Below are 57,671 nucleotides of genomic sequence, written 5' to 3'. Positions count from 1 at the left end.
ATCTGGCATTAAAGCGCCGATTGCAAAGTTTGCTCCGAGTGAAATGAGCGACCGCCAGATAAAGAAAACCATCGACGCGTTTGCTAATAGTGCGGAGTTAGCACAGCTTGCTGGTTATGATGGCGTCGAGTTAATGGGCTCGGAAGGTTACTTGATAAACCAATTCTTATGTAAACGTACTAATATGCGTTACGACGAATGGGGTGGCAGCTATAAAAAACGTATGCGTTTTCCGCTAGAAATTGTTAAAGCGGTACGCAAGGCGGTGGGTGACAAGTTCATCATCATCTTCCGTCTTTCTATGCTGGATCTTGTCGAGCAGGGCAGCACTTTTGAAGACGTTATCGAATTGGCGAAAGCACTTGAAGAGGCTGGCGTCACGATTATTAATACGGGTATCGGTTGGCATGAGGCTCGAATTCCGACAATTGCGACTCAAGTACCACGCGGTGCGTTTACATGGGTTACGGAAAAAGTTAAACCTCACGTTTCGGTTCCTATTATCACTTGCAACCGTATAAATACGCCAGATGAAGCAGAACGTATTTTATCTTCAGGTCATGCCGACATGGTTTCGATGGCGCGCCCATTCTTGGCCGATCCTTACTTTGTTGCTAAAGCCGAACAGGAAAAAGCGCAGTTTATTAATACGTGTATTGGTTGTAATCAGGCGTGTCTAGATAACGTGTTTAAAGGTAAGCGCGCCAGTTGCTTAGTGAACCCTCTAGCGTGCTATGAAACCGAAATTGTTGTTGAACCAGCCTTTAAAAAGAAAAACATTGCAGTTGTTGGTGCTGGACCTGCGGGCTTGGCTTGTGCGACCACACTGGCTGAACGTGGCCATAAGGTTGATCTGTTCGAAAAGAACGACCGCATCGGTGGTCAGTTCCGTCTTGCGATGCAGATCCCTGGTAAGGAAGAGTTTCGAGAGACGATACGATATTTCGCTAACCGTATTGATGAAACAGGCGTGAATCTGCACTTATCGACGGAAGCGAACTATGACTTACTCACAGAATACGATGAGATAGTGATGGCATCGGGTGTTGAGCCACGTAAAGTCAATATTGATGGAATTGATAACCCAGAGAAAGTCGTCGACTATCAAACTCTCATTCGAGACAAAACGCCAGTCGGTGAGAAAGTGGCTATCGTTGGTGCTGGTGGCATTGGCGTAGATGTCGCGACCATGCTCACAGAGCCAGTTGGACAAACGTTGGATGACTGGTTGCATGAATGGGGAATCGACAAGGAGATGTCTCAGCCGGGTGGTTTATACCCTTACCCTGATGCGGTCAGCGATAAAGAAGTCTGGGTACTTCAGCGTCGTAAAGGTCGTGTAGGTAAAGGTCCGGGTAAAACGACAGGTTGGATCCATAAACGTACCCTTGAAAAACGGGGCGTACATTTAGTCGGTGGTGTGTCTTACGATAAAATTGATGATCAAGGTTTGCACATTCATGTAGACGGAAGCGCGCAGGTACTTAATGCAGACAAAGTTATCATTTGTGCTGGGCAAGAGTCTGTACGTCCGTTTGAAGATAAATGGTCTGAACTTGGAGAGAAGATTCATATCATTGGCGGAGCTGACCATGCGGGTGAACTTGATGCTGTGCGTGCGATTCGTCAAGGTGTTAAATTGGCGGTAAAACTCTAGCCTTTTAATGTGTGTTTACCATAAAAGCTGCGCTTTGAGCGCAGCTTTTTTGTATAGAACTAGTCACTGATATCTGGCAGTTGTTTGGCCATTACCACGCCAGCAAAAGTAATAAAAGAGAACACTAACACCACAGCTGAAAGGCTCAAGAAGTTCGACATAACACCAAGAGAGCTCATTAGAAGCAGCATTATCCCAACCACTGTGTTACTCACGGCTACATAGCTCGTCCGTTTGTCACCTTCTGCGATATCAACTAAATAGGTTTTTCGTCCGACTCGTATTCCGTCGTGGGCAATACAAACACAAAAGTAAAGCAGAGGAATCACGAATAGGAAGCTTTGGCTAGCGGTGACCCATGTATCGTAAACAAATAACACAACACCAAGTAGCGCGCTCATCATTGCGCCTATGACCATCACACTGCGGCTAGAGCGATCGGACATTCTTCCCCAGAAAGGACCTGACACAAAGGAGGCTAAGCCACTCGCAAACATAAAGAGAGCTAGCACCCAGAGCTGTCCACCCAGAGATTGCTGTGCCAGCACAACGTAGTACGGTGCACTCAGCGCAGAACATAAAAATAGTGTCCGCGTGATAACGAATCGACGAAAGGTCACGTCTGTCTTAAGTAACGCGAGTTGTTTAAATGCTTCGAGGACGCCATTTCGACCACCGTCTACCTCACCGGCATACTCATTAATTCGCGCATAGACGAATGCCGCGATGAGCCATATGACGCCCGCTAAGCCTAAACTCAGACCGTAAAAGCGCTCTGTCGGCTCTACGTCCCATAACCAGGCTAGTGCCAGAAGGCTAGCGAAAAGCAGCGTAACCAGGCCAGCAGCGCTTGAAGACCAGCCGTTGACTTGACCTCGTTGGTTTTTAGGGATGGTTTTGCCCAATACATCTTTTGATGCGACGGAATTTAAACCACGTGAGAGGCTGAAGATCACAAGACATGCAATCACACCATAACCCGCAGCTGCTCCTGTTAGAGTTAATGCGACCAATCCGATTGCAAATATGGAAAGAGCCTGCAAGATGCTGCCAATTACCCAGACCCATTTTCTTACTGGAATGCGTCGGATGTAGTGCGCGATGCTAAGTTGTGGGATAAGGGATCCTGACTCACGAATAGGAACCAGCCAACCAATTAAGTAAACCGGAGCCCCGAGACTTTGTAGTATCCACGGCAACGTGACTTTAGGGTTGATTAACGCATCGCCGACCTTCGTTAAAAACTGAGCGAGAATGATTTTAAGAAAGTTGCCGGGAACTTGATGACAAGCTGATTCAGGAATCGCCTTACAGGCACGGGCATCTTCGTCATTAACGATCTTTTCGTAAATGCTGTTTTGTTTGTCCTTGTTCATCAACCTGCCTATGTTCAACTTATTCATTTCGCGAATAAATTAACATTAAACCCAGTTTGATGTTAAGTGAAGCACGTTATCAAGCCCCCAGAAAACCGGTTGTTATTCGCAGGAGCAGATTGTGCTAAAGTGGCGTAAACAAAATAACAACGATATTCAATAAGGATTCTTTCATGGACGCTCTCGATCTTTTGCTCAATCGCCGATCTATCGCGAAGTTATCCGCGCCTGCACCAGAAGGTAAAGCACTTGAGAACATCATTCGTGCAGGCCTTCGTGCGCCTGACCATGCGGGATTAACCCCTTGGCGTTTCGTTATCGCACAGGGCGATGGTTTGAAAAAACTGTCAGATATCTTGGTAAAAGCGGCAGAAGCTGAAAATAGTGATGAAGCGGTGGTAGAAAAGGTAAAGAATGCCCCATTTCGCGCACCAATGGTGATCACTGTTATTGCTAAAGTAACAGAACATGAGAAAGTACCAGCACTAGAGCAACACTTATCTGCGGGATGTGCTGTACAAGCGATGCAAATGGCAGCCGTAGCGCAAGGCTTTCAAGGGTTTTGGCGCTCAGGTAAGTGGATGTTCCATCCAGAAGTTCATCAAGCATTTGGTTTAGAAGGTGACGATGAGATTGTTGGTTTCTTGTACTTAGGCACGCCTGGTTGTACACCGATGAAAGTTCCTGAGCGTGATCTTTCTCAGTTTGTTGAGTTTCTATAACTGAAAACTCGAATATACTGACTGTTTATTTATACAGTTTTTCTTGATTTATTAGGGCTACATTCGATAATGTGGCCCTAATTATATTTATTTCCAAAACGTTATGTCTCGTCTGTTTATTGCTGAAAAACCAAGTTTAGGCCGTGCGATTGCCGCTGCACTGCCAAACCCTCAAAAGAAAGATCAAGGATTCATCCGCTGTGGGAACGGGGATATCGTTACTTGGTGTATCGGCCACTTACTCGAACAGGTCGAACCCGACGCTTACGATGAGCGTTACAAAAAGTGGAATATGGCAGATTTACCAATTGTTCCGCAGCAATGGCAGCTCAGACCGAGGAAAAGTGCAAGTAAGCAATTAACAGTGATTCGTAAATTGCTCAAAGAAGCTAAAGAAGTCATTCATGCAGGAGACCCAGATCGAGAGGGTCAGCTGTTAGTTGATGAAGTTCTGGACTATTGCAAGTTATCTAAAACCAAGAAGGAATCCACACAGCGTTTGCTGATTTCCGACTTGAACTTACCTGCGGTGAAACGCGCACTCAGTTCTATGCGCAGTAATCGCGAGTTTATCCCACTTTCAGTTTCTGCATTGGCTCGCTCTCGGGCTGATTGGTTGTATGGCATGAACATGTCTCGTGCTTATACCTTGCTTGGTCAAAAAGCAGGGTATCAAGGTGTTCTCTCGGTAGGGCGAGTGCAAACGCCAGTTCTTGGCTTAGTGGTGCGTCGTGATGAGGAAATCGAAAACTTTGTCCCGAAGGACTATTTTACCCTACATGCTCTGATCCCATATCAAGATGCCAATGGTACTTTTGATATTCGTGCTCGTTGGAAGCCAAGTGAGGCATGCAAGCCTTGGCAGGATGAAGAAGGGCGAGTGTTAAACCGTAAGTTAGTGGAAAACGTTGCAAACCGTATTGCAAATCAACCCGCGAAAGTGACGGAGTCGGAACAAAAGCAAACCAAGCAATCAGCACCATTACCTTATTCATTATCTGCTTTACAGATCGATGCAGCGAAGCGCTATGGTATGAGTGCGCAACAAGTACTAGATACTTGTCAGGCATTGTATGAAAAGCACAAGCTGATCACTTACCCGCGTTCAGATTGTCGCTATTTACCGATGGAACACTACTCACAAGCAGGGACGGTGACAACTGCTATTGCGAACAACGCAAAAGAGTTGCAAGGTGCGGTTCAGGGAGCAGACTTAACATTAAAGTCCAAAGCCTGGAACGATAAAAAAGTGGATGCGCACCATGCGATTATCCCTACACCGAAGCAAGCTAATGTGAATGCGCTTTCCGGCAATGAGATGAAGGTGTATCAATTGATTGCGCGCCAGTACCTCATGCAGTTCTATCCGGCGGCGGTTTACGCAGAAGCGAAATTGGTTTTCGATATCGCTGGTGGTACGTTTGTCGCGAAAGGTCGTCAGTTAGTTTCGCCGGGTTGGAAAGCGCTAATGGGCAAAACTGACAAGGAAGATGAAGGTATTGATGCCGTGCCACCGCTACCCGAAGGCACCGTGTTAACTTGTCGTGAAGGGGAAATAAAAGACCGAAAAACCGAGCCACCAAAGCATTTTACCGAGGCATCGTTGTTGCAAGCGATGACCGGGATCGCCCGTTACGTTGCGGATAAAGAACTGAAAAAAATCCTTCGTGACACTGATGGGCTAGGCACGGAAGCGACTCGCGCTGGTATTTTGGACACGCTGTTCAAACGCCAACTGCTTACGCGTCAAGGTAAGTCAATTCTCAGTTCTCCTGCGGGAAGAGGTCTCATTCATGCCTTGCCAGAAGATTCAACATACCCTGATATGACGGCTCATTGGGAGCACCAGTTACAAGGTATGGCAGAGAGAAATCAAGCATATCAGCCGTTCATGCAAGCACTGGAACAACGCATTGATAGCTTGATGGCACAAGTAAAAGCAGGCCCTATCCCTGATTCATTACGTCATCTACCCAAGGTGGAACGTCCTGCGTTTAAACGTAAAAAGCGCAGTTATTCAAAGAATGGTGGCGCGACTAAATCTCGTGCAACCAAAGGTAAGCAGGCATAGGACAAGCGCGGCGTAATTAAACTCCGCGCATGCTTGAAAATAGATTACTCGAACAGATCACCGTGGTTTTGGATCGCACCTCTTACTTCACCTTGAGTTAACACGCGTTTGTCCAGTACCTCTTTCACCTGGTTGCCCAAGTCAACTAATGTATCTCGATTCGCTTGAGTTTGGCGTTTACCAGCACTTCTCAAGCAGTAATTTAGTTCGTGCTCTTCGCTAAAATTAACCAAATCCCTATCTGCTGCCATCGTGCTTTCTCCTTATTTGTTCTACTTTTTCCTAAGTCTGGATTGGATGTAGATAAATTCAAGTTAGATTGCGCGAATTATGCTGGTGGATCACTGATGAACATTATGTTTGCCAACCAAGTCACGATTATGAAGCCTGGCTTTGATGGTATTTGGTTTAGTGATGGTTGTGTCTTAATGCTGCTACCAAGGTAACTCAGTACCATCGTAGTTAATAAATCGACCTGAAAGCTGCGGTGTGCTCAGTTCTATCACGTTCGCGAGGCTCTGTGCGGAGGTTTGCGTATCTATCAATGCATTTGGCCCACCCATCGCCGTTTTTACCCAACCAGGGTGAAGCGCTAAAACGGTAAATCCTTCAGGTGTTAAATCATTACTCAAGCTTTTCACAACCGAGTTAAGCGCCGCTTTCGATGAGCGATAAACATAGCCGCCGCCGGACGTATTTTCGGTCATACTGCCGACTTTTGATGAGATACAAGCAATCTTTTTCATCTTGCCTTGTTGTAAGCGAGGGTAACAGTACTCAACCAGTTTTAACGGAGCAATGGTGTTTACTTCGAAGACTTTACGCCATGCTTCTACGTCAGTGTTTCCAAAGCCATATCCCTTGGGGCCGTAATATCCTGCATTATTGATGAGTAAGTCGATGGCAGGGAGTTTATCGGCAAGCTTAGCGACTTGTTCGTAGTGAGTGACATCCAGTTCGTGCAAAACCAGATTGCTGAATTGTGAGGCTAGAGTTTGTAGTTCTGAACTGTTCTCTAAGGAACGGCTAGTAGCATGTACTTGGTGGCCTTGCTTCAGGTACAGCTCAGTTAAGCTAAGGCCAATGCCGCGATTTGCTCCGGTAATAAAGACGGTTTGACTCATACAAACACCTATGTTTTTTTGATTTCAGTTGAAAGTCATTGTGTTAGCTAAGCACAATAAAATCAACCAACCACCACGCACCAACAACGAGAGATGAAAATAGGGACAGAGCACAAAGAGAGCCAAACAGTGCGCCGAGAATAGCAAAGAAAGTAGAATTCATATGTATATTAAATTTAATTGATATTGAAAATCATTATCAATTAAATTGCATTTTATTCAACCCTTGAAGTTGATACTATTTCGTTACCATTGTTATTAAGAATTTCTCATGCTGCCACTTATCTACCACCCGATTTATTCTCAACTTGAGTTGCCAGAGGGGCATCGTTACCCAATTATGAAATACCAGTACCTCTATGAATCGGTATTGGTGCATATAGAGAAAGATAACTGGAAAGAGCACGCGCAGTTTTTCCAGCCCGAAGCATTAACTGTTGGGGAAGTAAAACGTGTTCATGACGAGGAATACGTCGAGTTACTTGTTAGTGGAAACATGCCAGCTGCGAAGATGCGCCGAATAGGTTTTCCTTGGAGTGAGTCTCTCATTACCAGAACGCTAACTTCAGCAGCGGGCACGGCTCTGACCGCAAAAAAGGCACTTGAGTACGGTGTGGCCATTCATTTGAGTGGTGGGTATCACCACGCACACAAAGAGTTTGGCAGTGGTTTTTGTTTATTTAATGACTTAGTGATCGCGGCCAGGCAAGCGCTCGAAGTCGAGCATGTCGATAAAGTATTGATCATTGATAGTGATGTTCACCATGGGGATGGAACAGCAACTTTATGTGACGATGAGCCAGATATCATCACGCTTTCTTTCCACTGTGATAAAAACTTCCCAGCGAGGAAGCCTCAGTCTGACCTCGATGTGCCTTTGGTGCGAGGAACAGGTGATGAGGATTTTTTAATGGCGTTTAAAGAAGTGGTCGATATGGCACTTAATCTTCATCGCCCTGATTTGGTTATCTACGATGCTGGTGTCGATATACATCAAGACGATGAGCTTGGATATTTTGATGTGTCGACGCAAGGGATTTTAGAACGTGATAGATTTTTAATGCAAACAGTGAAATCTCGAGGTATCCCTGTCGCAGCTGTCGTTGGAGGTGGATATCGAACGAATCATGCTGACCTCGTCCCAATTCATTTGCAGCTTATCAATGCCGCTAAAGAAGTCTTTATTGATGAGTAGATACAACTAGACGTAAATATCAAATTGATTCAACACTGGAACGAACGAAAAGGGCATTAATTTTTTGTGGGTTCTTTCTGAGTGTGGCGGAGTGCTTAGTTGCGTTCAAGAAGTGATAAGTGATTTGTACAAATCTTTTTAAGTCTGGAGATGCGAAAAAGCCCGCTAATTTCTTAGCGGGCTTTTTCTAAAAGTGGCGGAGAGATAGGGATTTGAACCCTAGATACGCTATTAACGTATGCCGGTTTTCAAGACCGGTGCTTTCAACCACTCAGCCATCTCTCCGTTGTTGAGGCGCATAATATAAGGCTTTGAAAATGTTGTAAACCCCTAGTTGAACTGATTGGATGTTTACTGCGCAAATTTGTGGTTTGTGTTGTTTAAATAAACAAAAACTCCCCAAAAAGGGGAGTTTGAATAGTATATGGATTGCTAGGTATTAATCGTTTTTAGAATAAAAACGCTGTAACTCAGTTAAACCTTGCATCAAAACTGGCAACTTCGGTGCATCATCTCGAAGTCGTTTGTAGTTTTTGTCATACAGCTTGTAGTTGCCAAACTTATCGATCACTGTGGTTTGTGAGCTAGTAATTAAGGCAAGCTCGCGAGTATCGCCCGCCAAGATCCAGCGACGACGACTTTCATCGAATAGGTTGCGACCACTACTGTAATCATATGGGTTGGAAGATACGCCGAGCATATCTTGCAACAGTGTAACTGAGAGGTCCAAGTGACTTGTGCTGTGATTAAATTCGCCAGCTAGCATTCCAGGCCAATGGATCACCATCGGAACTTGTAATTGATAACGGCTGTAGTTGCTGTTTGCTCCCCAGCTGTTCGTATTGGTTTCGTTAAATTCACTACCGTGATTAGAAGTGATGATTACGATGGTGTTTGTCAGTTGTCCCGTCGTTTCTAGTTCATCAATAATACCGGCGATAGTTCTATCCGCCGACTTCACTGCATATTCATAAGCTTTCTTGAATCGCTCACTTGCGGGCATTTCTTCGTCATTATTTGAAGGAATCGATTCAAAATTATCAACGGTGGTGACTTCGATGTAACTAAACCATGGCTGACTTGCTTTCTCTGCTAACCATGTATTCCAGTTTGCGATAGATTGTTTATCGGTATGAGCTTGCGTGCCATCTAGGTCTTCCGCTAAGTTCAAGTCGCGGAAAATAATTTCTGAGTAGAGATCATCTTCAAACCCACTGCCACTGAATAAACCAAAGTTGTAGCCCTGATCTTTCAGTACATCGAGCAATACTGGGGAAGCACCTTGCGCCTTGATGCTTGATGCATAACTGGTCGGTAAGCCATAGAACAAACCAAAGGCCCCGTATGTATCATTACTTGAGCTGTAATGATTACGGAAGTTCTGATTGTTTTCAGCAAACTCATAGAGGTTAGGCATCTCTTCTTGGTTCAGCGCATCCGCTCGTAAATTGTTTATGCTGATCATCAACACATTGAGCTTATTAACTCGGCGGTTAAACTCAAGCTTTTCAAGAGGGTAGTTGACTAACTCTACGTTGCCTTCGTTTTCTGCTAAACGTTTTAGGTATTCCTCACGGTCAAGTAGACCATGTTTTTCCATAAAACTCTTCGCTGTCATCGGGTAAGACAACGGGAAGTTTGAACGCTGGCTAGTAATTGGGTTGTAAAAATACGCATCTGCCCAAATGTAAACCAAATGGCTGGTCATAAAGCTGAGGAAAAAGACGGCCGCGAGAGGGCGTCCTACGTGCTTATGAGATAGTTTGCGCTGTTTTCGCCATACCCATTCGGATAGTGCGAGTTGAATAAGGAAGATCAGCGGCATCACAACAAATAAATGTTGTAGGTCAGTGCTGAGTGCACTTTTGTCTTCGCTGAATAGTAACTCCCAGACGACGGGAGTTAAGTGCAAATTGATCGACTGATACGCTTGGGTATCAATTAATAATATGGTTTGCCCAACGGTTGCGAAAATCACTGCCACCAAACGGAACAATTTCCGCGATGGCAGGATAAACGTCAACGGGAATAGAACAAGCAAGTAAAGTGCGAAAACTAGAAAGCCAAAGTGACCAACCCAAGAAACCGCCAGATAAAACTGACCAAGTAACGTCTCGGGCCAAGGAGACTGAACAATGTAGCGTGTGCCTATCAACATCGATGCAACGATATTGAAGAATGCAAACCAGTGACCCCAACCAACTAGTCGAGATACACGTTCGCCGTATGAGTTTCCGCTGTCTACCATGTATGTGTTCTATTGTCCGTGATTAGTGTGTTTTTGGTGTTTCTAAAGAAGACATTAGCGCCTGAGCAAATTTTTCAGCAATCGCTTTGCGTTGTGAAGCAGCAACACGTTGATTTAAGACATTGGTTGCGATATTTCCGGCAATCATTAGCGTCAACTCAGGAGAAGCAGCATGTTTTTCAAGAACTGTTGCTACTTCAGCAAGAATTTTTTCTACTTGCTCGTCAGTATATTTAGATGTAATCGGCATAAAGACTCTAATAATGATAGTAAAAGCGGCTTATGATAACCTACAATGCCCATCAACTAAAACCTTGTAGCAAGATAAAATCACTATGAGTCTTCATCTTTCAAACGTTATTCTGCATCAACTGTGCAAAAACGATCAGGACGAGCTGGTTGTAAACTTTCGTCCAGCATCATTAGAGAACGATGCATCTACAGAAAACTTAGTCGCTGAGCTTCACCGAGTATTCCATTCTAAAGCTGGTAAAGGTTTTGGCGCTTTCCAGTCAGACAGCGAATTTCAATTTTGGCTTCAAGAAATGCGCAAAGGAGAGCGAGATTTTTACGACTTCTCACAAATTAGTGCAAATCGCTTGAAAGAAGAGTTGATTAAGTACCCATTTGCGGATGAAGGTATCTTGGTTTTCGCTGAGTATCAGAGTTTAGCAACGGACTACTTGTTCATCGGTATCTTACCAATGAATCAGAGTTTAAAAGTGACCGAAGGTTTGGACATCAGTGCGACAGATTACCTTGATATCACCAAAATGGATATTGCCGCACGCATCGACCTGTCGAGCTACGAGACCGACAAGGAATCCAATCGTTATCTGCAATACATTAAAGGACGCGTTGGCCGTAAAGTGGCGGACTTCTTCCTAGATTTTCTGCAAGCGGATATTGGCTTAGATACTAAACAACAAAACTTAGTGTTGATGCAGGCGGTGGATGATTTTTGTGCTGACTCGAAGCTAGAAAAGCAAGAAGTGAACGAGTACAAGAAACAAGTTTACGACTACTGCAATGAGCAAATTAAATCCGGTGATGAGGTTCAAATCTCAGAGCTTTCCGGAGAGCTTCCTCAAAGCCAAGATGGCACGAGCTTTATGGATTTCACCAAAGAGCAAGGGTACGAGCTTGAAGAGTCTTTCCCAGGTGATCGTGCGACGGTTCGCAAACTGACTAAATTTGTTGGAGCTGGTGGTGGTTTGAATATTAGCTTCGATAGTCTCTTACTTGGCGAGCGTATTTTTTATGATCCAGAGACGGATACCTTAACGATTAAAGGGACGCCTCCAAATCTAAAAGATCAGTTAAGTCGCAATTAAAATCATATCGTTAAATAAAGAGAGCAAACGGCTCTCTTTTTTTATGTGAATAAGAAACATCCATAGTATATGCTTGTAATTAATGGAGATATGCGAGGGGCAAGTGTTGCTGAAGCTAAAAGAAGGAATACGGCGGTTTGTTTGGTTCTGGTTCGTTTTGTGGTGTGTTTTAGCACTTGGCATTTGGCTGCAAGCCAAACAAACGATTCAAACGATTTCGACTGTAAATGAGTTAGGAAGTAAAGTTGAAGAAGTCAGGCACTTTTTTAACTTCGATCTGCCTTACCGTGTTAAACACGTCGACCAAATTTCACTGAAACTTCAGTTGGCTTATGCAGTTCGCTTACAGCTTGAAAGTGAGTTTTCTGAAGGGAAAATCACACCAGACATCACTCAATTACTTTATACGACCGACCGATTTTTAGAAAGTGCTCGAGCTTTTGTAAGAAGTGACAGTGAATTGGTTTCGTTAGCAGAACAGTTACGAAGCAGCCGTGCTCGAACAGAAAACTCTGAGCAAATTCAGGCAATGTACTATCGCTTAGGTGCGCTTGTTTTTGAGTCTGTCTTTAGTGACTCTGCAACGAATAGCGATACTTACCGTGACTTAGACCGACTTTTTATTGAATCAGAGACGCTCTCTCCCGAAGAGCGAAGCGCTCTTCAGCGCCAGCTTGCTCAAACCTCAAGCGCACTATCTGCTCAGGCACAGGGCAGTTATTTATCCAACCACCTGCTTAATCCAGATTTCCCGAACCAGTTAACTTCGATAAATGATCAGTTGGAACAGAAGCTAATGACTTTTATTGTTTGGTTGTCTGTAATCAGTGGTTTGCTCCTTTTCCTCATTTCATGGGGAGCCTTCTCCCCAAAAACGATTCAACCGATACCACTACCCAGAACCGATGATAAAAAGTCAGAGCAAGTTGGCGATGATGAAAATGGAGCTAACGCTGTTCCCTCAGCTCAGTCAGAAAATTTTCAAAACGTCCAAATGAACGAAGAAAGTTGTAATGAGGTGAATTCATCACAAGTGGAAGTAGTGGAACGTGAGCCGTACATAGATATCAATAAAATGTTAGATTCTCTGTCTGGTGACGAGGGCGCTGTGCGGATGTTACTGGAGGTCTTTATTCAGGACCACTCTGGCGATGGCACTAAAATGTATCAGCTGTTAGAAGAGAATAAAGAGCAAGCGCAAAGAGCCGCACACAGTCTTAAAGGGGTCTCAGGGAGTTTAGGTGCAATGCCATTGCACTGTATTTCGGGTGATATTGAACTGTTGATTAAACAAGGGCAAAAAGTGCCGGAAGAGAAGTTGGCATGTTTAGATGATGTCCTAAAACAAACCATACTTTTTGCTAATAATGTTCTCAATAGTGAAAAGATAACAGAAGCGCTAACAGATTGATATTGCTCTGACTTAATGTCATAAGAGTTGAGGTAATAAAGGCTCGAACTATATGACTTAGTTCGCTTTATTCCTGTTCTATACAATTTGTTAAAGGTGTTTTCATGTCCGTTCGCCGAATGTCTTCAATGATGTTGATAGGGCTGGTTATGATGCTTTCAGGGTGTTCCCTGCTCGAAGTCAAGATCGAGAGTCAAACCGTCCCTCTTACCAAACAAGAGCTCAATATGCGTCTTTTGACTCGTGAGTATGCGCAGCAGTTTTTTGCTCAGGTTGAGCAAGCAGCAGACGCACTACACGAACAATATGAGCCTCATGATAAAGTTCATCAATCTTATATTTTACTTTGGAAGATAAATGCTGAAGAAGGCATCCAAGCTTCTGCATACCAAGTGTCCCCAATGGCTGCACTGATTGATACATGGACTTTCACGCTACAAATGGAACAGTTCTTTACTACCGCTTCTGGTAATGAGCTCTTTGCGTCTGATGAGGCCAAGTTAGTTTCCGTTTATTTAGCGAAAGAGGTAGATAAACTGGCTCAATCTTTATTGAAGAAAGAAGCATACATCAAGACACAAACGTTTGTTGCAGAGTTCGCCAAGCAGCGTCCATTCGCTGATTTAAGCATGATTAGGACTCCGGCTTACCGTAGGTGGTTAGATGCAAACCAAATTAGCGAAGAGGAAGCCGTTACAACGCTAGGCACGATGCCAGAAGCACTTGGGGATGTCTCTGATCGTCTAAGTCTGGTATCAGAGCAGACACCAAAAATTATGACGTGGAAAGCGCAGTTGTTGGCCTTGAATAGCTCTGCCAGTATCGAAAAAGTCAATGCGGCGCTCAATAGTTTGCAAGTTACCGCTGATTCGATGAGGGATTTTATCGATAACAACCCAGAGTACATGCGTTATTTGGCAGAACAAATGGCGCTGGAGTTACAACCTTTGGTTGACGATATCGATCAAAGGACGGAGGCGCGTTTATCTCAGTTGGGCGAAGAACGCCAAGCTATAGAGCTGATGGTTGCCAGAGAGCGCCAAGAAATCGCACAGATCATTACCCATGAGCGCGAGAAGTTTGCTCAAGATATGGATCGAGTGTCGCAAGAGGTTGTGAATCTCGCAATGACTAAGCTGATTGAACTTGTCAAAAGTACCATCATCTACTTTATTCTGTTCATTGCCGTTATATTCTTTGCACCGCTTGGCTTGGGCTATTGGTTTGGGAAGCGTGCAGCCGTGAAAACGCTAGTCAAACAAAGCTAACGATTTGTTTTGGAAATAAAAAAAGAGCGCTTTAAAGCGCTCTTTTTTAGTATTGAATTCGAAAGGGAGGTTCTTCCTATCTCTGCGAAGTTAAGCGGTTTGCTGCTTTAATTCGCCTTCAGCTTCTTCAACTGCTTCTGCTGTTGGTTCGCACTTATCAACAAACCAACCCATGTAAGAAGTGAAGATCGTTACGATGATACATACAAAACTCAGCCACATGAACGGGGCATAAGACAGTGTAGCAACACCCAAAATACTGGCCATGTAGATACCGTTGTCACTCCAAGGGACCATACCTGAGGTTAGCGTGCCGCCAAATTCTGCGTTACGAGACAAATTCTTACGTTTGTAGCCTAGACGGTCATAGTTCTTCGCACAGATTTTTGGGGTCAGGATAAGTGAAACGTACATCGCTGAACCAAATACGTTGCCCATAAAGGCCGTACCAATTGTGCTTGTTGCCAATGAACCTGCACTTTGAACGCGTTTTTCAAACAGCTTCGCGATAGTCTCTAGCACGCCTACTTTATCTAGTAGACCACCAAAACCAAGGCCAAATACGATAACCGCTACCGACCCAAGCATTGAAGACATGCCGCCACGGTTAAGGATTGAGTCAATGAAATCTACGCCAGATGAGATTGCAAACGGAGCCCAAGCCGTGTTGAACGCGGTTAGGAAATCGACATCTTGGATCATCACTGCCCAAATAATACCTAGCAGAGAACCAAAACTGATCACTGGGAATGAAGGCATACGCATCGCTAGAAGTGACAATACGATGATCACAGGAACAAATGAGTAAGGGGTGATATAGAACTGTTGTTCCATCGCTTTAATGACAGAGTCTACCTGGCTCATGTCAACTTGACCTGCGTAGTGGAAGCCAAATGCAGTAAACATAATGCCTGTAATAATGTAGCTAATGAGTGCTATCGGCAACATGCCTTTAATATGTTCCATCACTTCAACGTTAGACATAGATGAAGCAAGGATTACTGAATCCGATAGAGGCGACATTTTGTCACCAAAGTAACAGCCTGAAAGTACGGCACCTGCAGTGATTGGTGCAGGAACACCAAGACCTTGACCGATACCCATCATTGCAATACCTGCCGTGCCAGCCGCACCCCAAGACGTGCCAGTCGCTAGCGCAGTCAATGAACAGATGATCATGGTCGCGAGCAAAAAGATGGAAGGGTGGATTGCTTTAAGGCCGTAGTAAATAATGGTTGGAACAATACCACCAGAGATCCAAGTACCTACAAGCGCGCCAACGGCCAAAAGGATTAAAACGGCTCCAAGTCCATTGGAGATGCCATTTAGTGCTGCTTTTTCCAGATCTTTATACTGATGGCCAAGCTTTATGCCCAATATCATGACAATGAACCAACCGATGTATAGCGCTAGCTGAATCGGTAGGTCTAGCTTGGCTGTGAACGAAAATGCCAGCAGGAGAAATAAACCGAGCGAGATAAATACCTGTATCAAGCTTGGTAGGCGTGGTGTAACTTGCTTCATATGTGCCTCTGTCAATCTTGGAGCAATAGAGGAAGGCGCTCCTTGTTGTAATCGCGCATAACATACATTAACAAAAATTATATTTCGAACATTTGGTGTTTTATCTTGATGTTCGTCGGTAAAAACGTTTGCTTGTGAAATTAACTGTTAGTTTGTTTTAACTTTTTTGGTTTTAAATGTTGTGTAATGTGAAATTATTGTGCTTCATGTGTTATTTTCTCATTGAGTGGTAAGACCAATTAGGGGGCTAAAGTGCTTTCCCTACTTGAAAAATGGTTAAAACCGCAAACCAAACACTAAAAAATCTCGTGTAACCCGGTTTTTCAGAGGAAAAGGTTAAAAAACGCGCTTATTTACAAAATAGGGGTTGAGATTTTGCTGTGAAAAATTAACTATGGGGTAGGTTTTTTAATACATGGAGAGTTAATACGATGAGAGTTGGTTTAGTTGGTTGGCGCGGTATGGTTGGTTCAGTCCTTATGCAGCGTATGGTTGAAGAGAAAGACTTCGACCTAATCGAACCAGTATTCTACAGTACTTCTCAAGTTGGTATTCCTGCTCCTAACTTAGGAAAAGACGCAGGCTTACTGCAAGACGCGTATGATATTGAAAGCTTAAAACAGCTTGATGCGGTAATCACCTGTCAAGGTGGTAGCTACACAGAAAAAGTTTTCCCTGCACTTCGTCAGGCTGGTTGGAAAGGCTACTGGATTGACGCGGCCTCTACGCTACGTATGGCTGAAGATTCGATCATCACACTTGATCCAGTGAACTTAAAGCAAATCCAACAAGGCATCCACGGTGGCACGAACACATTTGTCGGTGGTAACTGTACGGTTAGTTTAATGCTAATGGGGCTAGGTGGTCTATTTGAGAAAGGCCTTGTTGAGTGGACAAGCGCAATGACTTACCAAGCCGCATCTGGTGCTGGTGCGCAAAATATGCGTGAATTGATCTCGCAAATGGGCGTTATCAATGACTCTGTTAGCTCTGAACTTGCAAACCCATCAAGCTCTATCCTAGATATCGATAAGAAAGTCGCGGATACAATGCGCAGCGGCTCTTTCCCTACCGATAAGTTCGGTGTGCCACTAGCTGGTTCGTTGATCCCATGGATCGATGTGAAGCGCGATAATGGTCAGAGTAAAGAAGAGTGGAAAGCGGGCGCTGAGGCGAATAAAATTTTGGGTTCTCAAAGTTCACCTGTTCCAATTGACGGTACTTGTGTGCGTATTGGCGCGATGCGTTGTCACTCTCAAGCACTTACTATCAAGCTTAAACAAAATGTACCAATGGACGAAATCGAAGAAATCATCGCCACTCATAACGATTGGGTGAAAGTGATTCCTAACGACCGTGACATCACTGCTCAAGAGCTAACACCGGCAAAAGTTACGGGCACAATGTCTGTACCAGTGGGTCGTCTACGTAAGATGGCAATGGGTGATGATTTCCTAAATGCTTTCACTGTTGGTGACCAACTGCTTTGGGGTGCTGCGGAGCCGTTGCGTCGTACTCTGCGAATTATTCTGTCTGAGAAAGCATAATCACATCAATCCTTTATTTGATGACAAAATAAAAGAGCTCCTTAGGGAGCTCTTTTTTCATGCGTCGTCTTCCGTTCGAACGACTCTTTTGTCTGGATCGGCCAGTTCACTACCACAATGTTTACAGTAAATTGCGTCAGAGTCGTGCCCTGCGTGGGAGCAGTTTGGGCATTTCACCAATACTTTGTGCGATTGCATCTCTTGGTGCAGTTCGGCAGTGAAAATACCTGTAGGTACCGCCAAAATGGAATAACCCAGTAACATGGTGAGTGATGCAAGCCCTTTACCTAGGTCTGTTTGGGGGACCAAGTCACCATACCCAACCGTTGTGATGGTCACGATCGCCCAATAAATACTTTTAGGAATGCTAGTAAATCCGTTTTCAGGTCCTTCAATGATAAAAATCAACGAGCCGAAAATCGTTACCATAATGGCGACGGAACTAAAGAAGATAAAAATCTTTCTGCGCGCCATAAGCAGTGAACGTAAGAGGATATTGGACTCTTGGAGGTATCGGACTAACTTGAGTATGCGGAATATTCGCATCACTCGCAGCGCCCTGATCACACCCATAAACGAAGCGGATGGGAAGAAGAGTGCTAAATAAGTGGGCAAAATCGCAAGTAAATCGACGACACCATAAAAACTCTTTGCGTAGGCGGCAGGTTTGGGAGAGCAATAAAGCCTTAGAAGGTATTCAATCGTGAATAGGCCAGTAAATGTGTATTCAATAAACTTCAGCTCTTTTTCCCACTCGGCCCGAACGGAGGGTATCGAATCTAACACCAGTACGATTAACGAACTTATGATCGCGATAATGAGAGCAATATCGAACGTTTTACCAGCTTTGGTATGAGTACCAAAAATGGTGACATATAGAGTATGTTTAAGAGAGTCAGTCGTCATGACAAAGCGATCCATTGTTGAATCGCTCTATCATACAATTTTATAGAAACTCAGGCTAATCCTGGAAATAAGTTGCGTAAGCCATTCGCAATGAACTCTATGCCAAGCGCGCCCAATATCAAACCCATGATACGAGTAATGACGTTGATTCCAGTTTGACCTAAAAATCGTACGATCAATGGGGCAGAACGGAATAATAGCCATGAACAAAGGCAGAACAAACCAATCGTAATACTAATGCCCACGGTATCGAACATGCTTGGGTAGCGTGCACCATAAACAATAGTCGAACTGATTGCACCAGGACCTGCCATTAAAGGCATTGCAAGAGGGACCACACCAATCTGTTCACGACTGACGTATTCCGTTTTCTCTTGTTTGTTCTGCTTATCTTCCCCCAGTTTACCGCTCATCATCGAGAATGCGATGCTAAGTAATAGCAACCCGCCAGCGACACGAAACGAATCCAGAGAAATACTGAACATGTCTAACAGTAACTGACCAGCAAAAAGCGAAATGATCAGGATGATCGCAACAGCCACATTTGCTGTTGTTGCCGTATTGCGCTTTTCGTCGGGTGTCATATGCCCGGTTAGTGACACAAACACAGGCATGATACCAACAGGGTTTACTGCGGCGACCAAACCGAGAAAAAACTGCAAGAAGATAGCAAGTTCAAAAGTTTGCATGTTGCTTACTCATCAAAGTTCACATTAGTGAAAAGGAGAAGGGGTAATTTGGGCGTAATGTAAGGCAAAAGTTAGGTTGTAAGAAATGAAAAAAACTAACGCATTCCCTGCCATTTAAGTGAGAAAAACTAATTCTTTAATAAACTGTATCTAATCTGGAAAGGAAATGTTACGTATAAAGTTGCTGATAAATTGCACTGTTTTACATAAACGTTAACATTCGCACATTTTTGATAAAAACCAAGGTGGTTTGTAGAGAGATGTATTCGGTTCGATATACTCTCAGTAGCACAAAGAATTGGGCCTACATGTAATTTTGTTGGTCAAAAATGAAACTTTTTTACAGGTTGTTGTAGTTTCTTTTATTTATTTGTCCATTTGCTTCTTTTTTACTCAATAAAAAATGAAAGTTAATTTATTTGTTTATCAGTGATTTATGTCATTTTGGTGTGATGAGGCACCACTTTGGTAGTATTTAGGTGGTGAGAACTGATCCAAGTCAATTTTTTTCACACTCTGAAATATTATACTCAGTCCTGAAAGCAATTTACTAAGACGTTTGTTTTCTAAGTGGCTGATAAACAGTAAAAACGATAAGTAATAGCCTTAGTAAAAAGTTTTTAATATTTGTTAATTTTAGGAGATTCCCTATGCCTGTAACTAATATGGCTGAACTAGATGCAATGGTTGCTCGCGTTAAGAAAGCGCAAGAAGAGTTCGCTACTTACTCTCAAGAGCAAGTAGATAAAATCTTTCGTGCAGCATCGCTTGCAGCTAACCAGGCCCGTATCCCGCTAGCTCAACAAGCGGTAGAAGAATCTGGTATGGGTATTGTTGAAGATAAAGTAATCAAGAACCACTTCGCTTCTGAGTTTATCTACAACAAATACAAAGACGAACAAACGTGTGGCATCTTAGAAGAAGATGACAACCTAGGTACTATGACTATCGCTGAGCCTGTAGGCATCATCTGCGGTATCGTACCAACGACTAACCCAACTTCTACAGCGATCTTCAAATCTCTAATCTCTTTGAAGACTCGTAACGGTATCATCTTCTCACCACATCCACGTGCGAAAAACTCAACTAACGATGCAGCTAAACTCGTTCTAGATGCAGCAGTAGCAGCAGGCGCACCAAAAGACATCATCGGTTGGATCGACCAGCCTTCTGTTGAGCTTTCAAACGCTCTAATGAAACACGATGACATCGCGCTTATCCTTGCAACTGGTGGTCCAGGCATGGTTAAAGCAGCATACTCTTCTGGTAAGCCAGCAATCGGTGTAGGTGCAGGTAACGTTCCTGTTGTTATCGATGAAACAGCAGACATCAAACGTGCTGTTGCTTCTATCCTTATGTCCAAGACTTTCGACAACGGTGTAGTATGTGCTTCTGAGCAGGCGGCAATCGTAGTTGATGAAGTATACGACGAAGTGAAAGAGCGTTTTGCTTCTCACAAAGCTTATGTCCTAAGCAAAGCAGAAGCTGATAAAGTTCGTAAAGTGCTTCTTATCGATGGCGCGCTAAACGCGAAAATCGTAGGTCAGCCAGCAGCAGCAATCGCTGAAATGGCAGGCGTTAAAGTTCCAGCAGACACTAAAGTTCTTGTTGGTGAAGGGCTGGGCAAAGTATCTCACGATGACGCATTCGCTCACGAGAAACTATCTCCAACTCTAGGTCTATTCCGTGCTGACAACTTCGAAGACGCGGTTGCTCAAGCGGTAACTATGGTTGAGATTGGTGGTATCGGCCACACATCTGGTCTTTACACTAACCAAGATACTAACGCTGATCGTATCCGTTACTTCGGTGACAAGATGAAGACAGCTCGTATCCTAATCAACATCCCGACTACTCACGGCGGTATCGGTGACTTGTACAACTTCAACGTTGCGCCATCTCTAACGCTAGGTTGTGGTTCTTGGGGTGGTAACTCTATCTCTGAGAACGTAGGTCCTAAACACCTAATCAACAAGAAAACTGTAGCGAAGCGAGCTGAAAACATGTTGTGGCATAAACTACCTAAGTCAATCTACTTCCGTCGTGGTAGCCTTCCAATCGCACTGGGCGATCTAGAAGGTAAGAAACGTGCATTCCTAGTAACTGACCGTTTCCTATTCAACAACGGTTACGCAGATGACGTAGTAAGCCTACTAAAAGCTCAAGGCATGGAAGTTCAAACATTCTTCGATGTTGAAGCTGACCCAACACTGTCTGTAGTAGAAAAAGGTGCGGCTCAAATGGCTAGCTACCAACCTGACGTTATCCTAGCGCTAGGCGGTGGTTCACCAATGGATGCAGCGAAAATCATGTGGGTAATGTACGAGCACCCAGAAACTCACTTTGAAGAACTAGCAATGCGCTTTATGGACATCCGTAAACGTATCTACAAGTTCCCTAAAATGGGTAAAAAAGCTGAGCTTGTATGTATCACTACAACTTCAGGTACTGGTTCAGAAGTTACTCCATTCGCGGTTGTTACTGACGACAAGACTGGTGCGAAATACCCACTAGCTGACTACGAAATCACGCCAAACATGGCAATCGTTGATGCGAACCTAGTAATGAACATGCCTAAGTCTCTAACAGCATTTGGTGGTTACGATGCAGTAACTCACGCTCTAGAAGCTTACGTTTCTGTTCTTGCTAACGAATACTCAGATGGCCAAGCTCTTCAAGCACTTAAGATGCTAAAAGAGTACCTACCATCAAGCTATGCGAACGGTGCAAATGACCCAATCGCTCGTGAGAAAGTACACAACGCAGCTACTATCGCTGGTGTTGCATTTGCGAACGCATTCCTAGGTGTTTGTCACTCAATGGCTCACAAACTGGGTGCTGAGTTCCACTTGCCACACGGCCTAGCTAACGCACTACTTATCTCTAACGTGGTACGTTACAACGCGAACGACAATCCAACTAAACAAACTGCGTTCTCTCAATACGACCGTCCACAAGCACGTCGTCGTTACGCTGAAGTTGCTGACCACCTAGGCCTAAGCCAAGAAGGTGACCGTACTGCTCAGAAGATTGAACGTCTACTAGCATGGTTGGATGAACTAAAAGTTAACCTAGACATCCCAATGTCTATCCAAGCGGCAGGTGTTGCTGAATCAGATTTCGTAGCGAAACTGGATGAGCTAGCGGTAGAAGCGTTCGATGACCAATGTACTGGTGCGAACCCACGTTACCCTCTAATCAGCGAACTTAAAGATGTGTTGATGGCTTCTTACTACGGTAAAGCATTTGTTGAAGGCGAAACTTTCGAAGGTACAACTGTTATCAAGAAGAAAGCAGACCAAGAAGCAGCAAAAGCAGCACCTAAAGCAAAGAAAGAAAAAGCTGACGCGTAATTAAAAAATCGAGTGAGCAAGGTTTTCGCTAGCACGGAACCTTAATCGGGAAAAGGTTAAAGCCCCAGTCAAGTGACTGGGGCTTTTTTTATTTTGGTGCAGGAGTTACATCTGGCTTGGGAAAACAGAGTTGCTGTGTATGCTTACACTTCGGTCGCAACTACTCGGCCACTGAAGTATTCATTCGCGACGATGTATGCTGTGTTGCGGACTAGTTCGTCTTGGATCTCAGCCCAGTGTCTCTCGTTGAGCTCTTCTTTTGTATGATTTACCGAGGGAATAACGCCGCCCACTCGAATGTTGAATGGTGTGAGTTCTTTTGCCCAGCTGTGAGTAAAACCTGACACCAACGCCGCCATGCTTTCAACTCCCGTAAAGTCTTCATGGTTGTCATGAGAAATGACGTTAACAATGACGCCTTTCTTGTTTCTGGCTCGAAAGCGCTCTGCTCCTACTTGGCCGTAGGTATAAAGGAAGCGTGCCGCAGACGACAAGTGATCAATGTAAGTACTCATTGGTTCTGGCGCCATTAAGCCAGGCATAGGAGAGCTGGTCCAGCAATTAACAATCACATCTGGTGTCGCACGTAGCTGTGATTCTATCTGGTCAAACAATAAGTTAATGGACGTTGTGTTATCACTACACACATTCATCGCATACACTTTGTCAGTGAAAGCGCTGATTTGCTCATAGCTCGCTCTCAAAGCGCTAGAATTTTGGTCACAAAGAATCAACGTTGCTCCAAGGTGAGCAAAGTGATTTGCACAGGTTCTTCCTATAACCGAACCTGCAGACGTGACGAGAATAATTGATTCTTTGATATCCATAGCACCTTCACTGTATCCATATGTGAAAAACAATACACCAGTGGTTTGTGCTAATAGCATGGTTGAAATTCGTTGGGTTCAGTGTGAAAGGCTTCAAACTAACGCTTTCGAGTGAGGACTATTGTGCGGTAATTTGTAAGATGTCACATTTCTGACGTGTAGGTATTGCAAGCTATTGGATAAAAAGCGGATCTCTATGCTTTAGCTTGAATTTGATGCTGACGTTGAGCCGTCACTAGCTGATTATATAGCCCAGCATCTGGGATCAGTTGTTTGTTGCGTTCGCCCAATCTGCGTCGCTCATGACCAGATAGGTTGTGATAAACCTCCTCTGGTAGGTTGAATGTGTCTTCAGGCAGGTAAGTCAGCGCATCTGGTTTTAGGTAATGGCTCAGCTTTGCGGAAGGCAATCCTGCATCGTGAAACTGTTTCGCTTGTTCAGCTGCGAGTTCATAGCTGCTGCTATCAGAACGAAGAGCTTGAGGTTGCGATAAACCCAATTGTTGGCGAAGAATACTGTCACTGGTGATGACTTCCTGGACCTCTTCAACCGGGACTACATCGCGAACATCATTAGAGAACATAGACAGAATCAGCGAGAAATCCGCACGACGACCGTCGTGTACGGCATGGTTAATACCATTACCGAACTGAAGTTCGTTGATAATTGCAGCTTTGTCTAAAGTATGAATTTGCATGATGTTCCTCGCTCGATGCTCTTTTAACGGCGTGGATAAGAAGAACTTTAGTAAAAGAGGGAATTATTTAAAGGTGCTAGGGAAGGCGAAACAAAAAAGCCCGCTAAATAGCGAGCTTTTGAATAAGACTAAATTGAACTTAGGGGGAAGTATATTACTTCGCTAGGTTCTCAGCTACGAAGTCCCAGTTTACTAGAGCCCAGAAGCCGTTCATGTAATCAGGACGTACGTTACGGTAATCGATGTAGTACGCGTGTTCCCATAGGTCAACAGTTAGAAGTGGTGTTGTACCTTCTTCTGTTAGAGGAGTAGCAGCGTTAGAAGTGTTAACGATCTCTAGAGAGCCATCAGCTTTCTTAACAAGCCAAGTCCATGAAGAACCGAAGTTGTTGATTGCTGAATCAGTAAACTTCGCTTTGAATTCTTCAAAAGAACCGAATGCTGCGTTGATTGCGTCTGCAACTGCGCCAGTTGGCTCGCCGCCCGCATTTGGAGCAAGACAGTGCCAGTAGAACGTGTGGTTCCAGATTTGCGCTGCGTTGTTGAATACGCCACCAGTAGAAGTCTTGATGATCTCTTCTAGAGTTTTGCCTTCGAACTCAGTACCAGGGATAAGACCGTTAAGCTTAACAACGTAAGTGTTGTGGTGCTTACCGTGGTGGTAGTCTAGAGTCTCTGCTGAGATGTGTGGTTCTAGTGCGTCTTTCGCGTAAGGAAGAGCTGGTAGTTCAAATGCCATTACTCGATTCTCCATTGATTTGAAAGGATGACCTTTCGATTGCTTCCAGTGTTTTTTTATAGCTATGTCGCCTTTAAGGCTGACTTGCTAAGTATTTTAGCAAGTTTTTACTTTATTAAAACCCCGATATGAAAATATTTTAAGAGGTTAGCAGTGGTGAAGTGCTGCATTGCTCGCCAATGAGCAACCTAAAATTAAGCCTTATTAATTATATGGTTTTTATTCTGTCGTTATTGAGTAGAATGTGGCAAATAAATAAAGTTCAAACCCATGAATGAGGAAGCGATGGAAACTATCGACAAAATCAAACAGCAGATCTCTGAAAACTCAATCCTGCTGTACATGAAAGGATCACCGAAACTACCTAGCTGTGGTTTCTCTTCTCAAGCGTCACAGGCACTAATGGCATGTGGTGAGAAGTTCGCTTACGTAGACATTCTGCAAAACCCAGATATCCGTGCTGAGTTACCAAAGTACGCGCAATGGCCAACTTTCCCTCAACTATGGGTTGAAGGTGAGCTTATCGGCGGTTGTGACATTATTCTAGAAATGTTCCAAAAAGGTGAACTGCAGCCTCTAATCAAAGAAGCAGCAGCGCGCGCTGAAGATCAAGCTGAGTAATTCGTAAATACTCACATTTAGCGATAGAATACGAAGGAGCCGTACTGGCTCCTTTTTCTTTTTAGGTTAGTGGAATGAACATAAAGCTTTACTACGTGCATGACCCAATGTGCAGTTGGTGTTGGGGTTACAAACCAACGCTGGATAAACTAAAACAGCAACTGCCAGGTGTGATTCAGTTTGAGTATGTGGTTGGTGGTCTTGCGCCAGATACTAATTTACCGATGCCGCCCGAGATGCAACAAAAACTCGAAGGTATTTGGAAGCAGATTGAGCGCCAGTTAGGCACTAAGTTTAACTACGATTTCTGGAAGCTTTGTACGCCAGTTAGAAGCACTTACCAATCTTGTCGTGCGGTTATTGCAGCCGGCTTTCAAGACTCTTATGAGCAGATGCTAGAAGCGGTTCAGCATGCGTATTACTTACGTGCGATGCCTCCTCATGAAGAAGCCACTCACTTGCAACTAGCGAGAGAAATTGGCTTGAATGTTCAGCAATTCAAGAATGACATGGATGGCTCTTTCTTAGAAGGTGTGTTCGAAGATCAATTGAGCCTTGCAAAGAGCCTAGGTGTGAGCTCTTACCCTAGCTTGGTTCTTAAAATTAACGACGCTTATTTTCCGATTGCCATCGATTACCTGTCGACAGAACCAACCTTGAAGCTGATTCGTGAGCGTATTATTGACAATATGCCAGCGCAATAACCACAGTTATGAATAACAAAAAGCCGCTCATTGAGCGGCTTTTTCGTAACTAAATGTATATCCATCCAAACAATAGTATTAAAGCACCATTGCTGCAATCCAACCAAAGATGATTAGAGGGATATTGTAATGGATAAAGGTTGGAACGACTGTTTCCCAAATGTGCTCATGTTGACCGTCTGCATTTAGACCAGATGTAGGGCCTAATGTAGAGTCAGAAGCTGGAGAGCCTGCATCACCTAACGCCGCCGCAGTACCTACTAGTGCAATCGTTGCCATCGGCGAGAAACCGAATGCTAGCGCAAGAGGAACATAGATAGTTGCAAGGATTGGAATCGTAGAGAACGATGAACCAATGCCCATTGTTACTAATAGACCAACGATCAGCATCAGTAGTGCAGCTAGAGGCTTATTGTCACCGATGCTGGTTGATAGCGATTGTACTAGTGTTTCAACACCGCCAGTTTGCTTCATTACTGCTGCAAAACCTGCCGCTGCGATCATGATGAAGCCAATCATTGCCATCATGTGTACACCTTTAGTGAACACGTCGTGCGTCTCTTTCCATGCGATAACGCCGCCGAAAGTGAACACCATAAAGCCAGCTAGAGCACCTATAATCATTGAACCCGTGTAAAGCTGAACACCCAATGCAGCGACAATACCAAGTGCCGCAACTAAGATGTGCTTTTTATTGATGACATGATCGGTTTCGTCAACGACAGTCAACTCAGTTTCTTTGTAGACACGCGGTTTACGATAGCTAACAAAGATAGCCAGTAATAGACCAAACAGCATGCCTGCACCTGGCAGTAACATGGCGGTTGGGACTTGGCCTGCAACCACGTTTTCCAAACCGTTGTCATGCAGGTTCTTTAATAGAATGTTGTTTAAGAAAATACCGCCGAAACCAACAGGTAAGATCATGTAAGGTGTGATCAAACCGAAGGTAAGAACACACGCGACCAAACGTCGGTCGAGCTTAAGTTTCGCGAATACGCCCAAAAGAGGTGGAATCAAAATTGGAATAAAGGCGATATGGACCGGAATTACGTTCTGAGATGACATCGTGACAAGCACTAACGCCACCAACACGGCGTACTTTAAGCCAGTAGTGGAAGCGGAGTTTTCTTTACCATTTAAGCGCTTGATAACACTTTTGGCCAGTAGATCCGTGATGCCTGATTTCGAGATGGCAACAGCGAAAGTACCTAACATGGCGTAGCTTAGCGCGATAGTTGCACCGCCACCTAGACCACTTTCAAATGCGGCAACCGTATCCCCAAGGCTCATGCCTGCGACTAGGCCGCCTACGATGGCACTAAACGTGAGGGCAACCACCACGTTTACGCGCATCAATGCTAACACGAGCATGACGCACACTGATATAACGACAGGATTCATACTTTTCCTAATATGTTGTGTTTACTTATTATTCTTCGTCGACAAGCGGCCAACCGCCGAGGGCCTTCCATTTGTTGACAATACCGCAGAATAATTCTGCTGTTTTTTGTGTATCGTAAAGCGCAGAGTGTGCTTCACGGTTATCAAATTCCATCCCGGCTGTTTTGCATGCTTTAGCGAGAACTGTTTGGCCATAAGCAAGGCCACTTAATGTAGCCGTATCAAAAGTAGCAAAGGGATGAAAAGGGACTCTTTTTAGTTTACAGCGTTCATTTGCTGCATTTACAAAACCCAAGTCGAATGCTGCGTTATGAGCAACCATAATTGCACGTGAGCAATCTGCGGCTTTTTGTTCTTTGCGAATAAGCTTATAAATTTCCTTTAGCGCCTCTTGCTCAGAAACAGCACCACGAAGAGGGCTGAAAGGGTCACGAATACCATTGAATTCAAGCGCTTCTTTTTCTAAGTTAGCGCCTTCAAATGGCTCCACATGAAAATGAATGGTGGAGGCCGGATGCAACACGCCATGTTCGTCCATTTTCAACGTAACGGCACAGATTTCTAAAAGTGCATCAGTTTGAGCATTGAAACCAGCGGTCTCAACGTCTACTACCACAGGGAAATAACCACGAAAGCGTTTTTTCAAGGTTAGAGCTTCATTTTCTAGTGTCATGTTGGCTTATTTTTGTGTGACGAAGGCTGCATTATTGCAGATTATACCGATGAGAAAAACCGCAATTTAAGAGAAAACCGGAATTCTATTTTGCATCCAATCAATAAGTTTGTATTGCATATTATGTAGACGTTTATTCGCCATACTTTGCATCATGTAAACCGATAAAACATGAGGAAGTAAAACGCTAAGTGGCGGTTAAGGTGATTGGAACACGGTGGCTCACATTAATGGCAGTGTGACAGATAACCCTATATTGGCGAGATTTTTGCATGCCGGTTGAAGTAATTTTATTGATGCAAATTGACGGCAACAGACTGCCGTTTAAGAGACAGTATTAGATGAAGAAATGGCTGATTACCAGTGGTGTTGTATTTTCGTTGTTTAGCACAAGCAGCTTCGCTTTGATGGGCAAACGTTATGCTGCAACTCCACAGCAATCTCAATGGGAAATGGTGGTCAATACACCATTAGAATGTCAGCTTGTACACCCCATTCCAAGCTTTGGAGATGCGGTATTTTCATCTCGTGCAAATAAAAAAATCAATTTAGACTTTGAGTTAAAAATGCGTCGCCCGATGGGAGAAACACGTAACGTCAGTCTCATTTCTATGCCGCCACCTTGGCGACCAGGTGAACACGCCGATCGAATTACAAACTTAAAGTTTTTTAAACAGTTTGATGGTTATGTCGGAGGGCAAACAGCATGGGGCATTTTGTCTGAGCTGGAAAAAGGCCGTTATCCGACTTTTAGTTACCAAGATTGGCAGAGCCGAGATCAGAGAATTGAAGTCGCATTGTCATCAGTACTGTTTCAAAACAAGTACAACGCGTTTAGCGACTGTATTTCCAACTTATTGAAATACAGTTTCGAGGACATTGCTTTTACGATTTTGCACTACGAAAGACAAGGTGATCAGTTAACCAAGGCTTCTAAAAAGCGTTTATCACAAATTGCAGATTATATCCGACATAATCAAGATATCGATCTCGTGCTGGTGGCGACGTACACAGATTCAACCGATGGTAAAAGTGCGAGTCAAAGTTTATCAGAGCGACGTGCAGAGTCACTTCGTGACTATTTTCAGTCTCTAGGGCTACCGGAAGATCGAATTCAAGTGCAAGGGTACGGCAAGCGTCGTCCTATTGCAGATAACGGTTCGCCAATAGGAAAAGACAAAAACCGCCGAGTCGTGATATCTCTAGGGCGAACCCAAGTGTGATGCATATAAAAACGCCGAAGCTGAAAGCTTCGGCATTTTTGATTTACTGACGTTGTTAATAATATTTTAGTGGTATTTTGCCAAGCACGTTTCGGTGATTCCTGCTGTATAATTTGAATGTTAGTTTAAGCGGAATTTGGCAATGACTTCGCAATTGGTGGCGGTATCGATTTTTTCAACCTGTTTGGCAATAGCCGGATTAGGGTGACGCTTCATAAAGTCTATCAACGCCTTAGTACAGCATCCTATCGAGTCGATAAAGCTTGCACACTCTTTATTTGGGCATTGTGGGATAAGTGTTAAGACCTTCTCAGAGGCCAGTTGAAGGTATTTGAGTTCATAGTCAGTATCTCCAGCCCAACGCCAGAACTGAGCTAAGTTATGACAAGAAATCACAGAAATTAATAATCGCTCGTCCGCCTCAATTTCCACACATTCGCTGATATCTTCACTCAGGCTTAGGGCTTGCTGGTAATGAAGAATGCTGCGAACAGGGTCATCTAGTTGAAGTGCCGTATCGGCTAGAAGTGTGTGTTTTTCCCATTCACTGATCATTATCGTAATCCCGCATATCGAAGTTGCGGATAAATCTAAACGATAACTATTATCAAGTAAAGGGTTTTGTTTATAAAAGGACAGGCAGATCGCAGACCTGCCTGTAATCGGAGTTCAACTTGCAGTACAAGTGATTATTAGAAGTGCCGCTTAGCCTTCAAGACCTGATGAAGCTTGCTTGTTTTGAATAAGCTCAATCATATAACCATCTGGGTCTTTTACGAATGCAATGTGCGTGCTTCCGCCTTTTACTGGACCTGGCTCACGCGTCACATTACCGCCCGCCGCTTTGATAGCGTCGCAAGTTGTGTAGATATCATCAACACCAATGGCGATATGACCAAAAGCAGTACCTAGGTCATACTCAGTTTTACCCCAGTTGTAAGTCAGTTCGATCACTGCACCTTGGGATTCGTCACCATAACCAAGAAACGCTAGCGTGTATTCGTACTCTTTATTTTCGTTAGTACGAAGCAGCTGCATGCCCATAACTTCAGTGTAAAACTTGATGGATTTGTCTAGATCACCTACGCGAAGCATAGTGTGGAGAATTCGACCGTTTGACATTTTTTGCTCCTAGCTTTGATTTACAAATAGCATTAGCTATCTGGGTATACTTTCTCTTTATATTCGCACAAATCTTCGATAATACAGCTACCGCAGCGAGGCTTTCTTGCTACGCACGTATAACGACCATGAAGAATGAGCCAGTGGTGCACATCGAGTTTGAACTCTTTTGGCACAACTTTTAATAGCTTCTGCTCGACATCATCAACCGTTTTTCCCATCGCAAATTTAGTGCGATTCGACACGCGATAAATGTGCGTATCGACGGCAATAGTTGGCCAACCAAAAGCGGTGTTGAGCACGACGTTTGCGGTCTTGCGACCTACGCCTGGTAGCGCTTCTAACGCGGCACGATCTTCAGGAACTTCACCATTGTGTTTTTCCAACAAGATCTTACAAGTCTTGATTGTGTTTTCTGCCTTTGAGTTAAACAAACCGATGGTCTTTATGTATTCTTTTAAGCCATCGACTCCCAAATCAAGAATGCTTTGAGGTGTATTCGCTACAGGGAAAAGCTTGTCGGTGGCTTTATTGACGCTTACATCGGTTGCTTGAGCTGATAGTAATACAGCGATTAGCAGCTCAAAAGGGGAGCTCCAGTTAAGCTCAGTTTGAGGATTCGGATTGTTTTCTCGTAATCGCTCAAGAATTTCGATTCTTTTTATTTTGTTCATTGCTGACTTCCAATACCGTCTCTGCGGTTTATGAAAAAGGCTCCTATGACAGAGCCTTATCTTGTTATGCGTTAGTGACGCGAGCACGTTCTATGGTTGGTTTTTCTTCTTTTGGTTGACGTGCCTGAATTGAATTATCTATGACATTTTTGAGCGCTATCAACAGCCCAACACCGATAAATGCACCAGGTGGGAGAAGCGCTAACAGGAAGCTATTGTCAAATTGGAAAACTTGAATCCGTAGAGCTGAAGCCCAGTCTCCTAGGAGAAGGTCTGCTCCGTCGAATAGTGTGCCATTACCAATCAATTCGCGCATGGCACCTAAAACAACCAAGACGCTCGTCATACCAAGGCCCATCCACAAACCATCTAGCGCAGCGGGTGCAACATCATTTTTTGACGCGTAAGCTTCTGCTCGGCCAATAATAATGCAGTTCGTTACAATCAGAGGAATAAAGATACCTAGAGACAGGTACAAACCGTACGCATAGGCATTCATTAACAACTGAACGCAGGTAACGAGTGAGGCAATGATCATAACGAATACAGGTATACGGATCTCTTTTGGCACATAGTTACGAATAAGAGAAACTGTTACGTTGGATCCAACTAGCACGAGTAAGGTTGCAATACCAAGACCTAATGCATTGGTTATCGTGGAAGAAACCGCTAGCAGTGGACATAAGCCCAGCAGTTGTACGAGAGCGGGGTTGTTACTCCACATACCGTTTTTCATCAGTAATTTATTCTCATTCATTACTGCTCTCCTTCACAGCCTAACGGCTGGTTAAGAATGTCTTCACGAGATTGGTTTACGTAGTTAACGGTATTTCGCACCACTTTTACGACGGCTCTTGGCGTGATCGTTGCACCAGTAAATTGATCGAAATCGCCGCCATCTTTACGAACTTTCCACGAATTCCAATTGTTTTCCGTGACTTGTTTTCCTGTAAAGCTCAGGATCCAGTCGGTGACACGAAGATCGATTTTATCGCCCAGACCAGGGGTTTCTTGGTGGTTTAGGACGCGTGTCCCCAAAATATTGCCCTGATTATCAATCCCAGTAATCACTTTTATCTCACCATTGTAGCCATCTGGCGCGATAGATTCTATTGCGATTGCTATTGGTTCACCATTCTTCGTGGCGAGGTAGGCTGGCATCGCACGTAATGTCCCCAGATCTGGAGACGTGACCATTGTACAAGCTTGCGTGAGTGCGTTGTCATGCATGTTTTCTGGAATGACTTGATTCAAAACAGAAAGTAATTGTTTTTGCTCTTGTACCTTGATTTGGTCTTTTGTTAGGTACTGAGTAAGGGCGACTAATCCGGTTGTTGCACATGCAAATATCGCGAGTGTCAGACCATTTTTTCTAATAGCGGTTAACATGTTTACCTCAGTGACCGTAAGTTCTAGGTTTGGTGTAGTAATCGATCAGTGGCACACACATATTTGCAAGCAACACTGCAAATGCAACACCATCTGGGAAACCGCCCCAACTGCGAATGATAAAAACCAAAGCACCAATAAGCGCACCGAAGATTAAACGTCCTTTGACGGTGGTAGACGCCGAAACGGGATCGGTTGCAATAAAGAATGCGCCAAGCATGGTTGCACCAGATAACAAGTGTAAAATTGGCGACGCAGTTTCCCCTGGCGTCAGCAACGTGAACACTAGGCTAAACAGAGTCAGACTCGCAAGGAAACCTGCTGGAATATACCATTGGATGATACGCTTTTTGATCATGACTATGCCGCCAAGAAGGTAAGCAAGGTTTACCCATTGCCAACCAATACCACCTAAGCCATCAAATATCGGCTGCGACATTACTTCGCTTGGAGTGGCACCTGTAAGAATGCCAGTCTTAAATGCATCAAGTGGTGTCGCCATTGTCACACCGTCAACACCTGAGCGAACTTGCTGAAGTGATAAGCCGTCGTAATCATAGCCCGTAAAAATTAAAGAGAGTGTATCTGCAAAATTTACATGATCAGGTATGAGTGATGTCGGTGCACTCCAACTCGTCATTTGTACTGGGAAAGAGATCAACAAGACCACATAAGCGACCATTGCAGGGTTGAATAAGTTTTGTCCAAGGCCACCATAGAGGTGTTTAGCGATTACTATCGCAAAAATAAGCCCGATCACCATAATCCACCACGGAGACCATGGTGGTATAGCAACGGCTAACAACCAAGCGGTAACTATTGCACTGTTATCACGTAGCGCTCTCATTGGTGAGCGTTTACGACAGATCATGACTAAGGCTTCAAGGGATACAGCGACTGCAATGGCAAAAATCAGCTGAATCAGCGTACCCCAGCCAAAGAAGTAGGTTTGAGCTACTAAACCTGGAAGTGCGCAAAGTGCCACCCATTTCATTAAGTCTGGCGTATTACGACGACTGTGGGTATGCGGTGAACTGGCAATAAAAAACGACACTACTCGTTCTCCTCAGTATTATTTTTATTAGCTTCTTGTTGCGCTTTGCGTGCCTTCGCGCGCGCAATTGCTGCGGCAACCGCGGCTTTCTTCGGATCCACTTCTGGTTCTTCGGAGGTTGCTTCTTCAACAGGCTCTGTTTGCGTTTCTTGCTTCGCTTTGCGCGCTTTGGCTCGAGCGATGGCAGCTGCCACGGCGGCTTTTTTCGGATCTTCGGTTTGCTCGGCAGGTGCTTCAGCTGCTTCCGCTTCAGTTGAGTCTGCTTGTTTCGCTTTACGAGCCTTCGCGCGCGCAATTGCTGCGGCAACCGCGGCTTTCTTCGGATCCACTTCTGGTTCTTCAGAAGTTGCGTCTTCAACAGGCTCAGTTTGCGTTTCTTGCTTCGCTTTACGTGCTTTGGCACGTGCAATGGCAGCTGCCACGGCGGCTTTTTTCGGATCGTCGGTTTGCTCGGCAGGTGCTTCAGCTTCTTCCGCTTCAGCTGAGTCTGCTTGCTTCGCTTTGCGCGCTTTGGCTCGAGCAATTGCAGCGGCAACTGCGGCTTTTTTCGGATCGTCGGTTTGCTCGGCAGGTGCGTCAGCTTCTTCCGCTTCAGTTGAGTCTGCTTGCTTCGCTTTTCGCGCTTTGGCACGTGCAATCGCAGCAGCCACGGCGGCTTTTTTCGGATCGTCGGTTTGCTCAGTAGGTGCTTCAGCTTCTTCCGCTTCAGTTGAGTCTGCTTGCTTCGCTTTACGTGCTTTGGCACGTGCAATCGCAGCAGCCACGGCGGCTTTTTTCGGATCTTCGGTTTGCTCGGCAGGTGCGTCAGCTTCTTCCGCTTCGGTTGAGTCTGCTTGCTTAGCTTTGCGCGCTTTGGCTCGAGCAATTGCAGCGGCAACTGCGGCTTTTTTCGGATCGTCGGTTTGCTCATCAGGTGCGTCAGCTTCTTCCGCTTCAGTTGAGTCTGCTTGCTTCGCTTTACGTGCTTTGGCACGTGCAATGGCAGCAGCAACCGCGGCTTTCTTCGGATCGCTGTCTTGCAGTGCAGACGTTTCCGATTCTACAGATTCAGTTGAATCTTCTTGTTGTGCTTTTTTCGCTTTAGCTCGGGCGATGGCGGCCGCAACTGCCGACTTTTTATCATCAGCGTTATTGTCTGGCGTTTCGCCTTGTTCTTTTTGCGCTTTCCGTTCGCGAGCAAGACGTTTGCGCTCTTCGCGCAGTTTTGCCATTTCTGAGTTATCAGGTTCACTATAGCCTGCTTTAGCTGCTGCCGCTTGTTTCGCCTTCGCTTTGGCAATGGCTGCCGCTACGGCTGGTTTTACTGCTGGCTCTGTTTTTTCTGTGGTTTCTGTCTTTTGAGCTTTCACTCGTGCGATTGCTGCTGCTATCGCATCATCGCCGCCAGAAGACTTCATCTCTTTACGGCGCTGATCGGCAGCTTTCTTGAAGCGATTTTCACGTTCTGCTTTTTCGCGTTCCATACGCGCTTTTTTCTCTTCAAAACGCACTTTTGCTCGCTCTGCAGCTTCCGCTTCTTGTGTTCTAGTTCTAATTTCTGCTTTCGCTTGGCGGTAGTACTGTACGAGCGGAATTTCACTTGGACATACAAACGCACAAGCGCCGCACTCGATACAATCCTTTAAGTTTAATTCTTCGAGTTTGTCATACTCTTCAGCTTTTGCATGCCATTGCAGTTGTTGAGGCAGCAGCGAAGCAGGGCACGCTTCTGCACATTGGCTACAGCGAATACATTCCATCTCATACTGGTGCGGAGAGATCTCACGACGAGTCGGAGCAAGGATACAGTTTGCTGTCTTGGTAATCGGCACTTGGGAGTGAGGAAGGGTAAAGCCCATCATTGGCCCACCCATAATTAAACGCTGTAACTTCTTATCTGCTTTATAGCCAAACTCATCCAACAGTGCTTGTACTGGTGTCCCTAACAATGCCCAAACGTTGCGTGGTTGTTTGAAGGTTTTACCAGTGAGAGTCACGATGCGCTTTATCATCGGTTCACCGTCGATGACTGCGCGTTTTATAGCGTAAAGAGAACCAACATTCTGAACCAAAATACCAATATCGGCTGGAATCGCGCCACTTGGTACTTCTTTATTGGTTAAAATTTTGATCAGCTGTTTTTCACCGCCAGAAGGGTATTTAGTCGGGATAACGCGAATAACGATATCTTTGTTTATAGCCGCAGCTTCTAGCGCTTTGATTGCTTCTGGCTTGTTGTCTTCAATGCCAATAATCGTGAGCTTTGGTGTCAGGATATGTTCGATAATTTCGATACCTTGAATAAGCTCTTCGGCATGTTCTTGCATGAGCTTGTCATCAGACGTGATGTATGGCTCGCACTCTGCTGCATTAACGATAAGAATCTCGGTACGAGCAAAACCTGATTGGATTTTTTTTGCAGTAGGGAAGCCTGCGCCACCCATACCAGAAATACCAGCGAGACGAATAATATCAATCAGTGCGTCAGGGGTTTCTTGTTGGTAATCTGCGACGGGGTTTCTTTCACACCATGCATCTTTCCCATCAGGCGTGATGACTGCGCACAACTCACTTAACCCAGAAGGGTGCGCGACAGTTCGTGGCTCAATCGCGGTGAGCGTACCTGATGTTGGAGCATGCACTGGAACCGTAAAGCCGGTCTCCGATTGCGTTAATGGCTGACCTTTTAATACGTAGTCACCTTCGGCAACCAGTAGGTTACCCGCTTTACCAATGTGCTGTTTTAGCGGCAATACAATTTCTGACGGGATAGCCGCATGAGCGAGTTCAGTTTTGTTGGACTGCTTTTTATTTTCTGCCGGATGCACACCACCTGGGAAATCCCAAAGCGCGCCTGTACGAATTTGTTCAATCAAAGACAACATGTGAAACCTTACTTAATTGAATCTTTCACGTTCGCTGCATTGTCGGCAGCATCCGTAATGTTAAGTACTGGAATGGAGTGAAGTTGCCACTTCCAGCTTTCTGTGGTCGTTGCCACAGGAATCATTTCAATACAATCAGTCGGACATGGGGCAACACACAAGTCACAGCCCGTACATTCGTCTTTGATTACGGTATGGACCGCCTTTGTTCCGCCTACAATTGCATCCACCGGACACGCCTGAATACACTTAGTGCAGCCAATACACATGTCTTCATGAATAAACGCAACGGTTGGAATTTTGCTGTCGAGATCGTGCGCAGATTCTTCTGGCTCAACACCCATTAAGTCGGCGAGCTTTTCGATTGTTGCCTGGCCTCCAGGGGGACATTTGTTGATGTGGTCGCCATTTGCAATTGCTTCAGCATAAGGACGGCAACCAGGGTAGCCACATTGACCGCATTGAGTTTGCGGTAAAATGGCGTCGATTTGATCCACAATAGGGTCCGCTTCAACTTTAAAGCGAATAGAAGCAAAACCAAGTATCGCGCCGAAAATCGCAGCCAGAACCGCTAACGCGATAATCGCAATTAAAATCGTACTCATCGCTTACTTCACCAAACCTGTAAAGCCCATAAAGGCGAGTGACATTAAACCTGCTGTAATCATTGCTATTGATGCACCTTTAAAAGGTACAGGAACGTCGGCGGCGGCTATGCGCTCTCGCATGGATGCAAAAAGTATCAACACCAATGAGAAACCAACAGCGGCGCCGAAGCCGTAGATGATCGATTCAATAAAGTTATGGTTTTCATTAATGTTAAGAAGTGCCACGCCCAATACTGCGCAGTTTGTTGTGATCAGCGGTAAGAAAATGCCAAGCAAGCGATAAAGCGTCGGGCTGGTTTTGTGCACAACCATTTCGGTGAACTGCACCACAACGGCTATCACCAAAATAAAACTCATGGTTCGAAGGTACTCAATACCTAGTGGACGAAGGATGTAGCTTTCCACTAAATACGCACACACTGACGCGAGCGTTAGCACAAAAGTTGTCGCTAAGCCCATACCTATTGCTGTTTCCAGTTTTTTGGACACACCCATGAAAGGACATAGGCCCAAAAACTTCACCAGTACAAAGTTGTTCACCAGCACAGTGCCGACCAACAACAAAACATATTCGGTCATAGTTATTACGTTCTTAAAATCCGATCTTGATATTATCGTGTTTTGTGACACCAATAACAACCAGTGAACGATGTGGTTTTACATACACGATGGAAAAATAGTCGTCTATTTGATCTATTTTGATGAATCAATAAGAAATTGAATCGTTTGCTGAATGTATTGTTAGCGAGAGGATACTACCTATTAATTTTCATCTAATGTGTGATTTTAAAAAAAGCCCGCCTCTCCCAGGTAGAAAAGAGAGGCGGGCAATGTATATTTACAAGCTAATTATTTAAACTTTCTGAGTGCTTGATGGACTGTGTTTATATCTTACTCGTGAAGGTACGAGTGATGACGTCTTGCTGTTGCTCTGTCGTTAGAGAGTTAAAACGTACCGCATAACCAGACACTCGAATCGTCAACTGAGGGTATTTCTCTGGATGTTCAACCGCATCCAATAACATCTCTCGGTCTAGAACGTTGACGTTAAGGTGTTGACCACCTTCAATCGCAATGCCCTCGTTGCTTGCTTCGTGATGGAAGTAACCATCCATTAGCGCAGCTAGGTTCTTCTTCTGACTCAAGTCATCTTTACCCAATGCGTTAGGCACAATTGAGAAAGTGTAAGAAATACCATCTTTAGCGTAAGCGAACGGTAATTTAGAAACCGATGCCAGAGACGCAACCGCCCCTTTTTCATCACGACCGTGCATTGGGTTTGCACCCGGTCCAAAAGGCATACCTGCGCGACGGCCATCTGGTGTATTACCCGTTTTTTTACCGTAAACCACGTTAGATGTGATTGTTAAAATCGATTGAGTTGGCACTGCTTCGCGGTAGGTGTGCATCTTCTGAATTTTCTTCATGAAGCGCTCAACTAGATCACAAGCGATGTCATCAACACGGGCATCGTTGTTACCAAATTTTGGATAATCACCTTCGATTTTAAAATCAACGGCGATGCCATCTTCATCACGAACGGGTTTCACGGTTGCGTATTTAATTGCTGCTAAAGAGTCTGCAACAACAGACAGACCTGCAATACCACACGCCATCGTGCGGTGCACGTCGCGATCCATCAATGCCATCAGTGATGCTTCGTAGCTGTAACGGTCATGCGAATAATGGATGATGTTCAACGCTGTGACGTATTGCGTTGCTAGCCACTCCAACATATTGTCGAAACGAGGCATCAAAGCGTCAAAGTCGAGAATTTCATCTTGAACTTTGTCCACTACCGGACCCACTTGCGCTTTCGATTTTTCATCGATACCACCATTGATGGTGTAAAGCAGTGCTTTTGCAAGGTTGGCACGTGCACCAAAGAATTGCATGTGCTGACCAACAACCTGCGGGCTCACACAACAGGCAATCGCGTAGTCGTCATTGTCGAAATCAGGACGCATTAGATCGTCGTTTTCGTATTGAACCGAAGAGGTATCAATCGACACTTTTGCAGCATATTGTTTGAACGCTTCAGGCAATTGCTCTGACCAAAGAATCGTCATATTTGGTTCAGGAGCAGGGCCCATAGTATGTAGCGTATGTAAGTATCGGAATGTCGTTTTAGATACTAGTGTACGGCCATCAACACCCATACCTGCCATGGCTTCGGTTGCCCAGATTGGGTCGCCAGAAAACAATGAATCGTATTCTGGTGTGCGTAGGAAGCGAACCATGCGTAGCTTCATGATGAAGTGGTCAATCATTTCTTGCGCTTGTGATTCATCAATCAAATCGTTTGCGATATCGCGCTCTAGATAGACGTCTAGGAAAGTCGAAGTACGGCCCAGTGACATTGCTGCGCCGTTTTGCGATTTAACCGCCGCTAGGTAGCCAAAGTAGGTAAATTGGATCGCTTCTTGTGCTGTTTTTGCAGGTAGCGACATATCAATGCCGTATTTCAGACCCATTTGACGAATGTCTTCAAGTGCTTGAACTTGATCGGCTATTTCTTCGCGAAGACGAAGTGTTTTCTCAAGATCGTTGCCTTGTTCTAAGAACGTTTGTGTTGAATTGTATTGTTCTTTTTTGTCTGCTTTTAAGAAGTCGATACCGTATAGGGCGAGACGGCGATAGTCACCAATGATACGACCACGGCCATAAGCATCAGGAAGGCCCGTGATGATGCCGGATTTACGACAGGCTAGAATTTCTTTGGTGTAAAGGTCGAAACACGCTTTGTTGTGAGTTTTACGGTATTCAGTGAAGATTTTTTCAACCGTTGGATCCAATTCGCGGCCATAAACTTCGCACGAGTTTTTTACCATGCGAATCCCGCCATTGGCGATGATTGCACGTTTTAGCGGTTGATCAGTTTGTAAGCCAACGATCTTTTCCAGATCTTTGTTGATGTAGCCTGCATCGTGGGAAGTGATTGTTGAGGGCAAGTCTGTGTCAAAATCAATAGGGGCGTGTGTGCGGCTTTCTTGTTTTATGCCTTCAAGCACTTGGTTCCATAATGCTGAAGTGGATTTGCTAACCTCGGCTAAGAAAGACTCGTCTCCCTCATAGGGTGTATAGTTTTTTTGGATGAAGTCACGAGTGTTGACAGAGTTTTGCCATTCACCAGCAGTAAATCCAGCCCATGCATCTAGCATGTCAGTTGTCGGAATAGTCATAAGTAAATCCCTAAGTTATTGATAATTAGAATGGAGGCGACGAGTAGGACGGAACCATTCTTAACCCTTTTAATCGTATGGATTTGTTTGGTATGAGTAAAATGAATGCTTTTCATTTTTTCAATGATTAAATTGCATTAATAATAGATTCAATTGGTTATGATTGTTTTTTGCTAGAAAAGAGACAGAATTAAATGTGTGGTACTGTGAGAACACTATCTATGACAATGTTATGAGTTCTGTAATTTGAACTTATTTCGGTGTGATTTTATGACGCCTAGATTGGCTTAGATTTCATGGCGATTAAGATACAAAAAAAGCCGTGTCTTGCGACACGGCTTTTCTATAATCTGGCTCCTCCTGCTGGGCTCGAACCAGCGACCTGCGGATTAACAGTCCGTCGCTCTACCAACTGAGCTAAGGAGGAATTGCTTTGCTTGAAAGCGGGACGAATCTTACCGAGCACTCAAACTACTGTCAACAGTAAAAAAATACATTTTTAGAAAAAAATATTGAGTTAAGGGCTTTACTTTTCTGTATGGCTTGCCAGTAAAGGCTCGAGGTTAGTTATCCACTAAATTTGTGGATAAGTATGTTGATGAGATCTGGGTAAAGAAAATTGATATGCAACTAAGTTTTTATTTAATGAATCTTTAGTCAGAGTTATGCGTAAAATAAGCAAATAAAACAGAGATTTATCGATGTTAATCAAAAGGTATTCAAAGTGGATAAAAATCAATCCTTTGGGGATAAGAAAGTTTTAAGCTAATTTTTGGGGAAAAGTTGTGGAAACTATAATGTGAAGAATGTGTGTAGCTCTTCAACTAGGGCGAAGTACTATATCAGAGTCACTTTTGTATGGCTATAGCATTCTAGACAAACAAGAAAATTTATTAACAATGATGGTTAAATTCTCGATAGACGTAGATTTCATTAGCTAAGGTGTATATATATACAGCCAAAGCGCAGTAAAATTGAGGAAGGGTATGAGTAAAGTCTATGAATTGGTCTCCGATTATCAGCCGTCGGGCGATCAACCAGGAGCGATCAATCAGTTGCTTGAGGGGCTCGATGCTGGGCTAGCACATCAAACCTTGTTGGGGGTCACAGGCTCAGGTAAAACCTTCACACTAGCGAATGTGATTGCTCAAGCCCAACGACCTGCAATATTACTTGCGCCAAACAAAACGCTTGCTGCTCAGTTATATGGTGAGATGAAGTCATTCTTTCCTAATAATGCGGTTGAGTATTTTGTTTCTTACTACGATTACTACCAACCTGAAGCATACGTTCCCACAACAGATACTTTCATTGAAAAGGACGCTTCGGTTAACGCCCACATTGAGCAAATGCGACTGTCTGCCACTAAAGCTTTATTGGAACGGAAAGACGCTATTATAGTTGCTTCGGTTTCAGCTATCTATGGTTTGGGTGATCCGGAATCCTACTTACAAATGATGCTTCATTTGCGACGTGGAGATGTGATTGATCAGCGTGATATGCTTCGTCGCCTAGCGGAGCTCCAATACTCGCGCAATGATGTTGCTTTTGAGCGAGGGCAGTTCCGTGTCCGTGGCGAGGTGATTGATATATTCCCTGCTGAATCAGACCAAGACGCTGTGCGCGTTGAGATGTTTGACGATGAGGTGGATTGCATCAGTGTGTTCGATCCATTGACAGGAGTGGTGAAACAACGAGACTTGCCGCGCTATACCATCTATCCCAAGACGCACTATGTCACGCCAAGAGATCGCATTCTTGAAGCGATTGAAAATATTAAAGTCGAACTAGAAGTGCGCAAAAAGCAGCTTCTAGATAACAACAAGCTACTGGAAGAGCAGCGAATTAGCCAGCGCACTCAATTCGATATCGAAATGATGAATGAGTTGGGCTTTTGCTCCGGTATCGAAAACTATTCTCGATATCTCAGTGGACGCTCGGAAGGTGAGCCGCCACCAACCCTGTTTGACTACTTACCTCATGATGGCTTGTTGATCATCGATGAATCTCACGTGACAGTACCGCAGATAGGTGCCATGTATAAAGGCGACCGTTCGCGTAAAGAAACGCTGGTGGAGTTTGGTTTCCGGTTACCTTCAGCTTTGGATAATCGTCCACTGAAGTTTGAGGAGTTTGAAGCACTAGCGCCACAAACGATTTTCGTCTCTGCTACGCCTGGAAATTACGAACTAGAAAAATCGGCGGGTGATGTAGCGGATCAAGTCGTTCGTCCTACAGGCTTGCTTGACCCTGAGTTGGAAGTTCGCCCAGTAGCGACCCAAGTCGACGACCTATTGTCTGAGATCCGTATTCGCGCTGCTAAAGATGAACGAGTTCTGGTTACAACACTGACCAAACGAATGGCTGAAGATCTCACCGAATACCTTCACGAACATGATGTTAAGGTACGTTATTTACACTCAGACATTGATACTGTTGAGCGTGTGGAAATTATCCGTGACCTTCGTCTTGGGGAATTTGACGTGCTGGTGGGAATAAACTTATTGAGAGAGGGCCTGGATATGCCAGAGGTCTCGTTAGTTGCAATTTTGGATGCGGATAAAGAGGGCTTCTTGCGGTCTGAACGCTCACTCATTCAGACCATTGGTCGTGCTGCACGAAACATCGAAGGTAAGGCGATTTTATACGCTGACCGAATCACCAACTCAATGAAAAAGGCGATGGATGAAACTAACCGTCGTCGCGAGAAGCAGGAAGCGTACAACGAAGAAATGGGTATTTCGCCACAAGCGCTCAAACGAAATATCAAAGACATCATGGAACTTGGCGATATCACTAAGTCTAAACGCCAGCGTAACACTAAACAGGTACCATTATCGAAAGTGGCGGAGCCTTCGCAAACTTACGAGGCACTGTCCCCTCAGCAGCTAGAAAAAGAAATCAGTCGACTGGAGGCAGCGATGTATCAGCATGCGCAAGATTTAGAATTTGAGTTAGCGGCACAAAAGCGTGACGAGATTGAAAAACTACGAGCGCAGTTCATCGCAAATAGTTGAACAAACTTACCGATTTAACTATCCAAGCATTTTAGGTCGCTTGTAAAAAAAGAAGCCAATAGGCAGTCGGGTCTATTGGCTTGTTTTGTGAACATATCGTTCACTAACAACGTCAGTTGGCTAGGTGACCCGAGGGGTCACTATCGTTACAGCATGGTTTGTGCCACTTTTTAAATAATTGATATTATTTTTGAATTTTTTCCTTTGCCCATAATTTAGCTAATGTTATTTGCAAAATGCAAAGCGTAATGCGATTATTGTTTAAAACACAACAAAATAATAGCTAGGTTATGCAACAAAAACCCGAAGGCCCAAAGTCTCGTTACCTTTTAATGGTCGAGGACACCGCATCTGTTGCGGCTCTGTACCGCTCATACCTGACACCGCTTGGCATAGATATCAATATTGTCGGCACAGGTAGGGATGCCATTGAGAGCCTAAATCATCGAATTCCAGATCTTATTTTACTCGATCTCCGTCTGCCAGATATGACGGGGATGGACGTTTTACATGCCGTTAAAAAGAGTCATCCCGACGTACCTATAATCTTTATGACCGCTCACGGTTCTATCGATACCGCTGTCGAGGCCATGCGTCATGGCTCACAAGACTTTTTAATTAAACCGTGTGAAGCAGACCGTTTACGTGTCACGGTTAACAATGCAATTCGTAAAGCGACCAAGCTAAAAAATGAAGCCGATAATCCAGGCAATCAGAGCTATCAGGGGTTTATCGGCAGTAGCCAAACCATGCAGCAGGTTTACCGTACGATAGATTCCGCGGCGAGCAGTAAAGCGAGTATTTTTATCACTGGTGAAAGTGGTACTGGTAAAGAGGTATGTGCCGAGGCAATCCACGCAGCAAGTAAACGTGGTGACAAACCTTTTATTGCAATTAACTGTGCTGCAATTCCAAAAGATTTGATTGAGAGTGAACTGTTTGGTCACGTAAAAGGGGCCTTTACTGGCGCTGCGAATGATCGTCAAGGGGCAGCTGAGTTAGCGGATGGCGGCACACTTTTTCTAGATGAGCTTTGTGAGATGGACTTGGATTTACAAACCAAGTTGCTACGATTTATTCAAACGGGCACATTCCAAAAAGTGGGTTCCTCAAAAATGAAGAGCGTGGATGTGCGCTTTGTTTGTGCCACTAACCGTGATCCTTGGAAAGAGGTACAAGAAGGTCGATTCCGTGAAGATTTGTACTATCGTTTGTATGTCATTCCTTTGCATTTACCGCCTTTACGCGAACGAGGCGAAGATGTTATTGAAATTGCATACTCACTGTTAGGTTACATGTCACACGAAGAAGGAAAAAGCTTCATACGTTTTGCGCCTGATGTCATCGAGCGATTCAACAGCTATGAGTGGCCGGGTAACGTTCGTCAGTTACAAAACGTGCTACGCAATATCGTTGTTCTAAACAACGGTAAAGAGATTACGTTGGACATGTTACCGCCACCGTTGAATCAACCGCTTGACCGTCCGTCGTCTGTGGCTAAATTAATTGAGCCGAAAGCGATGACCGCATCTGAGATTATGCCATTATGGATGACGGAAAAAATGGCAATCGAGCAAGCGATTGAAGCATGTGATGGCAATATTCCTCGAGCGGCGGGATACCTTGATGTCAGTCCGTCGACGATTTACCGCAAGTTACAGGCATGGAACGGCAAGGAAGAGCGGCAAAAAGTATGAGTGTAAATGTATTAAATCAGCAAAAAATAGATGAACTGTCGATGGAAATTGGCAGTGACAACGTACCTGTACTGTTCGATATCTTCCTAGGAGAAATGGATACCTATATCGAGAACTTATCCCAACTACAGGGGGCAGAGCGATTAGCTTACTCAAAAGAAATCAGCCACGCGTTGAAAAGTAGTGCTGCGAGCTTTGGGGCAGATCGCCTTTGTGAACTGGCGATGTCCATAGACAAAAAAGCGAAAGCCGGTGAGTTAACTGCTGAGTCTGAGGTGTTAGAGGTTATGTTCGATCTTTTGCACGAAACTCGAGATGCTTATCGCTCTTGGCGACAGTAGCTATTTATTCCTATTAACCATTTTTCTTAGTAAACATCTGTTCTTACTGGATGCCTGAACTAAAACCCTTCGATGACAGAAGGGTTTTCATTATCAATAAACAACTTAAAAGAGGGCGCTAGTCAGGTAACGTGCTCCTAGATAGAAAGTTGTAGCTGATTTTCAATCGCTAGTTTGAGCTTGTTTCTATCGTGACGCCAGTCTCGGTTAGAGGAGGCGAGTGACTCCGTCACTACATTCCATTGACTTAAGACGTCTTGCTCGGTTTTCTCTGCTAGAACCACGTCTATTTTTCTTCCTTGACAGGCACGTTCACACCATTCTAATTTTTGAGCCATCGTCATTCGTCCCGCTGGGCCGTATTCTGGACTCAGGTTAGCAACAAAAATGACTTTTGCTTTTGTGTTTGCTGCAATCGCTTTGCCGAGTTCAGGCAGCAATAAAGGAGGCATGATACTAGTTAAAAAACTGCCAGGGCCAAGAATAATCGCGTCCGCTTCCGCCAAAGCTGTGATGGCTTCTTTGGTAGCAGGCACTTCTGGTGAAAGATCCAAACGTCGCAAGTCTGCTTTCATTTCGTCGACATTTGTTTCTCCCGTAACCCACTTCCCATCTACGGATAACGCGGAAAGATCCGAAGGGTGTTCGGACATAGGAAGGATGTTAACGTCGACTTTTAACATATTGCGAATCAGATTAATGGCATCTAAAGGTCTGACCGATAAGTTATCGAGTGCAGTAAGCATCAAATTACCAAGATTATGACCATCAAGTTCGCCAGTTCCTTTGAAGCGATATTCAAACATCATAGAACTGATCGAAGGCTCTGTAATGAGCTGATTAATACAGTTACGTGTGTCTCCCCAAGCGATTCCTCCTTGGCAGTGACGAATTCTTCCTGTTGAACCACCATTGTCAGTCGTGGCAACAATCCCAGTTGCATTGCTGCCAAAATCTCGTAATGCGGCCAGCATTCGACCTAAGCCATGACCACCGCCAACAGCGACCACTTTTTTATCTGTGTAGATATTCATTATGTTCTTCTAATAATCTAATAAAAAACGGCTACAATTTATCTTAAGGAGTGTCTTAAAGGTACTCACTTAGCGGTAAATTGTGTCTCTAGAGAGTTTTTTATCACTCAAGTCTGGATTCCATTACAAATATTAAGTATTTTACACCGCAAAGCTATCAGAGATTTCATATCTCTGGTTGCCATAACTCCGAGCTCACTATTGCTAAGTCCTTGGATAAGCGTTTTGAGCCAGTGGCATACTGTCACAAGGGCATGATTGGAAATGGCCATGCCTCCCGTGTTTGGAAAGGTGTTCCGTGGCGCAACAATTCGAAGACAAATTTCATCGTAAGTTTTATTACTTGCGTCTGTCTGTGACCGACGTATGTAATTTCAAATGTACCTATTGCCTTCCTGATGGCTATAAGCCTTCGGGCAATAAAAACTCGTCTTTTTTATCTCTCCCTGAAATCAAACGGGTCGTAAAAGCATTCGCTGATTGTGGCACGTCAAAAGTGCGCATCACTGGTGGTGAGCCTAGCTTACGCAAAGATTTTACCGACATTATCCATTCAGTAGCGGCGACGCCTGGCATTCAAAAAGTTGCAACGACAACCAACGGCTATCGCATGGCAAAACAAGTCGCAGATTGGCGTGAAGCGGGTTTAACCCACATTAATGTCAGTGTGGATAGCCTTGACCCGCGTATGTTTCATCAAATCACAGGTGAAAATAAGTTTACTGAAGTCATGAATGGTATCGAACGTGCGTTCGAGGTCGGTTATGAGCAAGTAAAAGTTAATGTGGTGTTGATGAAAGATCTGAACCATCACGAGCTGCCAGCGTTTCTTAACTGGATAAAAGATCGTCCAATCCAACTGCGTTTCATTGAGTTGATGCAAACGGGTGAGATGGATGAGCTATTTAATAAGCACCATGTATCCGGAGTGGCAATTCGTAACCAGCTAATTGCAAATGGTTGGTTGCTGAAAGTGCGCTCGCATAATGATGGTCCTGCGCAAGTATTTGTTCATCCTGATTACAAGGGTGAAATAGGTCTTATCATGCCTTATGAAAAAGACTTTTGTGAAAGCTGCAACCGACTGCGCGTTTCTGCGATGGGTAAGCTGCACCTATGTCTGTTTGGAGACCACGGTGTAGAATTGCGTGATCTTTTGGAACGTGATGAGCAAGAGAGTGAGCTTATTGAACGTATCCAGGCGCAGTTACAAACCAAGTCGGTAAGCCATTTCTTGCATGATGGCAATACTGGTATGACGCCACACCTCGCGTCTATCGGCGGCTAACTTCATTCAATTTTTAGAGCGAGTTCACTGATAAGCTGGCTCTAACTTTTTCCGAATCGATACCAAGCGTATCAAAGCTAATTAAGAGAATAGGTGAACAAATGGGTCACGCTGAAAGCAAATTCCAACCTGCAAATATTGCCGTTCTAACGGTATCTGACACTCGTTCTGAAGAAAACGATACCTCTGGTCGTTACCTAGCTGAGCATGCTCAAGAAGCGGGTCACAACGTAGTAGACAAGCAAATTGTTATTGATGACATGTACAAGATCCGCGCGATTGTTTCTCAATGGATTGCTGATGAAAGCGTACAAGCGATCATGATTACTGGCGGTACAGGTTTCACCTCACGTGATAGCACGCCAGAAGCACTTAAGCCTCTATTTGATAAAGAAGTTGAAGGTTTTGGTGAGTTGTTCCGTATGGTGTCGTACGAAGAGATCGGTACGTCTACGATTCAGTCTCGTGCGATTGCTGGTTTTGCTAACCACACCGTGATCTTCGCAATGCCTGGTTCAACTGGTGCGTGTCGCACAGGCTGGACAAAAATTATTAAACAGCAGTTGGATGCAAGTCATCGCCCTTGTAACTTCATGCCACACCTATCTGTATAACCTTTCCTAAAAGCGAAGGAAAAATAATGACCCAATTTACACATATCAATGCTTCTGGCGAAGCAAACATGGTTGACGTGTCAGCAAAAACGGAGACGGTTCGTGAAGCTCGTGCTGAAGCATTTGTTCACATGGCCCCAGAAACACTTCAACTGATTGTCTCTGGCCAGCACCACAAAGGTGATGTATTTGCGACGGCTCGTATTGCTGGTATTCAAGCTGCGAAGAAAACCTGGGATTTGATTCCACTTTGTCATCCGCTACTACTCTCTAAAGTTGAAGTTCAACTGGAAGCTATCGAAGCAGAAAACAAAGTTCGCATCGAATCAGTATGTAAACTTGCGGGTAAAACTGGTGTGGAAATGGAAGCGCTCACGGCAGCTTCCGTTGCTGCTCTAACGATTTACGATATGTGTAAAGCAGTACAAAAAGACATGGTCATTGGTCAAGTTCGTCTACTAGAGAAAACGGGTGGTAAATCTGGTCACTTTAAGGTGGAATCATGATTAAAGTACTTTTCTTTGCTCAAACTCGCGAGCTGATTGGCATCGACAGTGTCGAGTTAGACGGGCCGTTTGAAACGGTGGAATCCATTCGTGCACATCTAGTGGAAGAAGGCACTAAGAAAGATGGTAAGTGGGATTTAGCGCTCGAGCCAGGAAAGCTACTTGCTGCAGTGAACCAATCCATCGTCCCTCTGGATACACAAGTAAAAGCAGGTGACGAAGTTGCGTTTTTCCCGCCGGTAACTGGGGGTTAAGATGGATTCTCGTGTTTCTGTACAAATTGAAGACTTTTCGGTTGAGCAAGAATATCAACGTCTATCTGAAGGGACGGCTGCCGGCGCTGTCGTTACATTCGTTGGTAAAGTTCGAGATATGAACCTTGGGGATAATGTCATTGGTTTACATCTAGAGCACTATCCGGGGATGACAGAGAAGAGCTTGAGCGACATTTGCGATCAAGCTGAGTCTCGCTGGCCACTATTAGGTGTACGCGTGATTCATCGTGTCGGAGACATGGATAGCGGTGATCAAATTGTATTTGTGGGCGTTTCCAGTGCGCACCGCGGCGCGGCATTTGATGCGTGCGAGTTCATCATGGATTATCTGAAAACCCAAGCACCATTTTGGAAAAAAGAGCGTACGACGAATGAAGATCGTTGGATTGAGTCGCGCGACACCGATCATCAAGCTGCACAGCGTTGGGAAAAATAGAACTAACCCGCATTCTAGTGAAAAAAGCTAAGTGCTAATGGCACTTAGCTTTTTTTGTATTTATCTTCATTGTATTGCTCACTTTGTTTCAATATTTCCTATCTTTTGTCTGGTGATATTCTTCACAATAAAAGTTTTTTGCCCAATATATAAACAATTATTTGTTAGACTTGATTTGTCATAAATGTTAAATGATGTGTAAATATCTAGCATAAGATGCTAGTAAATGGTTTAAACTCAGATTAATCGAAAGTTTCGCCTGTTAAATGTCGCTTCTGGTCTTTATTTGGCTGGTGAATGCTTTGGGGTTAGAGTTTACTGCTAGATATGTGTGGTTTAGTCAGCATTATTGGTTTTTTTGCTACATTTTTATGGCAAATTACTTCAATGATTGCTAATGTGTGCCGCAGTCTTTGTAAGGTTTTAGACTTTTGTGCTCAGAAAGTGCACTAAAAAAATCTAAAACTCTGACCGTTCCAGGCCCTTACAAAGAAGTCATGGATGCTAACGAAAAAATTTGGAGTTTTACGCATGTATAAGAATAAAATCACGCGCGCTTTATTTATTGGTGCTGGTCTTTCTCTCGCTCTAGCTGGTTGTGGTGAAAAGCCTGCGGAGAAACAAGCTGCTGAGCCTGCTCCGGCTCCAGCCCCTGAAGCTAAATCTGATTCTAAAGAGCCAAAACTTGCTGCTGTTCAAGAATTGGTGCGTGGTAACGGTACAGAAGTTGCGACAATAGACCCTCATAAATCTCAAGGTGTTCCAGAATCCCACGTGATTCGCGATCTTCTTGAAGGCCTTGTAAACCAAGATGCGGACGGTAACACTATCCCTGGTGTTGCAGAATCTTGGGAAACTGAAGACAACAAAACATACACCTTCCACTTACGTGAAGACGCAAAATGGTCAAACGGTGATCCTGTCACTGCAGGTGATTTCGTTTACAGCTTCCAACGTGCAGTCGATCCAGCAACCGCCTCTCCATATGCTTGGTACATGGAATACACCAAGATGAAGAACGCAAAAGACATTGTTGCGGGTAAAAAAGATAAGAGCGAGTTAGGTGTTAAAGCGGTTGACGACCACACGTTAGTGGTTGAGTTAGATACTGCAGTACCATATTTTGTAATGATGATGGGCCACACGACAGTGAAACCTGTTCATCAAGCAACTGTTGAAAAGTTCGGCGATCAATGGACGAAGCCAGAGAACTTTGTAGGTAACGGTGCTTATGTTGTTGACAACTGGGTTGTAAACGAGCGTTTGGTTCTAAAACGTAACGAACAGTACTGGGACAACGAAAACACGACGCTTGACCAAGTTACTTTCCTACCAATCGAGAACCAAGTAGCGGAAATGAACCGCTTCCTAGCGGGTGAAATCGACTTCACAAACGAGCTGCCTACAGAGCACTTCAAGCGTCTGAAGAAAGAGCACCCACAAGAAGTGTCTGTAACCGGTAACTTATGTACTTACTACTACATCTTCAATACGAAGAAAAAGCCGTTTGATGATGTTCGCGTGCGTAAAGCGATTTCTTATGCGATTGACCGTAACATTGTGACTGATGCGATTTTAGGTCAAGGTCAAAAGCCAGCTTACTTCCTAACACCTGAAATTACGGCAGGTTTCAACCCAGAAATCCCTGCATACGGCAAAATGACGCAAGAAGAGCGTAACGCAGAAGCTGCGCGTCTATTGGAAGAAGCGGGTTACGGCGCAGACAACCCTCTTGAATTTAACCTTCTATACAATACATCAGAGAACCACAAGAAACTTGCGGTTGCACTGGGTTCAATGTGGAAGAAGACACTTGGTCTTGACGTTACGCTAGAAAACCAAGAGTGGAAAACTTACCTATCTACCAAAGATTCTGGCAACTTTGAGGTTGCTCGTGCAGGTTGGTGTGGCGACTACAACGAAGCTTCATCTTTCCTAACGCTGATGATGAGTAATAACACTACTGGTGGTATTCACTACGACAGCAAAGAGTACGATGCGATCATGAACAAAGCATTTGCTTCAACTTCTGACGAAGAGCGTCAAGCGCTTTACCTAGAAGCAGAGAAGTTGATGGCAAAAGATATGCCAATCGCACCTATCTACCAGTACGTGAAATCACGTCTACTATCACCGAAAGTTGGTGGCTTCCCAGTAAATAACGCGGAAGACAAGATTTACTCTAAAGATCTCTACATCACAGAGTAATTCGTAACTCGATAGAACTATAAAAATGAGGCCCTACATGTGAGAAATTGCATGTAGCGCCTATCTTTAGTCCAAAAGAATTGGACGACTTCTTTAATTTAACTGTCACAGACTGAAAGAGTGAGTTTATGCTTAAATTCATCGCAAAAAGGATATTTGAGGCGATCCCAACAATGTTGGTTTTGATCACCGTATCTTTCTTTCTTATGCGCTTTGCACCGGGAAACCCTTTCTCGACAGAGCGTCCATTGCCACCCGAAGTAATGGCAAATATCGAAGCTAAATATGGCTTGGATAAACCTGTATTTGAACAATACACCACGTATTTGACCAATGTTATCCAAGGTGATTTCGGACCGTCATTTAAATACCTTGATTACTCAGTAAACGAGCTGATCGCGGTTGCCTTACCTGTTTCGGCTAAAGTGGGCTTCATCGCCTTTATCTTTACTTTGATAATGGGGGTTACCGTCGGTACCATTGCTGCGCTCAAGCAAAATACTTGGATTGATTACACCATTATGTCGACTGCGATGCTTGGTGTCGTAATGCCATCCTTTGTATTAGCGCCTGCGCTTATCTACATATTCTCGCTTCACTGGAATATCTTCCCTGCGGGCGGTTGGCAAGATGGTAGCTGGCAGTATTTAGTGCTTCCTGTTATTGGTATGTCGCTACTGTATGTTGCTACCTTTGCTCGTATTACGCGTGGTTCGATGATCGAAACCCTAAACAGTAACTTTATTCGTACGGCACGTGCTAAAGGTCTAAGTTACCGTTATATCATTATCAAACACGCTCTTAAGCCGGCACTTCTCCCTGTTGTTTCTTACATGGGTCCAGCTTTCGTAGGTATCATCACCGGTTCCGTTGTTATCGAAACCATTTTTGGTCTGCCTGGTATTGGTAAACTATTCGTTAACGCTGCGTTTAACCGTGACTACTCGCTAGTAATGGGGGTAACCATTCTGATTGGTTTCCTATTCATTCTATTCAACGCGATTGTAGATATTTTACTTGCAATGATTGACCCGAAAATTCGCTACTAACAGGGACGTTTGGTTATGTTAACGAAAAAAGAAAACCTAGAAGCGATTGAGAAATTCTCCGAAAACTTGGAGATTGAAGGTCGCAGTCTTTGGCAAGATGCTCGTATCCGTTTCATGCGCAACAAAGCGGCGATGGTGAGCTTATTCCTTCTTGTTCTAATGACGTTGGCGGTTATTATCCTGCCAATGATCGCACCGTACACATTTGATGATACTGACTGGTACGCGATGCACGTTGCACCGAATGCTGACCATTGGTTTGGTACTGACAGCTTAGGCCGTGATTTATACGTGCGTACGCTAATTGGAGGTCGTATTTCGTTGATGGTAGGTGTTATGGGTGCATTTGTAGCGGTACTGATTGGTACGCTCTACGGCGCAGCATCTGGTTTCATCGGCGGTAAAGTTGACCGCGTAATGATGCGTATTCTAGAAATTTTATACGCGGTACCGTTTATGTTCCTGGTGATTGTACTGGTAACATTCTTCGGTCGTAACATCATGCTGATCTTCGTTGCGATTGGTGCTATCGCATGGCTAGATATGGCGCGTATCGTACGTGGTCAGACTCTTAGTCTACGTAGCAAGGAGTTTATCGAAGCGGCACATGTGTGTGGTGTAAGCAACTGGAAAATCATTACTCGTCATATCGTACCGAACGTACTGGGTATTGTAGCGGTATACTCTACGCTGCTTATCCCAAGTATGATTCTAACGGAATCATTCCTATCATTCCTTGGTCTTGGTGTTCAGGAACCAATGACAAGTTGGGGCGCTCTTCTACAAGAAGGTGCACAGACAATGGAAGTAGCAATCTGGCAGCTGGCATTCCCAGCAGTGTTCATGGTTGTGACGCTATTCTGCTTCAACTACGTTGGTGACGGCCTGCGCGATGCGCTGGATCCAAAAGACAGATAATTAAAAGATAAGATTAAGGAAGCAATGATGAGCTTATTAGATGTCAAAGATCTGCGCGTCGAATTCACCACGCAAGATGGTATCGTAACCGCAGTAAACGATTTGAACTTCTCTCTCAACCAAGGCGAAACCTTAGGTATCGTTGGAGAGTCGGGATCAGGTAAATCTCAAACCGTATTCGCAATCATGGGCCTTTTGGCTAAGAACGGTATTATTTCTGGTAGCGCAAAGTTTGAAGGCAAAGAAATCCTAAACTTACCAGAAAAAGAACTGAACAAAGTGCGTGCGGAACAGATCGCAATGATCTTCCAAGACCCAATGACATCACTGAACCCTTACATGAAAGTGAGTGATCAGTTGATGGAAGTGCTTATGCTGCACAAAGGCATGGGCAAAGCGGAAGCATTTGAAGAATCAGTACGCATGCTGGAAGCGGTAAAAATCCCTGAAGCGCGTAAGCGTATCACGATGTACCCGCATGAGTTTTCAGGCGGTATGCGTCAGCGTGTAATGATCGCGATGGCGTTGTTATGTCGTCCTAAACTGCTTATTGCCGATGAGCCAACAACAGCACTTGATGTGACGGTACAAGCACAGATCATGGACTTGTTGAATGAGCTGAAATCTGAGTTCAACACAGCGATCATCATGATCACGCACGACCTTGGTGTGGTTGCAGGTTCGTGTGACAAGGTGCTGGTGATGTATGCAGGCCGTACTATGGAGTACGGTAACGTAAACGAAATTTTCTACAATCCAAGCCATCCTTATGCGGAGGGGCTGCTGAAGGCGATTCCTCGCCTCGATACTGAGGGTGAAATTCTGCCGACCATTCCTGGTAATCCACCAAACTTGCTTCGTCTACCGCCGGGCTGCCCTTATCAAGAGCGCTGTCACCGTGTGATGGATCGTTGTAAGCGCGAGGCGCCAATTCTGACACCATTTGGTGATGGTCGTCAGCGTGCATGTTTTTCTGAATGGGAGGCTTGGAACAAATGAACGCAGTAGACAAAAAACTAATTCTGGACATTTCTGAGCTGAAAGTTCACTTCAGCATTGCCTCAAAGTCGGCATGGCCGTGGTCAAAGCCTTCGAGCCTGAAAGCGGTAGATGGCGTGAACGTTCGACTATACGAAGGGGAAACGCTTGGTGTAGTAGGTGAATCAGGTTGTGGTAAATCGACGTTTGCTCGTGCCATCATTGGTCTGGTTGAAGCTACTGACGGCCAAGTAGTTTGGTTGGGTCAAGACCTTACTAAAATGAAAAGCGTTCAGCGCCGTGAGACGCGTAAAGAAATTCAGATGATTTTCCAAGACCCATTGGCATCGCTGAATCCGCGTATGACTGTTGGTGATATCATCGCTGAACCTCTTGAGACATTCTATCCAGAACTGTCTAAGCAGGAAGTGAAAGATCGCGTTAAAGAGATGATGGCGAAAGTTGGCCTATTACCTAATGTGATTAACCGTTACCCACACGAATTCTCGGGTGGTCAGTGTCAGCGTATCGGGATAGCGCGTGCGCTTATCCTTAAGCCTAAGATGATCATTTGTGACGAGCCAGTATCGGCGCTTGATGTATCTATTCAAGCTCAGGTTGTTAACCTGCTTAAAGAGATTCAAAAAGAGTTAGGGCTTTCTCTGGTATTCATTGCGCATGACTTGTCTGTCGTTAAACACATTTCAGATCGCGTTTTAGTTATGTATTTAGGTAATGCCGTGGAACTTGGCGAGGCCGAGGCTCTGTTTGCTGATCCTAAGCACCCATATACGCGTGCGCTGATGTCTGCGGTTCCGATCCCGGACCCGGATATTGAGCGCAATAAGAAAATCCAAATGCTAGAGGGTGATCTTCCTTCACCTATCAACCCACCGTCGGGTTGTGTATTCCGCACTCGTTGCCCACAAGCAACCGAAGAGTGTGCGAAGACGAAGCCAACCATTTTAGGTAATGACGTTCACGCGGTATCTTGTTTACACGTTAGTGTATAAATTCAGCCTGTGACGGGCTTAAGCGCGACACCTTCATCGGGTCGCGCTTTTTTTATGTGTCTGATTTATACATTCGAATTTCTTGAACATGATGTCCTAAGTTCGATGATTCTCTGTTTGATAGGAAACGCTAATATAGACACAAACAGAACGAGAGGAGAGCAATCATGGGTAAGTTGGTTGAAGGTGTTTGGCAAGATGTCTGGTATGACACAAAATCAAATGGTGGCAAATTTGTGCGCGAAGATGCCGGATTCCGTAACTGGGTTAAAAACGACCCTGATGCGGAGTTTACACCAGAGTCCGGTCGATACCATTTGTATGTCTCTCTTGCTTGTCCGTGGGCACATCGAACCCTCATTTTCCGCAAGCTGAAAGGTTTAGAACCACATATTGATGTCACGGTCGTTTGCCCTGATATGCTCAGCCAAGGTTGGCAAATGGGGCTTCCTGAGCCATTGTTTGGTCACACGCGCATGTATCAAATTTACACGCAGGCCAAACCCGATTACACGGGCCGCGTAACCGTGCCTGTACTTTGGGATAAAAAGACCAATACTATTGTGTCAAACGAGTCGTCAGAGATCATTCGCATGTTCAATTCGGAATTCAATGCGTTAACAGGGAATCACGACGACTACTATCCAGATCATCTAAAACACGTTATTGATGAGTGGAACGATTTTGTTTATCCGAATGTCAACAACGGAGTGTATCGTTGTGGCTTCGCGACTACACAAGAGGCGTATGAAGAAGCGTTTGATTCTTTGTTTAATGCGTTAGATAAAATCGATGCTCACTTAGCGACGCATCGTTACTTAGCAGGGAACACAATTACTGAGGCTGATTGGCGTTTGTTTACGACTCTTATTCGTTTTGATGCGGTGTATGTGGGGCATTTCAAGTGTAACAAGCAGCGCATCGCAGACTACGAAAACATACAAGGCTACTTAAAAGAGTTATATCAAGTCGAAGGCGTCGAAGAAACGACGGATTTCTATCACATTAAACGCCACTACTACTTCAGCCACACTGGGATTAATCCGACGCAAGTTGTACCAAAAGGGCCTGATTTAGACCTAAATACTCCTCATGGAAGAGAAAGGATTGGCTAGTTTGCTGCTTCCATCGCAAATGAAAAAGTACTTAACGGTTAGCAATGCCGTTAAGTACTTTTGTGTCATCTAAATACCGAGAGTAGGAAGTTTACTTTTTCATTCATCGTCACCTTACTTAGCGCGTACGATGTCCATCACTAGCTTTCCGTCCACTTTTACAGGACCGTCCTCTTTAGCGCCGAGCGTATACTCAAACACACCAGTTTTCATGCCACCTTTCTCTCCGTGGACCATTAACATCAGCATATCGCCTGATTCTACTGGTTCCATAAAAATTGCATTTACGTTTTCATTCTTTCCTATTTTTAACGGAGCGTAGCCGATAACAGGACCAGGCTTCATTGATTCGTCTGTTCGGTGGACAACCATCCACCCATTGTCATCAGCATGAGCCATTTCAGCGGTCACCGTTCCTCCGGACATATCTTGATCGACGCCTTTAATACTCGGGGCGGAAAAGCTGAATGAAGAAAAACTAATCAGAAACGCAGCTAAACCAAACTTTATCAGTGATGTATTAATGAAATCCTTCATATATATTCCTTAGCAGTCAATGAGTTTGTGCATTGCAGTAGCTTTTACGTATTTCCTAGCAAAAAAGTTTAGCTAAAACGTAAATAATGTCGATAAATTGAATAGGGACCGTGCTGCTTTGGAGCCAATGCATTTTTGGGAGTGGGGTCAATCGGTGTAAGAGCAAGCACGAGCAATGTCGATTAGGTATGGGGGGCGATAGGGAGAAAAGCTTTGTGCACCAGTAATTATAGGTTGTGCAGTGATTGGTATAAAAAACAAATAAGTGTTCTGGCCAGCAATAGAAAAAGCCCTCGACGAATCGAGGGCTTTGTATCTATATCCTGTGCCGTCCTAAATAAGGTTGACACTTTCCACCCCCAAAATTGGAGAGTGTTATGAAATCAACAACTAAAAGAACTCAGCGCGATTACTCCCTCGCTTTTAAACTCACTGTAG

Annotated in this window: 51 protein-coding genes, 2 tRNA genes and 1 riboswitch (1 of these 54 running past the window's edge); of the genes, 26 read left to right on the top strand and 27 right to left on the bottom strand. The window is 44.5% G+C overall.

Annotation, left to right across the window (positions count from 1 at the left end; translation table 11 throughout):
• On the top strand, window positions 1–1,657 hold the 3' portion of the coding sequence (locus R8O10_RS12090; protein ID WP_171342834.1) for an NADPH-dependent 2,4-dienoyl-CoA reductase. The gene continues 356 nt to the left of window position 1, outside the view; the window shows 1,657 of its 2,013 coding nt (coding positions 357–2,013); its start codon lies beyond the left edge, outside the window; the stop codon is at window positions 1,655–1,657.
• 59 nt (window positions 1,658–1,716) lie between these two features.
• Here R8O10_RS12090 and R8O10_RS12085 read toward each other — a convergent pair whose 3' ends face one another.
• Window positions 1,717–3,033 (bottom strand): MFS transporter, encoded by a 1,317-nt coding sequence (locus R8O10_RS12085; protein WP_025767195.1) that lies wholly within the window; start codon window positions 3,031–3,033, stop codon window positions 1,717–1,719.
• 173 nt (window positions 3,034–3,206) lie between these two features.
• On the opposite strand from R8O10_RS12085, the gene R8O10_RS12080 reads away from it, so the two are divergent.
• Window positions 3,207–3,755 (top strand): NAD(P)H nitroreductase, encoded by a 549-nt coding sequence (locus R8O10_RS12080; protein ID WP_005380711.1) that lies wholly within the window; start codon window positions 3,207–3,209, stop codon window positions 3,753–3,755.
• Window positions 3,756–3,858: 103 nt separating this feature from the next.
• Window positions 3,859–5,826 carry a DNA topoisomerase III gene (locus R8O10_RS12075; protein WP_137282282.1) on the top strand — a complete coding sequence of 656 codons (1,968 nt, stop codon included), beginning with the start codon at window positions 3,859–3,861 and terminating at the stop codon, window positions 5,824–5,826.
• 44 nt (window positions 5,827–5,870) lie between these two features.
• On the opposite strand, the gene R8O10_RS12070 is transcribed toward R8O10_RS12075, so the two are convergent.
• Both R8O10_RS12070 and R8O10_RS12065 read right to left on the bottom strand, forming a co-directional pair.
• The gene (locus tag R8O10_RS12070; RefSeq protein WP_005380717.1) at window positions 5,871–6,077 is read right to left on the bottom strand and encodes a hypothetical protein; all 207 of its coding nucleotides are present in this window, start codon (window positions 6,075–6,077) and stop codon (window positions 5,871–5,873) included.
• A 183-nt stretch (window positions 6,078–6,260) separates the two neighbouring features.
• Window positions 6,261–6,950, bottom strand: a complete 690-nt coding sequence (locus R8O10_RS12065) for an SDR family oxidoreductase (RefSeq protein ID WP_258489230.1) — start codon at window positions 6,948–6,950, stop codon at window positions 6,261–6,263.
• A gap of 271 nt (window positions 6,951–7,221) precedes the next feature.
• Between R8O10_RS12065 and R8O10_RS12060 the strand changes: the two genes are divergently transcribed.
• Window positions 7,222–8,145 carry a histone deacetylase gene (locus R8O10_RS12060; RefSeq protein WP_238970013.1) on the top strand — a complete coding sequence of 308 codons (924 nt, stop codon included), beginning with the start codon at window positions 7,222–7,224 and terminating at the stop codon, window positions 8,143–8,145.
• Between the two features lie 194 nt (window positions 8,146–8,339).
• On the opposite strand, the gene R8O10_RS12055 is transcribed toward R8O10_RS12060, so the two are convergent.
• The 3 genes from R8O10_RS12055 to R8O10_RS12045 form a co-directional block, all read right to left on the bottom strand.
• Window positions 8,340–8,430: transfer RNA gene (locus R8O10_RS12055), tRNA-Ser, on the bottom strand.
• Window positions 8,431–8,584: 154 nt separating this feature from the next.
• On the bottom strand, window positions 8,585–10,393 hold the full coding sequence (locus R8O10_RS12050) for a DUF3413 domain-containing protein (RefSeq protein ID WP_005380721.1): 1,809 nt from the start codon (window positions 10,391–10,393) through the stop codon (window positions 8,585–8,587).
• Window positions 10,394–10,415: 22 nt separating this feature from the next.
• A complete protein-coding gene (locus R8O10_RS12045; protein ID WP_005380722.1) occupies window positions 10,416–10,643 on the bottom strand; it encodes a YejL family protein in 228 nt (75 codons plus the stop codon).
• An 85-nt stretch (window positions 10,644–10,728) separates the two neighbouring features.
• On the opposite strand from R8O10_RS12045, the gene yejK reads away from it, so the two are divergent.
• From yejK to R8O10_RS12030, 3 genes are all read left to right on the top strand, one after another.
• On the top strand, window positions 10,729–11,727 hold the full coding sequence (gene yejK / locus R8O10_RS12040) for a nucleoid-associated protein YejK (RefSeq protein WP_005380723.1): 999 nt from the start codon (window positions 10,729–10,731) through the stop codon (window positions 11,725–11,727).
• Between the two features lie 82 nt (window positions 11,728–11,809).
• The gene (locus R8O10_RS12035; RefSeq protein WP_318191435.1) at window positions 11,810–13,138 is read left to right on the top strand and encodes an Hpt domain-containing protein; all 1,329 of its coding nucleotides are present in this window, start codon (window positions 11,810–11,812) and stop codon (window positions 13,136–13,138) included.
• 104 nt (window positions 13,139–13,242) lie between these two features.
• Complete coding sequence (locus R8O10_RS12030) at window positions 13,243–14,406, top strand: chemotaxis protein (protein WP_258489229.1); 1,164 nt, start codon at window positions 13,243–13,245, stop codon at window positions 14,404–14,406.
• A 90-nt stretch (window positions 14,407–14,496) separates the two neighbouring features.
• On the opposite strand, the gene nhaC is transcribed toward R8O10_RS12030, so the two are convergent.
• Window positions 14,497–15,930 (bottom strand): Na+/H+ antiporter NhaC, encoded by a 1,434-nt coding sequence (gene nhaC / locus R8O10_RS12025; protein WP_005380726.1) that lies wholly within the window; start codon window positions 15,928–15,930, stop codon window positions 14,497–14,499.
• Window positions 15,931–16,361: 431 nt separating this feature from the next.
• Here nhaC and asd point away from each other — a divergent pair, with 431 nt between their 5' ends.
• Window positions 16,362–17,477 carry an aspartate-semialdehyde dehydrogenase gene (asd, locus tag R8O10_RS12020; protein WP_005380727.1) on the top strand — a complete coding sequence of 372 codons (1,116 nt, stop codon included), beginning with the start codon at window positions 16,362–16,364 and terminating at the stop codon, window positions 17,475–17,477.
• Window positions 17,478–17,534: 57 nt separating this feature from the next.
• Here asd and R8O10_RS12015 read toward each other — a convergent pair whose 3' ends face one another.
• Window positions 17,535–18,398 carry an ion transporter gene (locus tag R8O10_RS12015; RefSeq protein ID WP_005380728.1) on the bottom strand — a complete coding sequence of 288 codons (864 nt, stop codon included), beginning with the start codon at window positions 18,396–18,398 and terminating at the stop codon, window positions 17,535–17,537.
• Between the two features lie 35 nt (window positions 18,399–18,433).
• Window positions 18,434–19,072 carry a YchE family NAAT transporter gene (locus R8O10_RS12010; protein WP_005380729.1) on the bottom strand — a complete coding sequence of 213 codons (639 nt, stop codon included), beginning with the start codon at window positions 19,070–19,072 and terminating at the stop codon, window positions 18,434–18,436.
• Between the two features lie 650 nt (window positions 19,073–19,722).
• Here R8O10_RS12010 and adhE point away from each other — a divergent pair.
• A complete protein-coding gene (gene adhE / locus R8O10_RS12005; protein WP_005380731.1) occupies window positions 19,723–22,425 on the top strand; it encodes a bifunctional acetaldehyde-CoA/alcohol dehydrogenase in 2,703 nt (900 codons plus the stop codon).
• 143 nt (window positions 22,426–22,568) lie between these two features.
• Here adhE and R8O10_RS12000 read toward each other — a convergent pair whose 3' ends face one another.
• The 3 genes from R8O10_RS12000 to sodB form a co-directional block, all read right to left on the bottom strand.
• Entirely contained in the window at window positions 22,569–23,312 is a 744-nt protein-coding gene (locus R8O10_RS12000; protein ID WP_005380732.1) for an SDR family oxidoreductase, read from the bottom strand.
• A gap of 134 nt (window positions 23,313–23,446) precedes the next feature.
• A complete protein-coding gene (locus R8O10_RS11995; RefSeq protein ID WP_005380733.1) occupies window positions 23,447–23,950 on the bottom strand; it encodes a VC2046/SO_2500 family protein in 504 nt (167 codons plus the stop codon).
• Between the two features lie 154 nt (window positions 23,951–24,104).
• Window positions 24,105–24,689 (bottom strand): superoxide dismutase [Fe], encoded by a 585-nt coding sequence (gene sodB / locus R8O10_RS11990; RefSeq protein ID WP_005396533.1) that lies wholly within the window; start codon window positions 24,687–24,689, stop codon window positions 24,105–24,107.
• A gap of 285 nt (window positions 24,690–24,974) precedes the next feature.
• Here sodB and R8O10_RS11985 point away from each other — a divergent pair, with 285 nt between their 5' ends.
• Both R8O10_RS11985 and R8O10_RS11980 read left to right on the top strand, forming a co-directional pair.
• Window positions 24,975–25,310, top strand: a complete 336-nt coding sequence (locus R8O10_RS11985) for a Grx4 family monothiol glutaredoxin (RefSeq protein WP_017635833.1) — start codon at window positions 24,975–24,977, stop codon at window positions 25,308–25,310.
• A gap of 74 nt (window positions 25,311–25,384) precedes the next feature.
• Entirely contained in the window at window positions 25,385–26,014 is a 630-nt protein-coding gene (locus R8O10_RS11980; protein WP_025767201.1) for a DsbA family protein, read from the top strand.
• Window positions 26,015–26,092: 78 nt separating this feature from the next.
• Here R8O10_RS11980 and R8O10_RS11975 read toward each other — a convergent pair whose 3' ends face one another.
• Window positions 26,093–27,418, bottom strand: a complete 1,326-nt coding sequence (locus R8O10_RS11975) for a Na+/H+ antiporter family protein (protein WP_025767202.1) — start codon at window positions 27,416–27,418, stop codon at window positions 26,093–26,095.
• A 28-nt stretch (window positions 27,419–27,446) separates the two neighbouring features.
• The gene (gene rnt / locus R8O10_RS11970; RefSeq protein ID WP_005384888.1) at window positions 27,447–28,091 is read right to left on the bottom strand and encodes a ribonuclease T; all 645 of its coding nucleotides are present in this window, start codon (window positions 28,089–28,091) and stop codon (window positions 27,447–27,449) included.
• A gap of 341 nt (window positions 28,092–28,432) precedes the next feature.
• Between rnt and motY the strand changes: the two genes are divergently transcribed.
• Entirely contained in the window at window positions 28,433–29,314 is an 882-nt protein-coding gene (gene motY, locus R8O10_RS11965) for a flagellar protein MotY (protein ID WP_005384887.1), read from the top strand.
• Window positions 29,315–29,434: 120 nt separating this feature from the next.
• On the opposite strand, the gene R8O10_RS11960 is transcribed toward motY, so the two are convergent.
• The 11 genes from R8O10_RS11960 to R8O10_RS11910 all read right to left on the bottom strand — a co-directional run bounded on the left by R8O10_RS11960 (window position 29,435) and on the right by R8O10_RS11910 (window position 40,634).
• Entirely contained in the window at window positions 29,435–29,869 is a 435-nt protein-coding gene (locus R8O10_RS11960) for a DUF2753 domain-containing protein (protein ID WP_005384886.1), read from the bottom strand.
• A gap of 150 nt (window positions 29,870–30,019) precedes the next feature.
• A complete protein-coding gene (gene gloA, locus R8O10_RS11955; RefSeq protein ID WP_017635317.1) occupies window positions 30,020–30,436 on the bottom strand; it encodes a lactoylglutathione lyase in 417 nt (138 codons plus the stop codon).
• Between the two features lie 32 nt (window positions 30,437–30,468).
• Complete coding sequence (nth, locus tag R8O10_RS11950) at window positions 30,469–31,110, bottom strand: endonuclease III (protein WP_005380743.1); 642 nt, start codon at window positions 31,108–31,110, stop codon at window positions 30,469–30,471.
• 64 nt (window positions 31,111–31,174) lie between these two features.
• Window positions 31,175–31,867 carry an electron transport complex subunit E gene (locus R8O10_RS11945; RefSeq protein ID WP_005380745.1) on the bottom strand — a complete coding sequence of 231 codons (693 nt, stop codon included), beginning with the start codon at window positions 31,865–31,867 and terminating at the stop codon, window positions 31,175–31,177.
• On the bottom strand, window positions 31,867–32,499 hold the full coding sequence (gene rsxG / locus R8O10_RS11940) for an electron transport complex subunit RsxG (RefSeq protein WP_205461160.1): 633 nt from the start codon (window positions 32,497–32,499) through the stop codon (window positions 31,867–31,869). Before rsxG ends, R8O10_RS11945 begins: the two co-directional genes overlap by 1 nt.
• Window positions 32,500–32,506: 7 nt before the next feature.
• Window positions 32,507–33,553, bottom strand: a complete 1,047-nt coding sequence (gene rsxD, locus R8O10_RS11935; RefSeq protein ID WP_033907336.1) for an electron transport complex subunit RsxD — start codon at window positions 33,551–33,553, stop codon at window positions 32,507–32,509.
• Window positions 33,553–36,417: an electron transport complex subunit RsxC gene (gene rsxC, locus R8O10_RS11930; RefSeq protein ID WP_318191433.1), complete on the bottom strand. Its 2,865-nt coding sequence runs from the start codon at window positions 36,415–36,417 to the stop codon at window positions 33,553–33,555. Before rsxC ends, rsxD begins: the two co-directional genes overlap by 1 nt.
• 8 nt (window positions 36,418–36,425) lie before the next feature.
• The gene (gene rsxB, locus R8O10_RS11925) at window positions 36,426–37,022 is read right to left on the bottom strand and encodes an electron transport complex subunit RsxB (protein WP_005380760.1); all 597 of its coding nucleotides are present in this window, start codon (window positions 37,020–37,022) and stop codon (window positions 36,426–36,428) included.
• 3 nt (window positions 37,023–37,025) lie between these two features.
• Window positions 37,026–37,604: an electron transport complex subunit RsxA gene (gene rsxA, locus R8O10_RS11920; RefSeq protein ID WP_005380762.1), complete on the bottom strand. Its 579-nt coding sequence runs from the start codon at window positions 37,602–37,604 to the stop codon at window positions 37,026–37,028.
• Window positions 37,605–37,909: 305 nt separating this feature from the next.
• Window positions 37,910–40,207, bottom strand: a complete 2,298-nt coding sequence (gene pflB, locus R8O10_RS11915) for a formate C-acetyltransferase (protein WP_065274718.1) — start codon at window positions 40,205–40,207, stop codon at window positions 37,910–37,912.
• Between the two features lie 351 nt (window positions 40,208–40,558).
• Window positions 40,559–40,634, bottom strand: a tRNA-Asn gene (locus tag R8O10_RS11910).
• Between the two features lie 559 nt (window positions 40,635–41,193).
• On the opposite strand from R8O10_RS11910, the gene uvrB reads away from it, so the two are divergent.
• The 3 genes from uvrB (at window position 41,194) to luxU (ending at window position 45,262) form a co-directional block, all read left to right on the top strand.
• Entirely contained in the window at window positions 41,194–43,224 is a 2,031-nt protein-coding gene (gene uvrB / locus R8O10_RS11905) for an excinuclease ABC subunit UvrB (RefSeq protein WP_017636056.1), read from the top strand.
• A 290-nt stretch (window positions 43,225–43,514) separates the two neighbouring features.
• Complete coding sequence (gene luxO, locus R8O10_RS11900) at window positions 43,515–44,921, top strand: quorum-sensing sigma-54 dependent transcriptional regulator LuxO (protein ID WP_005380768.1); 1,407 nt, start codon at window positions 43,515–43,517, stop codon at window positions 44,919–44,921.
• Window positions 44,918–45,262: a quorum-sensing phosphorelay protein LuxU gene (gene luxU / locus R8O10_RS11895; protein ID WP_005380770.1), complete on the top strand. Its 345-nt coding sequence runs from the start codon at window positions 44,918–44,920 to the stop codon at window positions 45,260–45,262. The genes luxO and luxU overlap by 4 nt, the downstream gene beginning before the upstream one ends.
• Before the next feature lie 137 nt (window positions 45,263–45,399).
• On the opposite strand, the gene R8O10_RS11890 is transcribed toward luxU, so the two are convergent.
• Window positions 45,400–46,296 (bottom strand): YvcK family protein, encoded by an 897-nt coding sequence (locus R8O10_RS11890; protein WP_005388931.1) that lies wholly within the window; start codon window positions 46,294–46,296, stop codon window positions 45,400–45,402.
• Between the two features lie 175 nt (window positions 46,297–46,471).
• Window positions 46,472–46,606: riboswitch (molybdenum cofactor riboswitch) on the top strand.
• On the opposite strand from R8O10_RS11890, the gene moaA reads away from it, so the two are divergent.
• The 11 genes from moaA to R8O10_RS11835 all read left to right on the top strand — a co-directional run bounded on the left by moaA (window position 46,595) and on the right by R8O10_RS11835 (window position 56,696).
• Complete coding sequence (gene moaA, locus R8O10_RS11885; RefSeq protein ID WP_017636052.1) at window positions 46,595–47,584, top strand: GTP 3',8-cyclase MoaA; 990 nt, start codon at window positions 46,595–46,597, stop codon at window positions 47,582–47,584. It overlaps the preceding riboswitch by 12 nt.
• A gap of 101 nt (window positions 47,585–47,685) precedes the next feature.
• Window positions 47,686–48,198, top strand: coding sequence for a molybdenum cofactor biosynthesis protein B (gene moaB / locus R8O10_RS11880; RefSeq protein ID WP_042523114.1), 513 nt, complete (start codon window positions 47,686–47,688; stop codon window positions 48,196–48,198).
• A 26-nt stretch (window positions 48,199–48,224) separates the two neighbouring features.
• Window positions 48,225–48,704, top strand: a complete 480-nt coding sequence (moaC, locus tag R8O10_RS11875; protein ID WP_005380779.1) for a cyclic pyranopterin monophosphate synthase MoaC — start codon at window positions 48,225–48,227, stop codon at window positions 48,702–48,704.
• The gene (gene moaD, locus R8O10_RS11870; protein WP_005388938.1) at window positions 48,701–48,958 is read left to right on the top strand and encodes a molybdopterin synthase sulfur carrier subunit; all 258 of its coding nucleotides are present in this window, start codon (window positions 48,701–48,703) and stop codon (window positions 48,956–48,958) included. Before moaC ends, moaD begins: the two co-directional genes overlap by 4 nt.
• A 1-nt stretch (window position 48,959) precedes the next feature.
• Window positions 48,960–49,415 carry a molybdopterin synthase catalytic subunit MoaE gene (moaE, locus tag R8O10_RS11865; protein WP_005380781.1) on the top strand — a complete coding sequence of 152 codons (456 nt, stop codon included), beginning with the start codon at window positions 48,960–48,962 and terminating at the stop codon, window positions 49,413–49,415.
• Window positions 49,416–49,946: 531 nt separating this feature from the next.
• On the top strand, window positions 49,947–51,623 hold the full coding sequence (locus tag R8O10_RS11860) for an ABC transporter substrate-binding protein (protein ID WP_017633862.1): 1,677 nt from the start codon (window positions 49,947–49,949) through the stop codon (window positions 51,621–51,623).
• Between the two features lie 128 nt (window positions 51,624–51,751).
• Window positions 51,752–52,672, top strand: a complete 921-nt coding sequence (oppB, locus tag R8O10_RS11855; RefSeq protein ID WP_005380786.1) for an oligopeptide ABC transporter permease OppB — start codon at window positions 51,752–51,754, stop codon at window positions 52,670–52,672.
• A 15-nt stretch (window positions 52,673–52,687) separates the two neighbouring features.
• The gene (oppC, locus tag R8O10_RS11850) at window positions 52,688–53,590 is read left to right on the top strand and encodes an oligopeptide ABC transporter permease OppC (protein WP_017633861.1); all 903 of its coding nucleotides are present in this window, start codon (window positions 52,688–52,690) and stop codon (window positions 53,588–53,590) included.
• A gap of 27 nt (window positions 53,591–53,617) precedes the next feature.
• Entirely contained in the window at window positions 53,618–54,589 is a 972-nt protein-coding gene (locus R8O10_RS11845; protein WP_005380792.1) for an ABC transporter ATP-binding protein, read from the top strand.
• Window positions 54,568–55,581 (top strand): murein tripeptide/oligopeptide ABC transporter ATP binding protein OppF, encoded by a 1,014-nt coding sequence (oppF, locus tag R8O10_RS11840; RefSeq protein ID WP_005387265.1) that lies wholly within the window; start codon window positions 54,568–54,570, stop codon window positions 55,579–55,581. The genes R8O10_RS11845 and oppF overlap by 22 nt, the downstream gene beginning before the upstream one ends.
• Window positions 55,582–55,748: 167 nt before the next feature.
• Window positions 55,749–56,696: a glutathione S-transferase family protein gene (locus tag R8O10_RS11835; RefSeq protein ID WP_005387267.1), complete on the top strand. Its 948-nt coding sequence runs from the start codon at window positions 55,749–55,751 to the stop codon at window positions 56,694–56,696.
• A gap of 114 nt (window positions 56,697–56,810) precedes the next feature.
• Here R8O10_RS11835 and R8O10_RS11830 read toward each other — a convergent pair whose 3' ends face one another.
• Window positions 56,811–57,233, bottom strand: coding sequence for a hypothetical protein (locus R8O10_RS11830; RefSeq protein ID WP_318191432.1), 423 nt, complete (start codon window positions 57,231–57,233; stop codon window positions 56,811–56,813).
• Window positions 57,234–57,671 lie beyond the last annotated feature (438 nt).

Source organism: Vibrio sp. 1727 (assembly GCF_033344415.1).
GTDB classification, from domain to species: Bacteria; Pseudomonadota; Gammaproteobacteria; order Enterobacterales; family Vibrionaceae; genus Vibrio; species Vibrio alginolyticus.
Note: the sequence above shows the minus strand (reverse complement) of the source record. Positions and strands in the feature narration are given on the sequence as shown.

Bases quoted from the DNA above. Each gene is read 5' to 3' on its own strand.
- moaD (WP_005388938.1), top strand. From the start codon at position 48,701: ATGATTAAAGTACTTTTCTTTGCTCAAACTCGCGAGCTGATTGGCATC.
- sodB (WP_005396533.1), bottom strand. From the start codon at position 24,689: ATGGCATTTGAACTACCAGCTCTTCCTTACGCGAAAGACGCACTAGAA.
- oppF (WP_005387265.1), top strand. From the start codon at position 54,568: ATGGGAGGCTTGGAACAAATGAACGCAGTAGACAAAAAACTAATTCTG.
- R8O10_RS11985 (WP_017635833.1), top strand. From the start codon at position 24,975: ATGGAAACTATCGACAAAATCAAACAGCAGATCTCTGAAAACTCAATC.
- R8O10_RS12060 (WP_238970013.1), top strand. From the start codon at position 7,222: ATGCTGCCACTTATCTACCACCCGATTTATTCTCAACTTGAGTTGCCA.
- R8O10_RS12015 (WP_005380728.1), bottom strand. From the start codon at position 18,398: ATGGATCGCTTTGTCATGACGACTGACTCTCTTAAACATACTCTATAT.
- R8O10_RS12000 (WP_005380732.1), bottom strand. From the start codon at position 23,312: ATGCTATTAGCACAAACCACTGGTGTATTGTTTTTCACATATGGATAC.
- luxU (WP_005380770.1), top strand. From the start codon at position 44,918: ATGAGTGTAAATGTATTAAATCAGCAAAAAATAGATGAACTGTCGATG.
- oppC (WP_017633861.1), top strand. From the start codon at position 52,688: ATGTTAACGAAAAAAGAAAACCTAGAAGCGATTGAGAAATTCTCCGAA.
- moaE (WP_005380781.1), top strand. From the start codon at position 48,960: ATGGATTCTCGTGTTTCTGTACAAATTGAAGACTTTTCGGTTGAGCAA.
- R8O10_RS12045 (WP_005380722.1), bottom strand. From the start codon at position 10,643: ATGCCGATTACATCTAAATATACTGACGAGCAAGTAGAAAAAATTCTT.
- nhaC (WP_005380726.1), bottom strand. From the start codon at position 15,930: ATGAAGCAAGTTACACCACGCCTACCAAGCTTGATACAGGTATTTATC.
- uvrB (WP_017636056.1), top strand. From the start codon at position 41,194: ATGAGTAAAGTCTATGAATTGGTCTCCGATTATCAGCCGTCGGGCGAT.
- adhE (WP_005380731.1), top strand. From the start codon at position 19,723: ATGCCTGTAACTAATATGGCTGAACTAGATGCAATGGTTGCTCGCGTT.
- rnt (WP_005384888.1), bottom strand. From the start codon at position 28,091: ATGACACTAGAAAATGAAGCTCTAACCTTGAAAAAACGCTTTCGTGGT.
- R8O10_RS11860 (WP_017633862.1), top strand. From the start codon at position 49,947: ATGTATAAGAATAAAATCACGCGCGCTTTATTTATTGGTGCTGGTCTT.
- R8O10_RS12065 (WP_258489230.1), bottom strand. From the start codon at position 6,950: ATGAGTCAAACCGTCTTTATTACCGGAGCAAATCGCGGCATTGGCCTT.
- moaC (WP_005380779.1), top strand. From the start codon at position 48,225: ATGACCCAATTTACACATATCAATGCTTCTGGCGAAGCAAACATGGTT.
- R8O10_RS12050 (WP_005380721.1), bottom strand. From the start codon at position 10,393: ATGGTAGACAGCGGAAACTCATACGGCGAACGTGTATCTCGACTAGTT.
- R8O10_RS11890 (WP_005388931.1), bottom strand. From the start codon at position 46,296: ATGAATATCTACACAGATAAAAAAGTGGTCGCTGTTGGCGGTGGTCAT.
- R8O10_RS11995 (WP_005380733.1), bottom strand. From the start codon at position 23,950: ATGCAAATTCATACTTTAGACAAAGCTGCAATTATCAACGAACTTCAG.
- R8O10_RS11830 (WP_318191432.1), bottom strand. From the start codon at position 57,233: ATGAAGGATTTCATTAATACATCACTGATAAAGTTTGGTTTAGCTGCG.
- R8O10_RS12085 (WP_025767195.1), bottom strand. From the start codon at position 3,033: ATGAACAAGGACAAACAAAACAGCATTTACGAAAAGATCGTTAATGAC.
- yejK (WP_005380723.1), top strand. From the start codon at position 10,729: ATGAGTCTTCATCTTTCAAACGTTATTCTGCATCAACTGTGCAAAAAC.
- nth (WP_005380743.1), bottom strand. From the start codon at position 31,110: ATGAACAAAATAAAAAGAATCGAAATTCTTGAGCGATTACGAGAAAAC.
- R8O10_RS11980 (WP_025767201.1), top strand. From the start codon at position 25,385: ATGAACATAAAGCTTTACTACGTGCATGACCCAATGTGCAGTTGGTGT.
- R8O10_RS11975 (WP_025767202.1), bottom strand. From the start codon at position 27,418: ATGAATCCTGTCGTTATATCAGTGTGCGTCATGCTCGTGTTAGCATTG.
- R8O10_RS12075 (WP_137282282.1), top strand. From the start codon at position 3,859: ATGTCTCGTCTGTTTATTGCTGAAAAACCAAGTTTAGGCCGTGCGATT.
- pflB (WP_065274718.1), bottom strand. From the start codon at position 40,207: ATGACTATTCCGACAACTGACATGCTAGATGCATGGGCTGGATTTACT.
- R8O10_RS12070 (WP_005380717.1), bottom strand. From the start codon at position 6,077: ATGGCAGCAGATAGGGATTTGGTTAATTTTAGCGAAGAGCACGAACTA.
- R8O10_RS11960 (WP_005384886.1), bottom strand. From the start codon at position 29,869: ATGATCAGTGAATGGGAAAAACACACACTTCTAGCCGATACGGCACTT.
- R8O10_RS12010 (WP_005380729.1), bottom strand. From the start codon at position 19,072: ATGCAAACTTTTGAACTTGCTATCTTCTTGCAGTTTTTTCTCGGTTTG.
- asd (WP_005380727.1), top strand. From the start codon at position 16,362: ATGAGAGTTGGTTTAGTTGGTTGGCGCGGTATGGTTGGTTCAGTCCTT.
- motY (WP_005384887.1), top strand. From the start codon at position 28,433: ATGAAGAAATGGCTGATTACCAGTGGTGTTGTATTTTCGTTGTTTAGC.
- R8O10_RS11835 (WP_005387267.1), top strand. From the start codon at position 55,749: ATGGGTAAGTTGGTTGAAGGTGTTTGGCAAGATGTCTGGTATGACACA.
- rsxC (WP_318191433.1), bottom strand. From the start codon at position 36,417: ATGTTGTCTTTGATTGAACAAATTCGTACAGGCGCGCTTTGGGATTTC.
- gloA (WP_017635317.1), bottom strand. From the start codon at position 30,436: ATGTCAAACGGTCGAATTCTCCACACTATGCTTCGCGTAGGTGATCTA.
- R8O10_RS12080 (WP_005380711.1), top strand. From the start codon at position 3,207: ATGGACGCTCTCGATCTTTTGCTCAATCGCCGATCTATCGCGAAGTTA.
- rsxG (WP_205461160.1), bottom strand. From the start codon at position 32,499: ATGTTAACCGCTATTAGAAAAAATGGTCTGACACTCGCGATATTTGCA.
- R8O10_RS12035 (WP_318191435.1), top strand. From the start codon at position 11,810: ATGGAGATATGCGAGGGGCAAGTGTTGCTGAAGCTAAAAGAAGGAATA.
- moaB (WP_042523114.1), top strand. From the start codon at position 47,686: ATGGGTCACGCTGAAAGCAAATTCCAACCTGCAAATATTGCCGTTCTA.
- oppB (WP_005380786.1), top strand. From the start codon at position 51,752: ATGCTTAAATTCATCGCAAAAAGGATATTTGAGGCGATCCCAACAATG.
- R8O10_RS11845 (WP_005380792.1), top strand. From the start codon at position 53,618: ATGAGCTTATTAGATGTCAAAGATCTGCGCGTCGAATTCACCACGCAA.
- rsxA (WP_005380762.1), bottom strand. From the start codon at position 37,604: ATGACCGAATATGTTTTGTTGTTGGTCGGCACTGTGCTGGTGAACAAC.
- luxO (WP_005380768.1), top strand. From the start codon at position 43,515: ATGCAACAAAAACCCGAAGGCCCAAAGTCTCGTTACCTTTTAATGGTC.
- R8O10_RS11945 (WP_005380745.1), bottom strand. From the start codon at position 31,867: ATGAATGAGAATAAATTACTGATGAAAAACGGTATGTGGAGTAACAAC.
- rsxB (WP_005380760.1), bottom strand. From the start codon at position 37,022: ATGAGTACGATTTTAATTGCGATTATCGCGTTAGCGGTTCTGGCTGCG.
- R8O10_RS12030 (WP_258489229.1), top strand. From the start codon at position 13,243: ATGTCCGTTCGCCGAATGTCTTCAATGATGTTGATAGGGCTGGTTATG.